33 protein-coding genes and 1 pseudogene are annotated in these 45,039 nt (G+C 26.7%); 31 read left to right on the plus strand and 3 right to left on the minus strand.

All coding sequences use genetic code 11. The features are described from left to right. Positions 1-24: 24 nt before the first annotated feature. Together mprF and fabV are read left to right on the plus strand one after the other, a co-directional pair. Positions 25-2,571, plus strand: coding sequence for a bifunctional lysylphosphatidylglycerol flippase/synthetase MprF (gene mprF / locus GBZ86_RS00820; protein ID WP_152886827.1), 2,547 nt, complete (start codon positions 25-27; stop codon positions 2,569-2,571). 123 nt (positions 2,572-2,694) lie between these two features. Further along, positions 2,695-3,867 (plus strand): enoyl-ACP reductase FabV, encoded by a 1,173-nt coding sequence (gene fabV, locus GBZ86_RS00825; protein ID WP_152886829.1) that lies wholly within the window; start codon positions 2,695-2,697, stop codon positions 3,865-3,867. A 54-nt stretch (positions 3,868-3,921) separates the two neighbouring features. On the opposite strand, the pseudogene ytaF reads toward fabV, so the two are convergent. Both ytaF and uvsE read right to left on the minus strand, forming a co-directional pair. Continuing rightward, positions 3,922-4,530, minus strand: a pseudogene (gene ytaF, locus GBZ86_RS00830) (sporulation membrane protein YtaF); the annotation flags it as partial. Positions 4,531-4,619: 89 nt separating this feature from the next. Further along, a complete protein-coding gene (gene uvsE, locus GBZ86_RS00835) occupies positions 4,620-5,867 on the minus strand; it encodes a UV DNA damage repair endonuclease UvsE (RefSeq protein WP_152886833.1) in 1,248 nt (415 codons plus the stop codon). 316 nt (positions 5,868-6,183) lie between these two features. Here uvsE and ilvN point away from each other — a divergent pair, with 316 nt between their 5' ends. The 26 genes from ilvN (at position 6,184) to GBZ86_RS18620 (ending at position 38,994) form a co-directional block, all read left to right on the plus strand. Then, on the plus strand, positions 6,184-6,705 hold the full coding sequence (gene ilvN, locus GBZ86_RS00840) for an acetolactate synthase small subunit (RefSeq protein WP_152886835.1): 522 nt from the start codon (positions 6,184-6,186) through the stop codon (positions 6,703-6,705). 39 nt (positions 6,706-6,744) lie between these two features. Further along, positions 6,745-8,346 (plus strand): citramalate synthase, encoded by a 1,602-nt coding sequence (gene cimA, locus GBZ86_RS00845; protein ID WP_152886837.1) that lies wholly within the window; start codon positions 6,745-6,747, stop codon positions 8,344-8,346. Positions 8,347-8,361: 15 nt separating this feature from the next. Next, entirely contained in the window at positions 8,362-9,630 is a 1,269-nt protein-coding gene (leuC, locus tag GBZ86_RS00850; protein ID WP_327443461.1) for a 3-isopropylmalate dehydratase large subunit, read from the plus strand. A gap of 13 nt (positions 9,631-9,643) precedes the next feature. Beyond that, positions 9,644-10,135: a 3-isopropylmalate dehydratase small subunit gene (gene leuD / locus GBZ86_RS00855; RefSeq protein WP_152886840.1), complete on the plus strand. Its 492-nt coding sequence runs from the start codon at positions 9,644-9,646 to the stop codon at positions 10,133-10,135. 30 nt (positions 10,136-10,165) lie between these two features. After that, complete coding sequence (gene leuB / locus GBZ86_RS00860; RefSeq protein WP_152886842.1) at positions 10,166-11,251, plus strand: 3-isopropylmalate dehydrogenase; 1,086 nt, start codon at positions 10,166-10,168, stop codon at positions 11,249-11,251. Position 11,252: 1 nt separating this feature from the next. Next, the gene (gene ilvD, locus GBZ86_RS00865) at positions 11,253-12,908 is read left to right on the plus strand and encodes a dihydroxy-acid dehydratase (RefSeq protein ID WP_152886844.1); all 1,656 of its coding nucleotides are present in this window, start codon (positions 11,253-11,255) and stop codon (positions 12,906-12,908) included. 74 nt (positions 12,909-12,982) lie between these two features. After that, positions 12,983-14,662, plus strand: a complete 1,680-nt coding sequence (gene ilvB / locus GBZ86_RS00870; protein WP_152886846.1) for a biosynthetic-type acetolactate synthase large subunit — start codon at positions 12,983-12,985, stop codon at positions 14,660-14,662. Next, positions 14,655-16,169: a 2-isopropylmalate synthase gene (locus tag GBZ86_RS00875; RefSeq protein WP_152886848.1), complete on the plus strand. Its 1,515-nt coding sequence runs from the start codon at positions 14,655-14,657 to the stop codon at positions 16,167-16,169. The genes ilvB and GBZ86_RS00875 overlap by 8 nt, the downstream gene beginning before the upstream one ends. A 47-nt stretch (positions 16,170-16,216) precedes the next feature. Then, positions 16,217-17,218, plus strand: coding sequence for a ketol-acid reductoisomerase (gene ilvC, locus GBZ86_RS00880; RefSeq protein WP_152886850.1), 1,002 nt, complete (start codon positions 16,217-16,219; stop codon positions 17,216-17,218). Between the two features lie 208 nt (positions 17,219-17,426). After that, on the plus strand, positions 17,427-18,836 hold the full coding sequence (locus GBZ86_RS00885) for a glycosyltransferase family 2 protein (RefSeq protein WP_152886852.1): 1,410 nt from the start codon (positions 17,427-17,429) through the stop codon (positions 18,834-18,836). A 127-nt stretch (positions 18,837-18,963) separates the two neighbouring features. Then, positions 18,964-20,019: a tRNA 2-selenouridine(34) synthase MnmH gene (gene mnmH, locus GBZ86_RS00890; protein WP_152886854.1), complete on the plus strand. Its 1,056-nt coding sequence runs from the start codon at positions 18,964-18,966 to the stop codon at positions 20,017-20,019. Positions 20,020-20,023: 4 nt separating this feature from the next. Then, positions 20,024-21,973, plus strand: a complete 1,950-nt coding sequence (locus GBZ86_RS00895; RefSeq protein ID WP_152886856.1) for a DNA gyrase/topoisomerase IV subunit B — start codon at positions 20,024-20,026, stop codon at positions 21,971-21,973. Positions 21,974-21,991: 18 nt separating this feature from the next. Further along, on the plus strand, positions 21,992-24,916 hold the full coding sequence (locus tag GBZ86_RS00900) for a DNA topoisomerase IV subunit A (RefSeq protein WP_152886858.1): 2,925 nt from the start codon (positions 21,992-21,994) through the stop codon (positions 24,914-24,916). A 13-nt stretch (positions 24,917-24,929) separates the two neighbouring features. Continuing rightward, complete coding sequence (locus tag GBZ86_RS00905) at positions 24,930-25,502, plus strand: DJ-1 family glyoxalase III (RefSeq protein ID WP_152886860.1); 573 nt, start codon at positions 24,930-24,932, stop codon at positions 25,500-25,502. A gap of 167 nt (positions 25,503-25,669) precedes the next feature. After that, a complete protein-coding gene (locus GBZ86_RS00910; RefSeq protein ID WP_152886862.1) occupies positions 25,670-26,872 on the plus strand; it encodes a M16 family metallopeptidase in 1,203 nt (400 codons plus the stop codon). Positions 26,873-26,884: 12 nt separating this feature from the next. Further along, positions 26,885-28,672 (plus strand): single-stranded-DNA-specific exonuclease RecJ, encoded by a 1,788-nt coding sequence (recJ, locus tag GBZ86_RS00915; protein ID WP_152886864.1) that lies wholly within the window; start codon positions 26,885-26,887, stop codon positions 28,670-28,672. A 153-nt stretch (positions 28,673-28,825) separates the two neighbouring features. Further along, the gene (locus GBZ86_RS00920; protein ID WP_152886866.1) at positions 28,826-29,101 is read left to right on the plus strand and encodes a hypothetical protein; all 276 of its coding nucleotides are present in this window, start codon (positions 28,826-28,828) and stop codon (positions 29,099-29,101) included. A gap of 386 nt (positions 29,102-29,487) precedes the next feature. Next, the gene (locus GBZ86_RS00925) at positions 29,488-31,149 is read left to right on the plus strand and encodes a dsDNA nuclease domain-containing protein (protein WP_152886868.1); all 1,662 of its coding nucleotides are present in this window, start codon (positions 29,488-29,490) and stop codon (positions 31,147-31,149) included. Between the two features lies 1 nt (position 31,150). Continuing rightward, entirely contained in the window at positions 31,151-31,669 is a 519-nt protein-coding gene (locus GBZ86_RS00930) for an ABC-three component system middle component 1 (protein ID WP_152886870.1), read from the plus strand. Between the two features lie 23 nt (positions 31,670-31,692). Continuing rightward, on the plus strand, positions 31,693-34,668 hold the full coding sequence (locus GBZ86_RS00935; protein WP_152886872.1) for an AAA family ATPase: 2,976 nt from the start codon (positions 31,693-31,695) through the stop codon (positions 34,666-34,668). Between the two features lie 294 nt (positions 34,669-34,962). Next, positions 34,963-35,235, plus strand: a complete 273-nt coding sequence (locus tag GBZ86_RS00940) for a hypothetical protein (RefSeq protein WP_152886874.1) — start codon at positions 34,963-34,965, stop codon at positions 35,233-35,235. Between the two features lie 239 nt (positions 35,236-35,474). Beyond that, positions 35,475-35,657 (plus strand): hypothetical protein, encoded by a 183-nt coding sequence (locus GBZ86_RS00945; RefSeq protein WP_152886876.1) that lies wholly within the window; start codon positions 35,475-35,477, stop codon positions 35,655-35,657. Between the two features lie 110 nt (positions 35,658-35,767). Next, positions 35,768-35,914 (plus strand): hypothetical protein, encoded by a 147-nt coding sequence (locus GBZ86_RS16910; protein WP_170272127.1) that lies wholly within the window; start codon positions 35,768-35,770, stop codon positions 35,912-35,914. Positions 35,915-36,065: 151 nt separating this feature from the next. Continuing rightward, positions 36,066-37,553 (plus strand): SIR2 family protein, encoded by a 1,488-nt coding sequence (locus GBZ86_RS00950; protein WP_152886878.1) that lies wholly within the window; start codon positions 36,066-36,068, stop codon positions 37,551-37,553. 3 nt (positions 37,554-37,556) lie between these two features. Continuing rightward, positions 37,557-38,021 (plus strand): TIR domain-containing protein, encoded by a 465-nt coding sequence (locus GBZ86_RS00955; protein WP_152886880.1) that lies wholly within the window; start codon positions 37,557-37,559, stop codon positions 38,019-38,021. 205 nt (positions 38,022-38,226) lie between these two features. Then, positions 38,227-38,994, plus strand: coding sequence for a DHHA1 domain-containing protein (locus GBZ86_RS18620; RefSeq protein WP_234885101.1), 768 nt, complete (start codon positions 38,227-38,229; stop codon positions 38,992-38,994). A gap of 136 nt (positions 38,995-39,130) precedes the next feature. Here GBZ86_RS18620 and GBZ86_RS00965 read toward each other — a convergent pair whose 3' ends face one another. Continuing rightward, positions 39,131-39,307: an alpha/beta-type small acid-soluble spore protein gene (locus GBZ86_RS00965; protein ID WP_152886881.1), complete on the minus strand. Its 177-nt coding sequence runs from the start codon at positions 39,305-39,307 to the stop codon at positions 39,131-39,133. 132 nt (positions 39,308-39,439) lie between these two features. Between GBZ86_RS00965 and GBZ86_RS00970 the strand changes: the two genes are divergently transcribed. The 3 genes from GBZ86_RS00970 to nifJ all read left to right on the plus strand — a co-directional run bounded on the left by GBZ86_RS00970 (position 39,440) and on the right by nifJ (position 44,743). After that, the gene (locus GBZ86_RS00970) at positions 39,440-40,513 is read left to right on the plus strand and encodes an undecaprenyldiphospho-muramoylpentapeptide beta-N-acetylglucosaminyltransferase (protein WP_152886883.1); all 1,074 of its coding nucleotides are present in this window, start codon (positions 39,440-39,442) and stop codon (positions 40,511-40,513) included. A gap of 214 nt (positions 40,514-40,727) precedes the next feature. Further along, on the plus strand, positions 40,728-41,153 hold the full coding sequence (locus GBZ86_RS00975) for a flavodoxin (RefSeq protein WP_152886885.1): 426 nt from the start codon (positions 40,728-40,730) through the stop codon (positions 41,151-41,153). Positions 41,154-41,218: 65 nt separating this feature from the next. After that, positions 41,219-44,743: a pyruvate:ferredoxin (flavodoxin) oxidoreductase gene (nifJ, locus tag GBZ86_RS00980; protein WP_327443465.1), complete on the plus strand. Its 3,525-nt coding sequence runs from the start codon at positions 41,219-41,221 to the stop codon at positions 44,741-44,743. The last annotated feature ends 296 nt before the right edge of the window (positions 44,744-45,039 follow it).

The following is a 45,039-nucleotide window of genomic DNA, read 5'->3' on the forward strand; positions in this document are numbered from 1 at the left end:
ATTTAACTTTGGAGGGAGAAATGTTTGAAAAAGGAGAATAAATTTTTTAATGCTGAAAAAAATGGAGTACTAAGAACTATTGGTACATTAATGTTATTTTTATTAATGATATATATATTAGAAGAGCAAATAGATAATATAAATATACTTGAATTAATGAGAGTATTTAGAGAAGAGTCAAATTCTGTTATATTAATAATGTCCATAGCTGGTCTTTTTGCTGTATCAATTACTACTCTTTATGATTTTACTCTTTGTAAAGATTTAAATATTACAGGAATAGGTAAAAGTCAAATTTTTAAAATATCATGGATTGCAAATACAATAAATAATTTTATTGGATTTGGTGGAGTTTCTGGAAGTGCATTAAGAACAGCTTTTTATAAAAGTAATGGAGTAAAATTAGAAAAGGCTGTTAGTATGAGTATAATAATTTGGATGTCTGCATTATCAGGATTATCAGCATTAGTGTGGTTAAATATTAAATTTTTACTTTCAATATCTAATACTTTTTGTTTAATTTTTTCAATTTTATTAGCTTTATATATTCCAATTTATTTGTTTTCTAACAAATTCATAAATAAAATACCTTTTTTAGGAAATAAATTAATGGATAATTTAGCTTTAAAATTACCTATAAGAATAAAAATACATATGATTTTAGTAGCAATGGTAGATTGGTTGATTGCAGGTATATTTTTTGCAATGCTTGTTATGTATTTTGTAGAAGGTGTAAGTATTAGTCAATGTTTAGCTATATTTACATTGGCTACAGCCATAGGAACTTGTTCTTTTATTCCAGGAGGATTAGGTGTATTTGAATTAGTATGTTTATATGCATTTAATTTAATAACTGGGGATATTACTATGGTATTATTAGCAATTTTGATATATAGAATTTTTTATTTTGTAGTGCCTTGTGTATTATCTTTATTTATATTAATTGAAGAGTTTATAAGTAAAAAATTTAAAAGTAAATTAAATGTAGAGCAATTAACTTTAACAAATGATTTAGGAGTAAAAGCTTTAGCTGCTGTTGTGCTTTTAAGTGGTATTTTATTAATATTATCAGCTTGTCTGCCTGTTATAGTTTATAAGCATAAAATTTTAAGTGATTTTTTACATATGCCTATGCTACAATTTTCTCAATTATCCATTATGGGTATTGGTGTAATTTTAATTATGCTTTCAAGAGGTATTTTAAAAAAAATAAAGTTATCATATTATATAACTTTAGTATTTCTTATTTTAGGTGCTTTATTAAGCTTAATAAAAGGTGTAAATATTCAATCAGCATTATGGTTAATTATAGTGGCTATATTGCTTTACTTATCTAAAGATAGATTTTATAGAGAAAGTTCACCTTTAAAAATAAAAAATATTTTTGTGTTAATAATAGCAATAATAAGTACAACGTTTATATATGGCATAATTTATAACAGTTTAATAAATAATTATTTTTTAAGAACACATATAAAACAATTACATTCAATAATGTATACTCCTAAAAGTGTGTTTTATTTTTTGATAATAATGAGTTTAAGTGGTTTAATTTTAAGAATGTTAATTGTTAAGAGACCTATTTTTAAAAGTCCAACGGAAGATGATATATCTAAGTTAGAGAATTTTTTAATAAAATATGATGGCAATAGTAAATCACATTTGTTATTTTTAAAAGATAAAATTTTATTTTATAGCCAAAATGATGAAGTTTTAATTCCATTTAAAGTAGCTAGAGATAAGGCTATAATTTTAGGAGATCCTATAGGGAATGAAAAATTAATAGGAAAAGCAATAAGTGATTTTAGAAAATATTTAGATAAATACAATATGATTCCTATTTTCTATGAAGTAGAAGAGGAATTTTTACCTCTTTATCATGAAAATGGATATACATTTTTAAAATTAGGTGAAGAAGCAGTTATAAATTTGGAAACTTTTAATCTTAATGGAAAAGCAAAGCAAGATTTAAGAACTATAAATAATAAGATGAAAAAAGGTGCATTAAATTTTGAAATTTTAAATCCACCTTTTCATGATGATTTATTAAATAGACTTGAAGAAATATCAAAACAATGGCTTGGAGATAGGAAGGAAAAAGGATTTTCTATTGGATGGTTTGATAAACAATATTTAAATAGAGCACCTATAGCAATTATAAAAAAAGAAGAAGAAATTGTAGGATTTGCTACTTTAGCTCCTATGTATGATAATGAAGGACTAACTATAGATTTAATGAGAATAATTCCTAAACCTCCTAATGGAGCTATGGATGGATTATTTTTAGGAATAATAACATGGGCAAAGGAAAATGGTTATAAAAAATTTAGTTTAGGAGTAGCTCCACTTTCTAATGTGGGAGTAAATGAATTTTCTAGAACCTCTGAAAAAATAGCTAAAAATATTTATAAATATGGTGGAAGATTCTATAAATTTAGTGGTCTTAGAAAATATAAAGAAAAGTTTTCACCAAATTGGAGTAGTAGATATTTAGCTTATCCTAAAAAAATAGATTTACCTATAACCATTGTGGATGTAGTTAGAATGGTATCTAACTCTCATAATGATTAAGCAAAGATTTAATATAAGCAATCTAAAACTAATGACAAATAAAATATAATATGTTATATTTTAAAAAGGATAATTTGATTATCAAAATAAATTCTTTTGAATGGAAATAAAGGAGAGAATATTATGATAATAAAGCCTAAATTTAGAGGATTTATATGTACAACATCACATCCAGAAGGTTGTAAAAAAAATGTTGAAAATCAAATAAATTATGTTGAAAGTAATGAAAAAATAAAAGGAATAAAAAATGTGTTAGTTTTAGGAGCATCTACTGGGTATGGATTAGCTTCATCTATAGTTTCAGCTGTAGCATGTGACGCTAATGTTTTAGCAGTTAGCTTTGAAAGAGAGGGAACAGAAAAAAGAACTGCTTCATCAGGATGGTATAATATAGAAGCTTTGAAAAGTTTATTAGCAGAAAAAAAATCACAGGTGCTTTCAATTAATGGTGATGCATTTTCATTAGAAATAAAAGAAGAAGCAATTGAAAAAATTAAAGAATATATGGGAAAAGTTGATTTAGTTATATATTCTTTGGCAGCACCAAAAAGAACAAATCCATTAACGAAAGAAACTTTAAGTTCTTGTTTAAAAACTATAGGCGAACCTTTTAGTAATAAAACTGTTAATTTTCATACTGGAGAGATAAGCAACATAACTATACCAGCGGCAACTGAAGAAGAAATCAAAGGAACTGTAGGAGTTATGGGGGGAGAAGATTGGATGCTTTGGATAAAAGCATTAAAAGAAGCAAAAGTGTTATCAGAAGGAGTCAAAACTATTGCATATTCTTATATTGGACCAGAAGTTACTTATCCCATTTATAGAGAGGGAACCATAGGTAAAGCTAAAGAGCATTTAGAAAAGACAGCAAAAGAAATAACAGAGTATTTAAAAAATATAAAAGGACAGGGAATAATATCTGTAAATAAAGCATTAGTAACTCAAGCTAGTTCAGCTATTCCAATAGTACCATTATATGTTGCTATTCTTTATAAGCTTATGATAGAAAGAGGAACTCATGAAGGCTGTATTGAACAGATATATAGATTGTTTAATGGAGTTTATGGTAATAAAAATTTAGTTAAAGATAGTGAAGAGAGATTAAAATTAGATGATTATGAAATGGATGAAGAACTGCAAAATGAAATAGTTCATATTTGGGAAAAAATAAATACAGATAATATAAATGATTTATCCTATATTAATCTTATAAGAGAAGAATTCTTTAAACTATTTGGATTTGGCGTAGATGAAGTTGATTATAATAAAGATATTAATCCAAGAATAGTATAATTAAATGCTAAAAAAGCTATGAATTTAAGTTCATAGCTTTTTTAAAAATAATATTTAAAAAACACTTATTAGAGCAAGAAAAATTATAATTAAAGCAGAGATTAAAGAACCTTTATTACCAATTAATTTTGAAGATAGTTTTTTAGAAAAATAAAATCCAATAGGTAAAATTATTATAGAAAAAAAGAATGTTATTAATGTGGTGAATAATATGTCTAATCCAACAATGCTAGCACCAATTCCAAGACCAAAATTATTTAAAGATAAGGCAATTGAAAGTAAAAAAGATTCTTTCAATTCGATATTTCCAGATTTATCTATATCGGCTATTTCAGGTTTTTCTAATATACATATTGGAGATGTATTAGAACAGTTTTGTGGTAAATTAATATGTTTTTCTTTAAAATAATCTATTAAAAAATATATTCCTATCAAAAATAAAATTAAAGAACCTAAAAAATTAGCATATTTAATTGAAATAAAAGATATTAAAAGTAAGCCTATTTTCATAGATATAAAAGTTCCAAGTGCAGAGATTGTAGCTATTACTAAATTACTTGAAAAATTTATTTTTATATTTTTAACTCCATATGCAAGTGCTACTATAAATATATCTATACTTGCTGAAAAAACGAATAAAAAAATAGAAAATATATTCATTTTTTCATCCTCCTTAAATTTATGCTAATGTCAATATATTTCAAAATACGTGAAAATGTTACAAATTGAAGAGGAGATTTTTCGTATTGAATTTACATTTGTGAAAAATAATAAGAAGATATTAATTCTATTAAATTATATTTTACAGATAATTTTTTTAAATATATTTTTGCTTTATTAAAGTGTGAAAAGTCTTCAGTATTAAGTAATTTTTTAAAATGTAAAATTTCTCTTTTACTCATATTAGGGTATATAGTTTTATAAGCTTTATTTAAAGCAAATAAATAATTTTCTAGAGATATTAATTTATTTTCAAAAGAATCTATAAAGTTATATAAATCTATAATTGACAAAAATTCAGATGAATTTTTAAAGAAAAAATTATAATCATGCTCTGTTATTAATAGCTTATATTTATCAAATTCTTCTTTTAGAATATTGTTTTTTTCAATTTTATATATTTTTTCTTTTATAGTGTTTATACACTTTATAGAGGATACTTCCTTATCTTTAACTTCTAACATTATATCAACATTAAAATTTTGTATTTCTTTTAAGTAATTTAAGAATTTATTTATATTTATAGTTATAGAATGAGAACCTATTTTTTTTATAGGATTTTGTTGACTATAATGTATTTTCATAATTCCATCTTCTTTTTTCCAAGTCTTTTTCACTTGGGAAAAAATTTTTTTTATATTATAATTTTTGTTTATATGACATTCATTATGAAGATTATCAAACACTACAGGAATGTTGATAATTGAAGATATATGTAAAACATCATCTATTGAAAAATTTCTTTCATCATTTTCTATAATTAATCTTTTTTGGGCATTAGTTGATAATTTTTTAAAATTATTAATAAATCTTTCCATTGATAGTTTCTTATTATTATAAACCCCTCCTATATGAATTATAATTTTATGAGAGAAATCTAAATTTAAGCTATCTAAAAATGTACAATGATATTCTATATCCTTTAGCGATTTATTTACAACTTCATCAATGGGTGAATTTAAAACTGTGTATTGTCCTGGATGCATAGAAACACGCATATTATTTATTTTAATAAAGTTTCCTATATTTAATAAATCTTCTTTAAAATAGTTGTACCAATCAAATTTATTAATTGGGTGTGAGCCTAAAGGAATAATATCTGAACTTATTCTAAATAAATAAATTTCTTTTTCTTTATTAAATTCTAAAATAGCTTTTAAATCTTTTAAATTAAGTTTAATTAAATCCTTTAGTATATTCTCATTATAATTGTTTAATGTTAATTTTCTTGTAGTTCTTAAAGTGGTTGTAATAGGAGTACAAGCATATCCAATCTTCATTTTTATCTCCTTATAGATATAAAATAATTTTATGATTATTAGTATATTTAAAAATAAACTATAATATGTAAAGTATTGATTTCAAAATTTTTTGTTTAATGATAAAAAATGAAAATATAACATTAAAATGTAATTAACATAAAGTTAATAAAAGTACAGTAAAAATTAAAAATTAAAAAAATTTTATAAATATTATTAATTGATTTTTATTAATTAAGAAATAAAAATTATAAAGTCATATTTACATTTTAAGTAAAATATGGTTAAATTATATAAATATTTCTTTAAGCATTTATATAATGAATGGAGGATAATTATGGATAAGCATTTTTTATCAGTATTAGTAAAAAACTCATCAGGAGTTTTAAGTAGGATATCTGGATTATTTTCTAGAAGAGGATTTAATATTGATAGTATTACAGCAGGAAGAACCCAAAATCAGTCAATATCTAGAATGACAATAGCACTTATGGGAAATGATGAAGTTTTAGAACAATTTATTAAACAATTAAATAAATTAGAGGATGTTATTAAAATAATAAAAACTAAAGCTAATGAATCTGTTTATAGAGAATTAGTTCTTGTTAAGGTTAATGCAAATTCTGAACAAAGAGCTTCAATAAATGAAATTGTAAATATATTTAGATGTAAAGTAGTGGATATTTCAAAAGAAACTATGACCATTGAATTAACGGGAGATGAAAGTAAGGTAAATGCTCTTATAAGTTTAGTTAATGAATTTGGAATAAAAGAAATAGCTAGAACTGGAATAATTGCATTAGAAAGAGGAGATATAGATATTAATAGTTATGATGAGTTTTTTGGAGTAGAATATTAAAAATTTAAGTTTATTAATTTGTAAGGAAGGAGCAGAATTATGAATAATGAACAAAAAATATATATTTTTGATTCTACTTTAAGAGATGGAGCACAAGCACAAGGAATAAGTTTTTCAGTTCATGATAAAATAAAAATTTGTAAAATTTTAGATTCATTAAATATTGATTATATAGAAGCTGGAAATCCTTCATCAAATCCTAAAGATGTTGAATTTTTTAATATGGCTAAAGAATTAAATTTGAAAAATTCTAAATTAGTGGCTTTCGGTAGTACAAGGAAGGTAGCTACAAAAGTAGAAGAGGATATTAATTTAAAAAATTTGATAAAAGCTAATACTCAAATTGTCACCTTATTTGGTAAGAGTAGTAGATTTCAAGTAGAGCAAATTTTAAAAACTACATTAGAAGAAAATTTAAATATGATAAAAGAGAGCATAGAATACCTAATTAGTAAAGGGTTAGAAGTTATTTTTGATGGAGAACATTTTTTTAATGGGTATATAGAAGATAAGGACTATGCATTGAAGAGTATATTAATAGCTCAAAATGCAGGTGCTAAAGCTATAGTTCTCTGCGATACTAATGGAGGAATGTTACCTAACGAAATCTTTGAAATTGTAAAAGATGTAAAAAAATATATTAATATTCAGTTAGGAATCCATTGTCATAATGATATGGGAGTAGCTGTTGCTAATAGTATAAGTGCTATAAATGCTGGTGTAAATCATATTCAAGGAACTTTTTTAGGGGTAGGAGAAAGATGTGGTAATGCTAATTTAAGTACCATTCTTCCAATTCTTAAATTTAAATTAGGGCTAAATATTTTAGATGATAATATAATGAAAAATTTAACAGTTGTTTCTAGACATATAAGTGAAATATCTAATTTGAAATTAAGAGATGATTTTCCTTATGTTGGCAGCTCTGCTTTTGCACATAAAGGAGGAATGCATATAGATGCAGTATTAAAAAATTCAAATGCTTATGAACATATTTCACCTAATTTAGTTGGAAATTCAAGAAGATTTTTAATTTCAGAAGTAAGTGGCAAATCTAATATAGTAAAAGAAGTTCAAAAAATATTTCCTAAACTATCTAAGGATTCAAATGAAGTTAAGATAATAACTAAAAGGTTAAAAGAGTTAGAACATGAAGGATACCAGTTTGAAGGAGCAGAAGGTTCTATTGAATTAGTTATCAGAAAAGTAATAGGTAAATATAAAGCATTTTTTACATTGAATAGTTTTAAAGTAATAGGAGAACAACCATCACATACAGGTAATTTTAGTTCAACAGCAATAATAAATATTGAAGTAGATGGAAAAAGTGAAGTTACAGCAGCGGAGGGTGATGGACCTATACATGCTTTGGATAAATCCCTAAGAAAGGCTTTAGAGGTATTTTATCCTAAACTTAAACAAGTTAGATTAATTGATTATAAAGTAAGGGTATTAGATACAAATAGTGGAACAGACTCTAAAGTAAGAGTATTAATAGAATCTACGGATGGTATAGAAACTTGGAGCACTATAGGTGTTTCACAAGATGTTATTGGGGCAAGTTGGATAGCTTTAGTAGATTCAATAGAATATAAATTAATAAAAGATATAGAAAAAAATATAAAAATGTTTTTTTTATAAATATAAAAGGGGGTTATTAAAATGGGAATGACCATGACACAAAAAATATTGGCACAGCATGCATCTTTAAAAACTGTTAAAGAAGGACAGTTAATAGAGGTAAATTTAGATTTAGTATTAGGGAATGATATAACCACACCTGTTGCTATAAAGGAGTTTAATAAATTAGGAGATATAGGTGTTTTTAATAAAAATAAAATAGCTATAGTTCCAGATCATTTTACACCTAATAAAGATATAAAATCTGCTGAACAATGTAAAGAAATAAGAGAGTTTGTTAAAAGAAAAGAAATAAAAAACTTTTTTGATATAGGAGAAATGGGAATAGAACATGTTATCATACCGGAAAAAGGATTAGTTGTTTCAGGAGATGTAGTTATTGGTGCAGATTCACATACTTGTACTTATGGTGCTTTAGGAGCATTTTCTACTGGAATAGGTTCTACAGATATGGCAGCTGGTATGGCAACTGGAAAGTGTTGGTTTAAAGTTCCAGGTGCAATAAGATTTATATTAAAAAATGCACCTAAAAAGTGGGTTAGTGGAAAAGATATAATTCTTCATATTATAGGTATGATAGGTGTGGATGGAGCTTTATACAAATCAATAGAATTTATAGGAGAAGGTATAAAATATTTATCTATGGATTCAAGATTTACTATAACTAATATGGCAATTGAAGCAGGGGCTAAAAATGGTATTTTTCCAGTAGATGAAAAAACTATTGAATATATGAAAGAACATTCAGAGCGGGAATATAAAATTTATGAAGCTGATGAAGATGCTATTTATGAAAGTACCTATGAAATTGATTTAAGTGAGATAAGACCAACAATAGCTTTCCCTAATTTGCCAGAAAATACAAAAACTATAGATGAAGTTGATGAAATACCTCTTGATCAGGTTGTAATAGGTTCATGTACAAATGGAAGAATTGAAGATTTAAGGGTAGCGGCATCTATATTAAGAGGAAAAAAGGTTAAAAAGGGAGTTAGAACTATAATAATTCCAGGAAGTCAAAAAGTATATTTGCAAGCTATGGAAGAAGGGTTAATAAAAGTTTTCATAAAAGCTGGAGCTATAGTTTCTACACCAACATGTGGACCTTGTTTAGGTGGACATATGGGTATATTAGCTAAAAAAGAAAGAGCGTTATCTACTACAAATAGAAATTTTGTTGGGAGAATGGGACATGTGCAATCGGAGGTTTATTTAGCTAGTCCAGCAATTGCAGCAGCATCTGCAATAAAAGGAGTTATATGTGCTCCAGAGAATGTGTTATAGGAGGAATTTTTGTATGAAGGTATGTGGAAAAGTTTTTAAATATGGAGATAATGTGGATACTGATGTAATTATTCCAGCTAGATATTTAAATACATCAGATGAAAAAGAATTAGCAATGCATTGTATGGAGGATATAGATCTTAACTTTTCTAAAAATGTACAAGAGGGAGATATTATTGTAGCAAAAAAAAATTTTGGATGTGGTTCTTCAAGGGAACATGCACCTATTGCTATAAAAGCAAGTGGTATAAGCTGTGTTATAAGTAGTTCATTTGCAAGAATATTTTATAGAAATGCTATAAATATAGGATTACCAATAATAGAGTGTGATGAAGCTGTACAAGAAATAGATGAAGGTGATGAAGTTTTAGTAGATTTTTTAACAGGAATAATAAAAAACATTACTAAAAATAAAGAGTTTAAAGGAGACGCTTTTCCGAGTTTTATGCAAGAAATTATAAATTCAGGTGGATTGATTAAAAAAATAAAACAAGAGTTTAAATAATTTAATGTTTTATATAAAGGGGAGATTTTTTTGAATTTTAAAATAGGTGTTATTAAAGGTGATGGAATAGGACCAGAAGTAGTAGATTCTGCATTAAAGATATTAGATAAGATTGGTGAAAAATATGGACATTTATTTAGATATGATTATGCATTAGCTGGAGGGTGTGCCATAGATAAGTTTGGAGTAGCATTACCAAATGAAACTTTATCTTTATGTAAAAATTCAGATAGTGTCCTTTTGGGAGCAGTAGGTGGACCAAAATGGGATAATACATCTGCTAATGTAAGACCAGAGCAAGCTTTGTTAGGGTTGAGAAGTGGATTAAATCTCTATTGTAATTTAAGACCAGCAGTAGTTTATAAACCGCTTATAAAATCATCACCATTAAAAGAAAATATTATAGAAAATGGAATAGATATTTGTGTAGTTAGAGAGCTAACAGGAGGTATTTACTTTGGAGATAGAAATAGTTTTTGTGAAGGCTTAGAAGAGTATGCTTGGGATACAGAAAAATATTCTACTAGTGAAATAAGAAGAATTGCAATAAAAGCTTTTGAACTTGCAAAAAAAAGAAGAAATAAAGTAACAAGTATTGATAAAGCAAATATTTTAGAGAGTTCAAGGTTGTGGAGAAAAACAGTTGAAGATGTAGCTAAAGATTATAAAGGTGTAGAGTTAAATCATATGTATATTGATAATGCAGCTATGCAACTTATTAGAAATCCTAATGAATTTGATGTTATTTTAACTAGCAATATGTTTGGAGATATATTATCTGATGAAGCATCAATGATTACAGGCTCTATAGGTATGCTACCATCAGCATCTTTAGGAAAAGGAAATTTTGGATTATATGAACCTATACATGGAAGTGCCCCTGATTTAGTTGGAAAAGGAATTTGTAATCCTTTAGCAACAATACTTTCAGTGGCTATGATGTTAAGATATAGTTTTAATTTAATAGAAGAATCTAATACTTTGGAAAAGTCTGTGATTAAAGTTTTAGAAAAAAATTATAGGACTGCTGATATTATGAGTGAAAATATGATTTGGGTTGGCACTGATGAAATAACTAATTTAGTTATAGATGCTTTTATGAAAGATGGTGATTAAGTTGAAAAGTGATGTAATAAAAAAAGGAGTTACAAAAGCACCTCATAGGTCTTTATTAAAGGCTACTGGTTTAAGTGAAGAAGAAATAAATAGACCTTTAATTGGAGTAGTAACATCTCAAAATGATATTATTCCAGGTCATATAAATTTAGATAAAATTGTTGAAGGTGTAAAGAAAGGAATATTAATAGGGGGAGGTACCCCATTAGTTTTCCCAGTTATAGGAGTATGTGACGGTATTGCTATGGGACATGAAGGAATGAGATATTCTTTAGCAAGTAGAGAAATAATTGCTGATTCAGTAGAGTGTATGGCAAAAGCACATGCATTAGATGGATTAGTTTTAATTCCTAATTGTGATAAGATTGTCCCTGGAGTTTTAATGGGAGCATTGAGAGTGAATATACCAACGGTTGTAGTTTCGGGTGGACCTATGTTAGCTGGAGAATTTAAAGGGAAAAAATGTAGTTTATCTACAGTGTTTGAAGGCGTTGGAGCTTTTGAGTCAGGAAAAATTACTATAGATGAATTAATAGAGCTTGAGAATAAAGCTTGTCCAACTTGTGGTTCTTGCTCAGGGATGTTTACGGCTAATTCTATGAATTGTTTATGTGAAAGTTTAGGAATAGCTTTACCGGGAAATGGAACTATTCCAGCGGTTTATTCAGAAAGAATATTATTAGCTAAAAAAGCAGGAATATCAGTAATGAATTTAATAAAAAAAGATATAAAATCTAGAGATATTATAAATGAAGAAAGTATAAAAAATGCATTAGCTGTTGATATGGCTTTAGGTTGTTCAAGCAATAGTGTATTACATTTAACAGCTATTGCCAAAGAAGCAAAATTTAATTTGGATTTAGATATAATAAATGAAATAAGTATGAATACTCCAAATATATGTAAATTAGCACCCGTTGGAATTAATCATATTGAAGATTTATATAAAGCTGGTGGTGTTCAAGGTGTTATGAAAGAGCTTTCTAAAATAAATGTATTAAATTTAGATTGTATAACTTGTACTGGAGAAATACAGAAAGTTAATTTAGAAAATGTAAAAGTTAAAGATAATAATATTATTAAAAGTGTAAGAGAACCATATAGCAATACTGGAGGAATTGCTATATTGAGAGGTAATTTAGCAAAAGATGGAGCAGTAGTTAAAAAATCAGCAGTTCTTAAAGAGATGATGGTATATGAAGGATATGCAAGAGTATTTAATTCTGAAGAAGAATCTATAAAAGCTATTTTAGCAGGAAAAATAAATTCTGGTGATGTAGTGGTTATAAGATATGAAGGTCCAAAAGGTGGTCCAGGTATGCCAGAAATGTTAACTCCAACTTCAGCTATTGCTGGAATGGGATTAGATAGTCAGGTTGCATTAATAACTGATGGAAGATTTTCAGGAGCTACTAGAGGGGCTGCTATTGGTCATATTTCACCAGAGGCGGCGGATGGTGGAGTAATAGCTTTAGTTGAAGAGGGCGATAAAATTTTCATAGACATTCCAAATGGTATATTAGAATTAAAGGTATGTGAGGAAGAGTTAAAGAATAGGAAAATAGCATTAAAACCTTTTGTGCCAAAGGTTAAAGATGGTTATCTTTATAGATATTCTAAATTAGTATCTTCAGCGGCTGAAGGAGCTGTCTTATAAGATGCTTTAAAAAAATAGATGTGAAAGGGTGTGCATTAGCAATAGTGAAATAATAAATAAAGAGGGGTGAGAATATGATCTTAAATGGTTCAGAAATTTTAATTGAATCTTTGTTAGAGCATAATGTAGATACTATATTTGGTTATCCAGGAGGAGCTGTTTTAAATATTTATGATGTTTTATATAAATACAAAGATAAGATTCATCATGTTTTAACAGCCCATGAGCAAGGAGCTGCTCATGCGGCTGATGGATATGCTAGATCTACTGGAAAGGTTGGAGTATGTTTAGCCACATCAGGACCAGGAGCAACAAATTTAGTCACAGGAATAGCTACAGCCTATATGGATTCTATACCTTTAATTGCTATAACAGGTAATGTTCCAAGAGAATTATTAGGAAAAGATAGTTTTCAAGAAGTTGATATTGCTGGAATAACTATGCCAATTACAAAGCATAATTATATTGTTGACAATATAGAAAAATTACAACATACAATTATAGAAGCATTTTATATAGCTCAAAGTGGCAGACCAGGACCTGTGCTCATAGATATACCTAAGGATGTAACAATGTCAAAGTGTGAATATAAGAGGATTTCCCCTAAAATTGTAAAAAGAAAGTTTAAATATATAACAGAAAATTCTTTGGACAAAGTTGCTAAATTAATAAATACCAGTGAAAGACCATTTATTTATGTTGGTGGTGGAGTAATATCAGCGGGAGCATCTAATGAACTTGAAAAATTATCAGAAAAGATAGGTGCTCCTACAGCAGCTTCTTTAATGGGCATTACAGCTTGTTCATGGGAAAATAAATTTTTTACCGGAATGATAGGAATGCATGGAACAAAAGCTTCAAATATTTTAGCAACAAAAAGTGATTTAATAATTTGTATTGGTGCAAGATTTAGTGACAGAGTTATAAGTAATAGGAAACATATTGAAAATGCTAAAATAATTCATTTAGATGTAGATCCAGCAGAAATTAATAAAAATTTAAAATCAGATGAATATATAATTGGTGATATTAAAGTAATTTTAAATAAATTAATGCCTTTGTTAGATGACAAAAAAAATCAGCAATGGATAAGAAAAATATATGAATTAAAGCAAATAAATAATAAAACTAATAAAGAACAATTAGAAATGGAAGGACTATTTAATTACTTAAATAAATTAACGAAGGGTGAATGTATTTTGGTAACGGATGTAGGGCAACATCAAATGTGGACAGCTTTACATTATAAGTTTAAATACCCTAGAAGTTTTATAACTTCAGGTGGACTTGGAACTATGGGATTTGGAGTGGGTGCCGCTATAGGAGCACAGTTAGCTAATAAAAACAAAAGAGTTATTTTAATAACCGGAGATGGAAGTTTTGGTATGAATTGTAATGAAATGGCTACTATAGCAAGTAATAAATTACCTATAAAAATAATAGTTATAAATAACAATGCTTTAGGAATGGTTAGGCAATGGCAAACTCTTTTTTATAATGAACGATATTCACAAACTACTTTAAATAGAAATACAGACTTTGTTAAATTAGCAGAAGCTTTTGGTATAAAAGCTTATAGAATTAATGGAAGAGAAGATTTTGAAGACATACTGAAAGAAGCTTTATATTCTAATGAAAGTACCTTAATAGATTTTTGCATACATGAAAATATTAAAGTATTTCCTATGGTAGCACCAGGAAACTCTTTAGATGATATTATTTTATATGATATTAAGGAGGAGTTGTATGAGTAGAAGAATAAAGATTTTTGATACAACCTTAAGAGATGGAGAACAATCACCTGGAGTAAATTTAAATATTAAAGAAAAATTAATAATAGCTAAAAAATTAGAAGGATTAAAAGTAGATGTCATAGAAGCAGGTTTTCCTATGGCATCAAAAGGTGATTTTGAATCTGTACTTAAAATATCACAAGAAATAAAAGAGTCTACCATAGCAGCTTTGTGTAGAGCAGTAAAAAAAGATATAGATTTAGCCTATGAGTCTATAAAAAATTCAAATAGTGGAAGAATTCATACATTTATAGCCACTTCTCCTATTCATATGAAATATAAATTAAATATGAGTGAAGATCAAGTAATAGAAAATGCAATAGAAGCAGTTAAATATAGTAAGAAATTTTGTAATGATGTTGAATTTTCAGCAGAAGATGCTTATAGAAGTAATATAAAATTTTTAATTAAGATATTTGAAGAGGTTATAAAGGCTGGTGCTACGGTAATAAATATTCCAGATACTGTTGGTTATGCTATACCTAAATTTTATGGGGATTTTATAAAAGAAATAATTAGTAATACAAAAGGTATTGAAAATGTTGATGTTTCAGTGCATTGTCATAATGATTTAGGTATGGCAACAGCAAATTCTATAGAAGGAATTTTATCAGGAGCTTCTCAAATAGAGTGTGCTATTAATGGATTAGGTGAAAGAGCAGGTAATACCGCTTTAGAAGAAGTAGTAATGGCAATAGAAACTAGAAAAAAAGATTTAAATATTTATACAGCTGTAAATACAAAGGGAATATGGGGTATTTCCAAAGCTATTTCTAGTATAACAGGAATACAAGTACAACCTAATAAAGCTATAGTAGGAGAAAATGCTTTTGTTCATGAATCAGGAATTCATCAAGATGGTGTGTTAAAAGAAAAATCCACATATGAAATAGTAACACCTGAATCTATTGGAAAAATAAATAATAATAACTTAGTTTTAGGTAAGCATTCTGGTAGACATGCTTTTGATAATTATTTAAGAAATAATGGCATTACGCTTTCAGCAGAAGAATTAGAAGAAGCTTTTTTAAAATTTAAAAAAATGACAGATAAAAAGAAAAATATTAGTTATAAGGAAATTGAAGCTATAGTTAATAGTAATACAACTGATTTAAAAGAAACTTATAAATTGATTTCTTATCAAGTTTATAGTGGAAATAAAATGATTTGTACAACTACAGTGGAAATAGAAAAAAATAATAAAATATTAATAGAAAGTGCTGTTGGTGATGGTCCAGTTTCTTCAGCTTTTAAAGCTATTGAAAGAACTATAGGTAAAAAGGTTAGATTAAAAGATTATTCTATAAAATCTATTACAGATGGTGATGACTCTTTAGGAGAAGTTATAGTTAAGATAGAAGAAAATAATAAAATTTTTGTTGGAAGTTCATTATCAGGCGATGTTATGGAAGCTAGTATTAATGCATTTATTAATGCAATTAATAAAATGATAGATAGTTTAAATTAAAAAATATATATAATTAAGAAATTTGTAATAATTAAGGAGTGAGTTATATGGCAAAATTATATTATGAGAGTGATACAAATTTAAAAATACTAAAAGAAAAGAAAGTTGCTATCATTGGATATGGAAGTCAAGGGCACGCTCATGCTTTAAATCTTAAAGAAAGTGGTATAGATGTAGTTGTTGGTTTATACAAAGAAAGTAATTCTTGGAGAAAAGCTGAAAATGCGGGATTAACTGTTTTAAAAGTAAATGAAGCTGTTAAAATAAGTGATGTAATAATGATTTTAATACCAGATGAAAAACAATCACAAGTTTATAGAGAAGAGATAGAACCTAACCTATCAGAAGGAAAAGCATTAGTATTTGCCCATGGTTTTAATATTCATTATGGTCAAATAACACCACCAAAATGGGTTGATGTATTTATGGTTGCGCCAAAAGGACCTGGTCATATGGTTAGAAAAACTTATGAAGAAGGATCAGGTGTACCTTGTTTAATAGCAATATATCAAGATTTTACTGGTAAAGCTAAAGAAATAGCATTAGCTTATACTAATGGAATTGGTGGTGCAAGAGCAGGAATTTTAGAAACTTCCTTTAAAGATGAAACTGAAACTGATCTTTTTGGAGAGCAGGCTGTTTTATGTGGAGGAGTTACTGCTTTAATTAAAACTGGATTTGAAGTTCTTACAGAAGCAGGATATGCACCAGAAAATGCTTATTTTGAATGTTTACATGAGATGAAGCTTATAGTGGATTTAATGTATCAAGGTGGCATGAGTTTAATGAGATATTCTATAAGTGATACTGCTGAATATGGTGATTACATGATAGGTAATAGGATAATTACAAATGAAACCAAAGAAGAAATGAAAAAAGTTCTTAAAGAAATTCAAGATGGTACATTTGCAAAAAACTGGTTATTAGAAAATGTAGTTGGAAGACCAAATTTCAATGCAATGAGAAATATTGAAAAAAATCATAATATTGAAAAAGTTGGTGAGGAATTACGTGAAATGATGAGTTGGATAGATAAAAAAGTAGATTAATAATATATAAGTGACTCACTAAAAATGCTTATTTTTAGCTGAGTCATTTCAATGAAATATTTTAATTGAAAAGTATAGCATTATGTAAAATATATTCATCATTTCATAAGTAACAATAAATGTTAAAACTTTTGGCAGAAATAATTTTTGCAAAATTCTCTAACAATTGTTATAATGTCAAGGGTAATTTTATTTTAGGAGTGAGATAATGGAAAATTTTGAAAATTATGTATTTTGGATAAGTGCTGCTTTTCAAATTGGTGTTTTCTTAATAATGGTATATTATTTGGTGATTTCTCTTTTTGGTTTTTACAAAAAGAAGGATAAAAAAATTTATAAGCCTGAAAAAAGGTTTGCTATGATAGTTGCTGCTCATAATGAGGAAGTAGTTATAGCAAATTTAGTTGAAAGCTTAAAACATTTAGATTATCCTAAAGAGTTATATGATATATTTGTAATTGCAGATAACTGTACTGATAATACGGCAAAGATTGCAAGAGAAGCTGGAGCTAATGCTTTTGAAAGATTTAACAAAGAAAAGCGTGGAAAAGGTTTTGCTCTTGAGTGGATGTTTGATAAAATATTTAAAATGAAAACACATTATGATGCAATAGCTGTATTTGATGCAGATAATTTAGTTGATAAAGATTTCTTAAAAGAAATGAATAATAAAATGTGTGAGGGATATAAAGTTGTTCAAGGATATATTGATACAAAAAATCCACAAGATTCTTGGATAACAGAATCTTATGCAATAGCTTTTACCTCAGCAAATAGAATGATCCAGTTAGCAAGAACTAACTTAGGATTATCTGCCCAAATAGGAGGAACAGGATTTGTTATTGATACTGCAACTCTTAAAGAGTTAGGATGGGGAGCAACTTGTTTAACAGAAGATTTAGAGTTTAGCTGTAAATTAATATTAAACGGAGAAAAAGTTGGTTGGGCTCATGATGCTAAAATTTATGATGAAAAGCCTTTAACTTTAAAAGCTTCTTGGGCACAAAGAAAAAGATGGATGCAAGGTTTTGCAGATGTAGCAACTAGATATGGTAAGAAATTATTTATAAAGGGCCTAAAGGAAAGAAATTGGGTAGCATTAGATTGTACTATATATGTTATGCAACCATTTATAACTATAGCTACAGGTGTGGCAGCGTTATTAACATTTGTTCAAATGAGAGCTGCAAATGGGTTAGGTATATTTGTTATAAGTTATTTATTTAATAATACTTTATGGCAAGCATTTTGTATATTCCAATTTTTATTAACGCCTTTAGTGTTGTTTTTAGATAAGAAAATGAGTTGGAAGTTATTTGTTATATTTACTTTATACTCATTAAATATTTTTATACAACCATATTTAATAAATGAATTAGGAATAATTAATAATGCTTTATTATTAACAGTATTTAATATTTCATATGTAGGCTTATTCTTAATAGCAACTATATTATTATTAGGAAAAAGAAATTTCCAGATATTCTATAGATACTTAATTTATCCTATATATATATTAACTTGGATTCCAATAACTATACAAGGAATAATAAATAAGGATAAAAAAGAATGGTCTCATACTAAACATGTAAGACAAATAGGTATATATGAAGTATAATATATAGGCGCCCAATAGGGCGTCTATATTATTTTGTACAAATTTAAAAGATAAATACAGAACTAACGTTTGACAATAAAATTTAAAGGAATTATACTAATTTAGTAAATTGAAAGGTGGGAATCATATGTTTGGTACAATTACTTATGAAGAAATATATAAAAAAGAAAATGATTTTATATTTATAGATGTAAGAAGTCCTAAGGAAGCTAAAGAGGAGCCATTATTTGGTGCTATAAATATTCCAGTGTTATTAGATGATGAAAGAGATATTGTTGGTACTCTTTATGTTAGAGAAAGTGTAGAGGAAGCTAAAAAATCAGCAGTTAAATTTATTTCTAAAAGATTACCTGAAATTTTTGAGCAAATTCAAGATTTATATAAAAATAATAAAAATAAAAAGATAGTAATGTTTTGTGCTAGAGGTGGCATGAGAAGTGGTAGTTTATTTTCTTTATTAAATAGTTTGGGCTTTAAAGTTTTAAAATTAGAAGGTGGCTATAAAGCATATAGAGCATTTATTTCTAAGAAAATAGAAGAATTTTCACAGGAGATTAATTTTATAGTTTTATATGGTAATACTGGAGTAGGAAAAACAGAGCTTTTATATAAACTAAAAGAAGATGGATTTAATACCTTAGATTTAGAAGGATGTGCAAATCATAGAGGTTCTATACTTGGTGGCGTTGGATTAGGTTCTTGTCATACACAGAAAAAATTTGACTCTTTAGTTTATGAAGCTTTAAGAAAAAGAAATAATAACATAGTTTTTGTTGAAGGTGAAAGTAGAAGAATAGGAAGAATTTTAATTCCAGAAGTTCTTTTTAATAAAATTTATAAAGGTGAAAAAGTTAGAATAAATTCAGATTATGAAGTTAGAGCTAAAAGATTAGTTAATGAATATACAGCTTTTGAAAATGTAAATATACAATTAGAAGAAGCTTTAAGTGTGTTAAAAAAACATATAAGTGAAGAAAATATAAATTATTATAAAAAATTAGTTAATGATGGCAATTATGAAGAAGTTGCCCTTGAACTAATGAAAAAATATTATGATCCAATGTATGGAGTAAGTGCAAAAAAACATAATTTTAGAGAACAGTTGATAATTAATGATATGGAAACAGGAATGGAAGAGTTAAAAAGAATATATAATGAAGTTTCTAGGGAGGTAGTAAAATAATTTTATGGGTAAAGGAATAAAAACTAGTTATGATGTTACTGATTTAACATCATTGGAAAAGTTAGAGCCTGTTAGAATAAGACCAGGTATGTATATAGGATCTACAGGAACCAAAGGATTACATCATTGTATTTGGGAAATACTTGATAATGCTATAGATGAAATATCTAATGGGTATGGTAATATAGCTAAAGTAATTTTAAATAAAGATAAAAGTGTTACTATAATCGATAATGGTAGAGGAGTGCCAACAGGTATACATCCTATAAAGAAGAAATCAGGGGTTGAAATGGTTTTTACTGAACTGCATACAGGTGGTAAGTTTAATAATAAAAATTATAAAACTTCTGGAGGATTACATGGTGTTGGAGCCGCTGTAGTTAATGCTCTTTCTAAATGGTTAGAAGTTGAAGTAAAACAAAATGGAAAAAGATATAATCAAAGATTTGAATATGCTATGGATAAAGAGCTTAATAAGTTTATGCCAGGAACACCTGTAACGGGATTAGATATAACAGGTAAATCAAAGGAAACAGGTACAAAGGTAACTTTCTTACCAGATAAAGAGATTTTTTCTACTACGGATTTTAAATTTGACATTATAGATGAAAGATTACAAGAATTAGCATTCCAAAATAAAGGAATAAGATTGGAATTAATTGATAAAAGAAAAGATGAAGAGGTTCAAAAAGAATATTTTTCAGAAAGAGGTTTATTAGATTTTATAGAGTATCTTAATGAAAGTAAAACACCTCTTCATCAAATTCCTATATTTTTCGAAGGAGAAAGAAGTGTAAACAACATACAAATGTATGGAGAAGTATGTTTACAATTTACAGATTCTACAACAGAATATATAGCAAGTTATGTAAATAATATACCTACTACAGAAGCAGGTACTCATGAAACAGGATTTAAAACTGGAATGACTCGTGCATTTAAAGAATGGGCTAAAAAATTAAATTTGATAAAAGAAAAAGATAAAGAGTTTGAAGGTGATGACCTAAGAGAAGGTATGACTGCTATAGTAAGAATTAAAATTACTAATCCAGTATTTGAAGGACAAACTAAAACAAAGTTAGGAAATAATGAAGCTTATACAATGATGAATGATTTAGCTTATACTAAGTTTTCACATTGGATAGAGGATAATAAAGAGGTTGCAACTAGTATTATTAATAATGCGTTAGATGCAGCAGCTAGAAGAGAAAAAATAAAAAAAATAAATGAAGCAGAAAAGAAAAAGATAGGAAAAGGTACTGCACCTTTAGCAGGAAAGGTAGCAGTTTGCACATTAAAAGATAATTCAGTAAATGAGTTTATTGTAGTTGAGGGAGATTCAGCTGGGGGATCAGCTAAGCAAGCAAGAGATAGAAGATTCCAAACTATAATGCCGTCAAAGGGTAAGATAATGAATACTGAAAAACAAAAACTAGAGAATGTTTTGGCTTCAGAAGAATTAAAAATATTTAATACAGCTATAGGAACTGGAACTTTAGACAATTATAAAGAAGAAGATTTAAAATATGATAAAATAATTATTATGAGTGATGCTGATGTTGATGGATATCATATTAGAACTCTTTGGATGACGTATATATATAGATATATGAAACCATTAATAGCTAATGGTCATTTATATTTAGCACAACCACCTTTATATAAAGTATATAAAAGTGGTAAAGGCGGAGACAAAGTAGCATATGCTTATTCTGATGAAGAGTTAGAAAAGGCTAAAAAGCAAATTGGTAAAGGTGCATTAATTCAAAGATTTAAAGGTCTTGGAGAAATGAATCCAGATCAATTGTGGGAAACTACCTTAAATCCAGAAAGTAGAACTTTAGTTCAAGTAACCATTGACGATGCTGCCAAAGCAGAAAAAATGGTATCATTACTAATGGGAGATATTGTAGAACCAAGAAAAAATTATATGTATAAGTATGGTGAATTTTAATAGATTGGAGATGTATATATGGCAAAGAAGCAAACTATAATTCCGAAAGATAATAACATAATTAGAATTCCTTTAGAGGAAGCTATGCCAGATAATTATTTACCTTATGCTATAGAGGTTGCAAAGGATAGAGCGTTACCAGATGTTAGAGATGGATTAAAACCAGTTCATAGAAGAATTTTATATGGTGCCTATATGCTTAAGGCATTTCCAGATAAACCTTACTATAAATCAGCAAGAATAGTTGGAGATATATTAGGTAAATTTCATCCCCATGGAGATAGTTCAGTATATGATGCTATGGTAATATTAGCTCAAAATTTTTCAACTAGAAAACCATTAATTGATGGCCATGGAAACTGGGGTTCAATAGATGGAGATGGAGCAGCAGCTATGCGTTATACGGAAGCTAAATTATCAGCTATATCTATGGAGATGTTAAAAGATATAGATAAAGATGTAGTAGATATGGTTCCAAACTATTCAGATTCAGAATTAGAACCAAAAGTATTACCAGCAAAATATCCTAATTTGTTAGTTAATGGAACTTTTGGTATAGCGGTAGGTTTAGCAACTAATATTCCACCACATAATTTAAATGAAGTTATAAACGGGACATTAGCATATATAGAAAAAAATGAAATAACAACCAAGGAGTTAATGGAGTACATAAAGGGACCGGATTTACCAACAGGTGGTGTTCTTATAGGAAAAAAATCTTTAAGATCAGCTTATGAAACTGGAGAAGGTAAGGTTACTTTAAGAGCAAAAACCTCTATAGAAAAACTTGAAAGTGGAAGGTTAGGTATAATTATTACTGAATTTCCCTATAGAAGAAATAAAGCTAAAATACTACAAACTATTTCTGAAATGACAGGTGATAAAAGACATTCAAAGGCTTTAGAATCTATAACAGATATAAGAGATGAATCAGATAGAACAGGAATAAGAGCGGTTATAGAATTTAAAAAAGCAGCAGATCATGTTGTAGTAGATAAAGTATTAAAATATTTATTTAAGAAAACAGATTTACAATGTAATATAAGTTTTAATATGGTAGCTTTAGCAAATGGAAAACCAGAAACAATGGGGTTAAAAACTATAATAACTCATTATGTAAATCATCAAAAAGAAGTAATAACAAGAAGAACAAAAAAAGAATTAGACATTGCTGAAAAAAGATTCCATATTATAGAAGGTTTTATAAAAACTATTGATATATTAGATGAAATAATTGCTACTATAAGAACTTCGAAATCCAAAAAACATGCTCAAGAAGAATTAGTATCAAAATATAGTTTCACAGAGGAACAAGCTCAGGCTATATTAGAGTTAATGCTTTATAGATTAACGGGTCTTGAAATAAAAGTATTTCAAAAGGAACATAAAGAATTAATTAAAAAAATAAAATATTTTAAAAGTATTTTAAGCAATGAGCAAGTATTATTAAGCGTTATTAAGGAAGAACTTTTAGAAGTAGCTAAGAATTATGGTGATGATAGAAGAACAGAATTGATAGAGGATGATAGTGAAGCTAAAATAGATTTAGAGGAATTAATAGTAGTAGAAGATGTTATGCTAACTATTTCTAATGAAGGCTTTATTAAGAAAGTTCCTTTAAAAACATATAATCGTTCCAATGCAGATGAATCTGAAATTGATTATAGAGAGGGAGATTTCTTAAAATTCCTAATTAAATCTAATACTAAAGATACTATTTTACTATTTACTGATAAGGGAAATGTTTATCAATTAAAATGTAATTCTATAGTAGAAGGTAGATGGAAAGAAAAAGGTGAAAAATTAGAAGATTTATTAAAAGGGTTAAATTTAGAGGAAGAAAAAATTATAATTGCAAAATCAATAAGTAATTTTTTACCAGATAAATGTTTTAAATTTATAACAGCTAAAGGATTAATTAAAAAAACAACTTTAGATAAGTTTATCACTTCTTATTCAAAACTTATGGCTTTAAAACTTAAAGGGGAAGATAAGTTAATTAATGTTAAATTATGTGACTCATCAGAAGAAGAAAAATTCTTAAAAATAAAATTAAGTAATAATTTAGAATTTACTATTGAAGAACCAGTTTTAGATTTTACAGACAGAAATATTTTAGGTGCTGAGCTTTGTAATTTTAATAAAGAAACTGTTATTCAAAGTTTAGAATATATAGAAGAATATTTATATAGTGAATTTTTGGTGGGAATAAATAAAAATGGGAAAGTAAAAATATATAATAAAAAATCAAATGATTCTTATGAAAAGGTATGGACAAATTCTAAAGCATATATTTTAGCCTTTTCTAATAAAGGAAAAGTTTTTAAATTTCCAAGTTATTTAGTTCAACAATGTGAAGAAACACATTTAAGTAAAATTGTAGATAATTTTGAAGAAAATGAACATATAATAAAGGTATTATCTATTAAAGAGAATAATAAGAATAATTTATTTGTATATTTTTTCTCTAAATTAGGAATGATTAAAAAAACTCAATTATCAGAGTTTTATGGAGTATATAATAATCAATTATCATATAAATTTAAATCTAATATTGATGAATTGGTTTCAATTGATATTAATTTAGAAGAATGTACAGTAATAGTTGCTACTAAAAAAGCATTAAGCATAAAGTTTTCTTCACTAACTGTGAATACTATGGGGAAATTTGCTTCTGGAGTTACATCTATAAGTTTAAAAGATGAAGATGAAGTTATATTTGGAAAATGTTTATCTATATTTTTTGCAGAAGAATTTTTAAAGGTGTATAATGAACTTGCAATAACTACAAATGAATATAAAAAAATAGTATTAACTACAAAATTAAAAGATAAAAAAGAAATATTAATAGACGATATAAGACTTCAAAATAGAGCTGGAAGAGGAACTAGTCTTATGACTATTTTATTTGATGATTATGTAAAAGATGTAATAGTTAAATAAAGGAGGAGAAAATATGAAAAAGGTATTGGTTTTATTAGCTGAAGGTTTTGAAATTTTAGAAGCTTTATCTGTAGTGGATGTTTGTATAAGGGCTGGAATTAAGTGTGATACTTGTGGGATAGCTTCTAATGAGGTTAAAAGTTCTCATGGTATAAGAATAATTGCTGATAAGGTATTTAATGAAGGTGATTTACTTTCTTATGATGCTATAGTATTACCAGGTGGAATGCCGGGAGCAACTAATTTAAGAGATGATATAAGAGTATTAGAATTAGTTAGAGAATATAATAGTTCAGGAAAGATAATAGCAGCAGTTTGTGCAGCACCAATAGTGTTAGCAGAAGCAGGAATAGTTTCAGGCAAAAAAATAACAAGTTATCCAGGATTTAATGAACAACTTGGAAATTGTATATATATAAAAGACAAAACGGTAGTAGTAGACGAAAATATAATAACAAGTAGAGGACCAGGAACTTCATTAGTTTTTGCATTAGAAATAATAAAACAATTAGGGTATGAAAAAGAAGCTGTGGAAATAAAAGAAGGAATGATGATAAATTTTTTCTTAGAACATAGTAATAATTAAATAAATGTGATAAATTTTAGAGTAGTAATTTTTGCTACTCTATTTTTTTTAGAAAATTAAATATTTTTATTAAAACATAGAATAGTTAATTATACAAAATATATATTTTGGTGATAAAATATAAAAGACTTTTATTAGTATTTAATAATAGAGAAAAGGGAGTTAATATGAAGAAGTATGTACTAGAAAATGGTGTAAGATTTTTATATAAATTTAGAGAAGGAAAACATACCTCTTTTACTATAGCTCTAGAAGCTGGTGCAAATAGTGAAGAAAAGAATATAGGTTGTGCTCATGCATTAGAGCATATGCTTTTTAAAGGAAGTAAAAATCTTACTGAACAAAAAATTAATAGCAAGCTAGATGAATTATTTGGATTTAATAATGCTATGACGAATTTTCCTTATGTTATTTATTATGGAACTACGTCAAATGAGGATTTTAAAGAAGGATTTAACTTATATAGTGATATAGTTTTAAAACCAACATTAAACAGTAATGGTTTTATAGAAGAAATGAATGTTATAAAACAAGAAAGTATAGAGTGGAAAGAAGATTTAGAACAATATTGTGAAGATTTATTATTGCTTAATGGGTTTAAAAAGGAAAGATTAGAGCAGATAATAATAGGAAATGTAGATGAGTTAGAGAAAATAACTTTACATCATATAAAAGAGTTTTATAAAAAGTTTTATATAGCTAATAATATGGTTATTTCTATAACAACTTCTTTAGATTTTGATTATGTTAAACAGATAGTATTAAATAATTTTAAAGATATTAATAGAGGAGTATTAAATTTGGTTGAAATTAAAAGAGAATTAAATGAAAGTAAAACCTTTATTAATGATATACAAGGTATTGAGGGTGCTAAAATAGCTGTTGCATTTGATATACAAAATTTATCTTTAAGAGAATTGTGGATTTTAAAAATATTTAACTTATGGTTTGGAGAAGGTGTAAGTTCTTTATTATTTGATGAAATAAGAACTAAAAAAGGATTAGCCTATGAGGTATATAGTGAAGTTAAAGGTGAAAAAGGTATAAATTTATTTAAAATTAGTTTAAGTACAAATAAAGAAGATATAAATGAATCTCTTAATATAATTAATGAGTGTATTGAAAAAGCAAAAAATTTATATTTAAATGAAAAAGATTTGAAAACCTTAGAAAAAAGATTTAATTTAAAAACTTCTTTAGAGTTAGAAAGAAGTATAGTTGTAGCTAATAGAACAGCAATTTATGAATTAATGTATAATGATGGGTCATATGTATTTAAAGAAATGGATAATAGAAATTGCACTATTGAAGAAATGAGAGAAGTGGTGAATAAGGTTTTAAATAATGCTATTATCCAAATTTTAAAGTAGGAGATGCAGTAAATGAAAGAAAAATGGATGATAAGAAATATTAAATGTGAATTAAAACATTTAATTAATGAATTAAATATAAGTGATACAGCAGCTAGACTATTAGTTAATAGAGGTATATATAAAGTAGAAGATGCTAAGAAATTTCTAGAACCTAAAATAGATTATTTTTATAAGTCTGATTCTATGAAGGATTTATCTAAATCAATTAATTTATTAAAAGAAAATATTGATCATAATAAGAAGATATTAATTGTAGGAGATTATGATGTAGATGGAGTAATAAGCACATATATCTTATATAAATGTTTAAGTAGATTAAATGCAAATGTAAGTTATCATATTCCGGATAGAATAAAAGAAGGCTATGGGATTAATGAGAGTATTATTAGAAAGGCTAGTAGTGATAATGTTGATCTAATTATAACTTGTGATAATGGTATAGCAGCAATAGACCAAATAAAGTTAGCAAAAGATTTAGGAATAAAAGTAATAGTTACAGATCATCATGATGTACCATTTAAAGAAGATGATAATGGAAATAGAGAATTTATTATTCCAGAGGCAGATTGTGTTTTAAATCCAAAGCAATTAGAGTGTCAGTATCCATTTAAAGGATTATGTGGTGCTGGAGTAGTTTATAAATTAATGGAAGCATTAATGGATGTTTATAATATATATAAAGAAGAAATTGTTGATTTATTGCAATATGTAGCTATTGCAACAGTATGTGATGTAGTTGATTTGGTAGATGAAAATAGAATAATAGTTAAAAAAGGATTAGAACTTTTAAATAATACTAACAATATAGGTTTAAATGCATTATATGAAGAGACCGAGATTAGTAATAAAACAATTACAGTATATACACTAGGGTTCATATTGGGTCCAAGTATCAATGCATCAGGTCGTCTTGAGCAAGCCTTTTGGGCATTAGAACTATTATTAAGTAATGATGTTAATAAAGCAAAACAATTAGCAAAAAAACTTAATGAGTTAAATAAAGAAAGACAAGATTTAACTAAAGAAGGCGTAGATAAGGCTATTTCTATTATTGAAGAAAATAATATGAATAATAATAAAGTCTTAGTAGTTTACTTAGAAGATATTCATGAAAGTATAGCTGGCATAATAGCAGGAAGAATAAGAGAAAAATATAATTTGCCAACCATTATTCTTACAAAAGCTCATGAGGGAGCTAAAGGTTCAGGAAGATCAATTGAAGAATATAATATGTTTGAAGAATTATTAAAGTGTAAAGACTTGTTAGGCAATTTTGGGGGTCATCCAATGGCTGCGGGTATGTCAATTCCTATTGAAAATATAGAGGCTTTTAGAGATAGACTAAATAAAGTTACTACATTAACAGAAGAAGACATTATGGTTAAAGTGCAAATTGATATGGGATTACCTTTAAATAAAGTAAACTATGAATTGATAGACCAAATATCATTATTAAAACCATATGGAAAAGCAAATCCTAAACCAACTTTTGGTATGAGAAAATTGAAGTTATTAGAGGCAAAAATATTAGGTAAAAATAGAAATGTACTTAAACTTAAATTAAGTGATGGAGGCCTAGTTATTGAGGGAATATATTTTGGTGATATAGAAAGTTTTGAAGAAACTATGAAATGGGAATTTGGAGACTATGAATATGGGAGAGTTCTTAATGGAGAACCTAATAATGTTTATTTAGATGTGATTTGTTTCCCAGAGATTAATGAATATATGGGGAATAAGAAAGTTCAATTAGTTATAAGTAATTATAGAGTTTCTAAGCAAATTATTTCGAGATAGTTTTGAAAGGATTATACAATGAAAATTAAAATTTTAGAATTATTTAAAAGTATTGTTATGTTTAAGAATGAGGAATATTTAAGACCGTATGTTTTAAAGTCTATGATAGAAAATTATAATTTGTATTGTAAATAGTCATTATTAATAACAGGTGTGTATTATATTTTAAGAAAACAATCTAAAGAGATAAAATTTGATAATATTAAATTAAACTATAGTGGAGCACTTGTATTCAGTTATTGTAATCATTCAGGAGAATGCTTTATAAAAGAATTAAAATCTTTTAAAGAGGTTGAAGATTATATATTAGGAGGAGCAGTATACTTTAATATGTTTACTGATTTAATAATAGTTTTTTACAATGGAGATATAAAAGAATTTAATGTTATAAAAAAGTTACCTAATGATGAAAAAGTAATTTTAGATTAGGGTAATGATAAAGAGTGTAGTGGTACTATAGTTGAATGGATTTAATAATAAAAAAATTCCAGTAAAATTATTTTAAGTTTTACTGGAATTTTTTTTAGAGTTATAAGAATATAGACTATCTATGCTGACGTTTAATGCTTTGGTAATGCTCTAGGTGGTAAGATAGTTGTCGTAGAAACAAATTAATGGATAAAAGTTACTAGATTATAATTTCTAGTAACTTTTATATTGAATTTTATTGTATAATTAAGTAATAAAATGAATAATATTGAATAAATTAAAATGGAATAACTTGATGAGTTGATTTTAAATTTCACTACGGTTATTTTTGTAAATTGGTTGAGGTAAAAAATATACTTATATTGAGAAAAAAGTGGAGGAAAAATATGGATAAAAAACAAGTTGATTATTTGCAGGAGCAACTTGATACTTACCTATCTGATAACAATATTCAGTTGAACGGGGAAGAAAGAAATAAATTAATTGAAACTTTGATTAAGTGTGATTATTCTAAAGCAGAAAAAGGTGGAATAGTAGCACTAAGAGGATTTGTGTATCAATATTTAGTAACAGTATATTATATGTTATTAATTGCAACAGGGAGAGAAGAATGGGATTATGTTATTTTTGAATTAGGTGATGATGTTGCTTTAATTAAAGATAATAGTATATGTTTTTGTCAAGTAAAAACAAAATTAGATGATGGAGGATATATAAATTATGGAATTACATCAGATCTGACAAAAAGAAAAAGTGGTATAGATAGTTGGTTAGATAAGTTGTTCCTTAATTCTAAAAGAATAGTTGAAAAGATGAATAGTGTAAAAATTAATGGAACTGATGATATAGAAGTATCTTTTAAACTAATTATTAATACAATATTTAATAGTTCAAGTGAAATAGCACCATATTGCGAAAATTCTACTCTTGTTGATAAGGAAGAGAAAATTAAAAATAGATTAGAAATGATTAAAACGTATAAGGGGAATGATTACAATTTACAGGATGAATTAAAAGAAAAAATTAGTTGGTACATAGATAGGTTTGATATACTTCCATTAGGAAAATTTGATGAATTATTTAAGAGAAATATGTCTTTAGTTAGTGAATTAATTAATGACGGAGATAGAGAGATAACAAGTAAAGTTGTGGAAGAATTAGTTACACTGGTTTTGTTTAATACGCATGATGATTACTTAAAAGATCAGGATTCAAAAATAAAGTTTATTTTTCAAAAGGATAAATTTATTGAGGTCATTAAAGATAAAGAAAAGTATGTTAGAAATATGGTGGAAAACACCAGAAAGAAAAAGGTAGTTAGTTCTATATTTGATAAAGCCTTTTCAAATATAAAATTAGAATTTGAAAAGGTGTATAGTTCAATTTTATTAGATGAATTAAATAAATCTATGTTGTGGTTGCAAGAGAGCCTTATAGAAAGAGTAAAAGAAGATGAATATGTATATGAAAAGTTTATAAATAGAATTTTTTTATTAGAGAATAAAAAAACAGCATGTATTGATGGTGAAAGTTTAAATGATATTTTTCAAGTTATGGAATCTTTAAAAAGTATAATAATATATATGACATTCTATAGTGATAAAGAATTATGTAGAGAAAAAGATGCACAGTTATTAATTAAAAGTGGCTTATACAAGAATAATAATACACATTTAACTACATATAATGTTAGAGGAAATAAAAGTGAGATGGAAGCACTTATAAATTTATATACAAATATAAAAAAGTGTAGAGTGATAAATACTTTAACGGGAGATATAATATGTTTTTTATTAAATTTTAACGAAGATGAAGATGAATTTGATGATTTTGATATGGATTTTGAAGAAAAAATTACAAGTAGTAATTCAGAATTTAAATTAGTAACAAAACCTAATAATTTGAAAATATGCAAAATAAATAATTTAAATAAAGTGCCTAAGGCAATTCAAAAGAGAGTTGAAAAAGGGATTATTAGATCAGAGCAAGAGTTTTTATCATTAGATATATGGGACAAGTATATGGATAAAAATATTAAGGAGAATTAGTATGAATATTGGTATGGTAAGAGAAAAATTGCTACAAAAAGGTTTTAACACAATGAATAATATCTATAATACTAACATTGGAAATATATTAGTTGATGCATCAATGGAAGCATGGTGCAAAGATAATAGAGTAATTATTCTAAAGGATTATATAAATAAATTTCATTTTAATAGTTGGTCGGAATTAGATAAAACAAAGATAGTCTCTATTTTAAAATTACTATCTTCTAGAGAAAAAAACAATCTATATTTTATTATTAATTTAAGTACAAATTTAATAAATGATATTAGTATACTTGAGCAAATAAATAAGTTAGAAAAAGACGATAAAATATGCAAAAAGTACGTTGTAGTTAATGATGAGGATATTGAAAGAATTCCTTTTCTATCAGATTCTAATATTAATTCTCCTCAAATGTTAGATTATGAAAGTAAGTTCAAACAAAAATTGAAAGAAATAGGTGGAATAAGCGAAAATTCAATAGAAATTTCAATAAAGTATTTTGAGGATGAAGAATAAGAGGTATTAGATAGGAGAATAGTATGAAGATAAAGGAATTGAAAATTAACAATTTTAGAATATTTAAGGGTGAATATAATTTTAATTTTTATGATAAAAACTTAATAGTTGTTCATGGAAATAATGGAAATGGTAAAAGTACAATGTTTGACTCTATTGAATGGGCTATAACGGGGGAATTACTAAGATATAAAGGTACAAAAGAAAATCAGAAGTTTAACTACATATTCAATAATAAAGTATTTGGAACTAGCAATTGTGAAGTTTATGTAGAGATAGTATTTTATAATGATAAAGAGGAGATATGTATAAAAAGAATATGTAAGTGTAATAAAAATGGTAGTAGCCCTAAAACAACTATATTTATTGATGGGGAAAAGTATAAAGAACAAAAGGGAAATAAGAAAATTCGTGAATTAATAATGAAAGACATAAGTTTAGAAGGGACTTTTGATAAAGGTAAGTTTAGGGATATGTTTTCTGCTACGCAGTTATTATCTCAAGATGAAATTGCTTTATTTATATCATCTAAAAAACCTAGTGAGAGATTATTAGTTATGGAAAAGATATTAGGTGTAGATAAATATGGAGAGGAATTTAGATGTTATATAAATGATAGAATTAAAGAAATTGATAGTTTAAAAGAAAAGAATTTTACATTAAAAAATAGTAAAAATGAAGAATTAAAAAGAATAGAAAATGAAATATTCAAAATTAATACTGAACTTGAAGTTATTGATTTACAACATGATAAGTTAGGTAATAAAAGTGAAAAACATGTTTTAAATGATTTGAATATAATTAGAGATAAAGAATTGAATTTAAAATTAAATGGTAATATAGAAGAGTTTACAAGTGTAAATGATTCAGTTCAGAACAATTTAATAGATAACAGTAAGTTTATAGATAATGAGTTAATGGAAAGAAAAAATATTCTTCATGATATATTAGAATATGAAGAAGGAATAAAAAATAATAAAGCAAAAATAGAAGATAAGAAAAGATTGATAGAAATTAATGAGAAAGTAAAAGAAAAAGTTAATAAAAGAAATTTATCAATAAGTTATTATATAAATAAGAGACAAGAAATAAAGAGTTGTTTAGAGGTTAAAAAGGAAATAGACAAAATAAATAATAACATTTCGAATAAAAGGAATGAGTTATCATTAAAAGAAAGTCAAAAAAAAGGGTTAGAATCTTTAGATATAATAAAAGAAGTAATATTAAAATATGAAAAAATAGATAATTTAAAAAAAGTGTATATAGAAAAAGAAAGTGAAATAGAGCAAGTAAATAATGTTATAAAGATATTAGAGTTAGAAAAACAAACAAATGATAAGATAGAAAAAAATATAGAATATAATAAAGAAATGAAAATATTATTAGATGAATTAAAACTAATAAATGCTAAAAAGGAAAAAACACAAACAAGTTTAGAAAATTATAATATAAAGGCTACTGAACAAAAAAGGTCAATTAGCCAAATTATCTATGAAATACAGGAACATGTAATTGACGATGATGATGTAAAATTATGTCCCATATGTGGGGTAAAGTATAGTAATAGAGAAGAATTAATTTCAAAAGTTGAAACACAGTTGAACAAAAGTAAAAAATATTTTAGTGATATTGAGAATATAATTAGGGCTTTATTATCTGAAAATAGTAAGTTGGATGAACAATATTCTTTAAAACAACAGAGAGTAAATGAATTACAAAAAAGGTTACATGAATATAGTTTGGATATAAAAATAAATAAAAATATTATTAGAGAATCAAAAATATATTTTAAAGAGAAAAGTATTAGTGAATTAATAGAGATATATAAGAAAAAAAGTATAGAATTAAATTCGTTTATTGATAATAGTAATTTTACTATTAAAGTAATTTATAATATAGAAGAAATATGTGTAGAGATAGATAAATTAAACAATGAGATAAGAAATTTATTAGATAGTATAGATGAAATAATGTTTAAAAATGATATTTCTAATAAATATACTAATAAGTCAATTGAATATATAGATAATAGAGATAAAAAATATAAGTCATTTATAATTATGGCAAGGAAGTTTATAAAGGATTCTGAGAAGTTAGTTGATTCTAATAATTGTAAAATTGATGAACTAAATAAATTGGAAAGAAAATACAAATTAAAAAAAGAGATTATTTCAAGAAAACTTAACAGTATAAATTTATTTGAAGATAATTTTGAAAGTGTTAGAATACAATTAATAAAAAATATTGAAATAATAGAAAATATAAATAGTTTGATAAGTATTGCTTTAGAAGATATAAACTTATTGCTATCGATTGATAAGTCAATAACATTAAAGAATGAAAGAGAAAAATATTTAAAAGACGAAAAAGGGATAAGAGAAGAAATTAATAGAATAGATGAGGAGATTAGCAATAATATTAAAGATTGTGAAGGTTTAAAAATAATTATAGATGAAAGTAAAAATATTCAGGGTGAATTAATTGATAAGCTGATTGAGGGATATAGTGAATTTATAGATAAACTATTTTTCCAAATTAGCCCGCATGCATTTGCAAAACATATATATTTAATACCTAGAAAAACAGATTTATATATTATTTTAAGTGAGAAAAAAGGACGAAGAAAGGAACTCCTTGATATGGAAGATGATAACTTGAGAAAAGAAGCAAGTGCAAGTCTTACTCTAAGTTCAGCACAGAAGAATGTATTAGGAATTTGTGTTTTTATTTCTTTAAGTTTATCTCAAAGTTGGACGAAGATAAATATGATGGGGGTAGATGATCCGTTCCAAAACATGGATGATATAAATGTTTATTCATTTTTAGATACTTTGGCAGGAGTACTTGATCAAAAACAAGTTATAATAAGTACACATAATGAGGACTTTGCTGCATTGATATCAAATAAATCTGCATTAGAAAAAGATAAAATAAAAATTATAGAATTAGAAACATATTCTCAAGATGGTGTGAAATATATTGAGAAAGATGTAGTATAAAAATATTTTAATAGCAATGTTGTTTATTAAATAAAGAAGGAAGTTATAGATAGTAGTATTATTAAATTTATTAAGTAGCAAATTTATGTTTTGTTTTTAGCGTGAAACTTAAATTGTATTGGAATAAATTTATAATTCATATTAATATAATGATAGTTAATTATTACTAGGAATATTTATTTGTCATAGATAAATAGTGTTTTATACTAATAGATATAAAAAGTATTAAAAAATAAATATGAAAGGAGATTTAATATGACAAAAGTAGAATAATATAAAGGTAATGGAATTATTATGAGTTGTAATGGTGAAATTTGGGCAGTAGATGACAGTGGAATATCAGATATTATAGGAAAAATAAAGCGTATTGAATTGTCAATAGAAGAACCAAAAGAACAGATTGGGATATATCGAGTTGAACATGTAATGTTATTCGATGGAAATGACGAAGAATTATATGATGACCAAAGTATAGTAGATAATCTTGAATATCATTCAGAAGATGAATTAGTAGAAGTCCTTGCTAATAACTATGATGTTTCTAAGGATATTATTGATATTATATAAATTTAATATATTTAAAGTATTACGTAATTAAGTCCAGCAAAATTCCTGGGCTTAATTTGCATAGATATAAACAATTTTTTAAAAGATTAAATTGCATGATATAATAGATGAAATAGAGTCATAAGCAAAAGTGGAGAGAGTTATTTGTCGGTAAGATTATTGAATTAAATTTATATTTTAATAAAAGAAGGTTAAAAAGTAAGGATAATAACGAAAGTGTCAATGAAAATATCTTTTATATGATTATAGGAATACCTTGTTCAGGTAAAAGTTATTATTGTAAAGATAAATATAATAATTCCAATGCAATTATTATATTAACTGATGAAATTAGAAAAGAAATTACAGGGCATATGAATATGAAAAGAATAGTAATAATTTGGTGTTTGATATTGCTAAAAGTAGAATTAATCAATTTTTAATGGATGGATATAATGTAGTATTTGATGCCACCAATACTAATAGTATGCATAGAAAAAGAATATTAAAGATTGCCTAAAATAATAAATGTAAATCAGAGGCTATAGTTTTTATGACTCCAATAGAAGTGTGTATTGATAAAAATAGAAAAAGAAATATTGAACGAAGGATACCTATTGATGTGATTATAAATATGTCTAATTTTATTCCAGAAAAAGTTGAAGAAGAAGGATTTGATGAAGTTAAATACGTGAAATAATAGATTGTAATTATAAGAATGGATATAATACTAGTTTTTTTATTTGTGAGAAAGAAAAATAACATATAGATATTTTAATTCTGGAGGTAATGTTTCTAGGGCTGAGGAATTGAACAAAATTTAGATGTTTAGATGGGAGATAGGATTATTAATGGAATTTACAAGAGAAATTTATGCTTTTATTGAGGATTATATAGTTCAATTAAAGCAAGGGAGTGCAGCAATTTTTGCAGGTGCAGGATTATCTGCAGGAGTTGGTTTTGTAGATTGGAAGGGATTATTAAAAAGCCCTGCTAAAAGAATAGGATTAGATGTACAAAAAGAAGATGATTTAGTAACTTTAGCACAATATATTTTTAATGAAGATTGTTCAAGGCAACCATTAACAGAGGTTATTAGAAATAGTTTCATTTCAAGTAATAAGACAAATGAAAATCATGAAATATTAAGTTCATTACCGATAAAAACTTATTGGACAACTAACTATGATTCCTTAATAGAAGAATCTTTAAGTAGATATGGTAAGAATCCAGATGTCAAGAAGACATTAGCAGATTTATCAACAATAATTAGTAGGAGAGATGCTATTGTTTATAAAATGCATGGAGATATTAATGATGCTAATAATGCTGTACTTATTAAAGATGACTATGAGGTTTACGATACTAAAAATCATTTATTTACATTGAACTTGAAGGCAGATTTAATATCAAAAACATTTCTGTTTATAGGTTTTAGTTTTGAAGATCCTAATTTAGAGTATATCTTAAGCAAAGTAAGAATTTTAGTAGAGGGGAAGGGGAGAAAGCATTATTGTTTTCTAAAGAAAGTAAATATTAAGGATTTTGAAAAATGTCAAAATCAAAATGAAGAATTTAAATATGAAGAATTGAAACAAAGATTAAAGTGTAAAGATTTGAAAAGATATGGTATTCATCCAGTATTAGTTGATGAATATACTGATGTAACAGAGATTTTAAGATATATAGATAGAATGTATAGAAGAAATAATGTATTAATATCAGGAAGTGCTGATGAATTTAAAAACTTTAATATAAAATCCAAGGATACAGGAAAAAATATTGAACCTTTAGATTTTATTCATGATTTATGTAGAGAGATTAGTAGAAGTGGCTTTAAAATAGTAACTGGATATGGAAATGGTATAGTAGGGGCTGTAGTAAATGGTGTTTTTGAAAATATATATGATGTGAATAGAAAAAACTTAGATGATTATATGATAATAAGACCATTCCCAACATATAGAATAAATAATATGAGTAGTGATAAATTTAAAAAAGTCATAGAAAAAAGCAGGAAAGATTTGGTTAAACAAGCGGGGATTGCTGTATTTGTATTAGGCAATAAGACTAATAATAATAACATTGTTATAGCAGATGGTGTATTAAAAGAATTTGAGGAGTCATTAGCAATTGGAAGTAAAGTTATACCAATAGGATTAACAGGAGATGCAAGTAAGAAATTATGGGATAAGGTTAATAATAATTTTGAGGAGTATTATAGTGAATATAAAGATTTAAAGAGATATTTTGAAGTATTAGGAGATAAACAGTCTAATAATGAAGATATTATAAAGTCAGTTTGTAGTATTATAGAAAAATTACAAAAGGTATTTTAATTTATGATAAATGTATTTTTTAGTTTTCATTTTGAAAGAGATTTATTTAGAGTGAAAGAAGTAAGAAGTAGTACGAGTGGTTTCATAGATAAAGCAGATTGGGAAAAAGTAAAACTAAAGGGAAAGTCACATATCTGTAATTGGATTGATCAACAAATGAAAGAAACAAGTGTTACAGTAGTGCTTATTGGATCAGAGACATCTACTAGAGAATATGTAGAATATGAAATAGAGAAGAGTTTTGAAAAAGGTAATGGTGTCATAGGTATATATATACATAATATTAAGAATGAATATGGACAAACTGATTACAAAGGGAAAAATCCTTTTGAAAATATTTATTATGAATACCAAGGTAGACGAGTATATCTATCAGAAATATATAAAATATATGATTGGGTTTGGGATAACGGAAGAGAAAATATGTTAAAGTGGATACAAGAAGCGGCACAAAGAGCAAATAGATAATAGGAAAGATTAATCAGTCTATAAGATTGGCTATAATATTAGTTTTTTTATTTGTGAGAAAGAAAAAATCATATATACCTGTATTAATGCAACAGGAAGATTAGAAACAGCAGATTTATCCGTAGAATTATTAATTACTGAAGATGAAAAAAGAGCAGAAGAGCTAGCCAAAGAATTATGCCATTTAAATGAAAGAAGGCAGGAAATGACTAAAGACAGTGTGGATATGGTCATTGAACAAATAGAGAAGAATGGATTAGAAAAAGATAAGGTTTTAATAATTTATAACTCAAATATTCATGAAAGCATAGCGGGTATAGTTGCAGGAAGGATTAGAGAAAAATATAATAAGCCAACTATAATAATGACTGGTGGAAAGGAAATGCCTAAAGGGTCAGCTAGATCAATTGAAGAATATAATATGTTTGAAGAGTTATCAAAGTGTAAATTTCTTTTAAGCAAATTTGGTGGTCATCCAATGGCAGCTGGATTATCTGTTGAAGAAAGTAATTTACCTAAGTTAAGAGAGATGTTAATAAATAATTGTACTCTTAAGGATGAGGAGTTTATTCCAAAAATTAAAATAGATGCTAGAGTTGCTTTAAAAGATTTAACAGAAGAATTAATAAAAGAAGTTAATTTATTAGAGCCTTTTGGCAAAGCTAATCCTTCTCCTTTATTTGCAGAAAAAAATATAGATGTTTGTAGAATATGGACTATGGGGAAAGATAACAATATTTTAAAGTTAAGATGTAAAACATTTAATGGATTCAAAACAATAGATGCAATAACATTTGACAAATTTGAAGAATTTAAAAAACAATTTTCAGAAAAGTATGGCAAAAATAAATTGCTAGAAATTTTAGATAGTGGTTATTGTAATTTTAAAATAGATTTAATTTATCAACCCAATATAAACGAATTTAATGGTAAAAGAAGTATTCAAGTAATTATTAAATCATTAAGATTATAGTTTTTAATAAAGTGGATTATTTCTAAAATAAAATTCATTTTGAAATAATCCACTTCACATGTTGCATTATAGTTAGGCATAATTAACTATAATACTTAATATTAAGTTTTTAAATTTTAGTCCTATTAAAATAATTTTATAGGCCTTGCTCGTATTTTTCTACCATTCTTTTAACCATTTCTCCACCAACGCTACCACATTGCTTTGAAGAAAGATTTCCATTATACTCTGAGAATGGTACTCCCATTTCACTAGCTACTTCATTTTTGAATTTTGATAATCCTTGTTTTGCTTCTGGTACTAATTGTGCCATTTTGAAAACCTCCTTGTAATTAAGTTTGCATTATTATATTGTCCGTTTGTAAAATAATTATGAGAGAAAAATTGAGGAATATATGGTAAATAGTTCATTAATATAAGAAATAAATATAAAGGAGATGATATTTTGAGTAAATATAAAATAATAATGACAGGTGGAGGATCAGCAGGTCATGTAACACCTAATTTAGCATTAGTACCTAAATTATTAGAAGAAGGATTTGAAATAAAGTATATTGGAAGTAAAGAAGGTATAGAAAAAGAAATAATAACAAAAGCCAATATTCCTTATTATGGAATATCTTCTGGGAAACTTAGAAGATATTTTGATGTGAAAAATTTTACAGATCCATTTAAAGTTTTAAAAGGTGTTTATGATGCATTAAAAATATTAAAAAAGGAAAAACCAGATGTTATTTTTTCAAAAGGTGGATTTGTAACAGTTCCAGTGGTGATGGCAGCATCAATGAGAAAAATACCAGTTATATCTCATGAATCTGATATGACGCCAGGATTAGCAAACAAAATGGCATCACCTTTTTGTGATAAATTATGTGTTACTTTTCCAGAAAGTTTAAAATATATAAAGGAAAATAAAGGAGTTTTAACAGGAACTCCAATTAGAGATGAGTTGTTAAAAGGAAATAAAGTAAAAGCAAATAATTTTTGTAATTTTAGGCAAAATAAAATGGTGTTAATGATTATTGGGGGAAGTTTAGGTTCTAAAATTATAAATGAAAATATAAGAAGTGTATTAAAGGATTTACTTAAGGATTTTAATATAATTCATATATGTGGAAAGGGTAATATAGATAATTCTTTAAAGAATATAGAAGGATATAAACAGTTTGAATATGTTTCAAAAGAATTACCAGATTTAATGGATCTTTCAAATATTGTTATTTCAAGAGCTGGTGCTAATACAATATTTGAATTATTAGTATTAAAAAAACCTAATATACTTATTCCATTATCTGCAAATGCTTCTAGAGGTGATCAAGTTTTAAATGCAACTTCTTTTGAAAAATGTGGTTATTCAAAGGTTATTCAAGAAGAAGATTTAACTCCTAATATATTACTAAAATCAGTACAAGAAGTTGTTAAAGAAAAAAGTAAATATATTTCAAATATGCAAAATAGTAATTTAGGAAATGGAATTCAGAATATTTTAAAGATTATAAAAGACTCTATTAAAGAATAATAGTTATTTGAAAAAAACGAGAATTAACGAATTAAAACTAGAATAAAAGAGTAGATTGGGTTAAGATTGTTTTTTAACTAAAATATACTTAAATATATTAAAATATGAAACTTGAAAAATAATTTCCAAAGAGTATAATTAAAAATGTTGAGTAAAAAGAAAGAGTTATTCATGGGGAATTATTAATTTTTATAATTAATGAGGTGTATTTGTTATGAAAAAAATTTCAATTATTTATTGGAGCAGTGGCGGAAATGTAGAAGTTATTGCTAATACCATATTAGAAGAATTAAAATCAGCTGGAGCTGATGTAAAAATCAAAAGTGTAGGGGATGCTGAGATTTCAGATGTTACAGAAGCTGATGCAGTAGCTTTTGGAAGCCCTTCTATGGACAATAACAGAATTGAACAATATGAAATGGAACCTTTTATAAATGAATTTAAGCTTTTACCAAATAATAATAAAAAAATAATATTATTCGGATCTTATGGATGGGATGATGGAAAATTTATGGATGATTGGGTTAAAAGAATGAATAATTATGGTTTCAATGTTTTAGGTCAATTAGCTGTTAAAGAATCACCTTCAGATAGTGATTTAATTGTTGCTAGAAATCTAGCTAGAAAGTTAATTGAATAATAATTTAGTTATCAAATATTTAAAATAAATACAATATTTCAGAAAGAGGTGTCAGCCAAATGACAATTAGGAAAATGAAAACAATGGATGGTAATACAGCTGCTGCACATATTGCTTATGCATTTACAGACGTTGCTGCTATATTCCCAATAACACCTTCATCACCAATGGCAGAATTAGTTGATGAGTGGAGTGCTAAAGGACAAAAGAATATATTTGGTCAACCAGTTAAAGTAATGGAAATGCAATCAGAGGCAGGGGCTGCTGGAGCAGTTCATGGTTCATTACAAGCAGGAGCTTTAACAACTACTTTTACAGCTTCTCAAGGTTTATTATTAATGATACCAAATATGTATAAAATAGCTGGTGAGTTATTACCATCAGTATTCCATGTATCAGCAAGAGCTTTAGCTACTTCATCATTAAGTATTTTTGGTGACCATCAAGACGTTATGGCTGCAAGACAAACAGGATTTGCTATGCTTGCAGAAGGATCAGTTCAAGAAGTTATGGACTTATCAGCAGTTGCTCATTTAGCATCTATTAAATCAAGAGTTCCATTTTTAAATTTCTTTGATGGATTCAGAACTTCACATGAAATACAAAAAGTTGAAGTAATTGAATATGATGAATTAAAAGCTTTAGTGGATATGAATGAAGTTGATGCATTCAGAAGAAGAGCTTTAAATCCAAACCATCCTGTAACAAGAGGTACAGCTCAAAACCCTGATATCTACTTCCAAGAAAGAGAAGCAGTTAATAAATTCTATGATGCAGTACCAGAAATAGTAGAAAGTTATATGGCTGAAATCACAAAATTAACAGGAAGAGAATACAATTGTTTTGATTACTATGGAGCAGCAGATGCTGATAGAGTTATAGTTGCAATGGGATCAGTAACTGATGTTATAGAAGAAACAGTTGATTATTTAAATGCTAATGGAAATAAAGTTGGTCTTGTGAAGGTAAGATTATATAGACCATTCTCAAATGAGAGATTAATAAAAGTAATACCAAGTACAGCTAAGAAAATTGCTGTTTTAGATAGAACAAAAGAACCAGGTTGTTCAGGAGAACCATTATTCTTAGATGTTAAAAATGCATTCTATGGAAAAGAAAATGCTCCTGTAATAGTTGGAGGAAGATTTGGATTAGGTTCAAAAGATACTTTACCAGCTGATATAGCTACAGTATATGAAAACTTATCTAAAGATGAGCCAAAAGATGGATTTACATTAAGTATAGTTGATGATATAACTAATACTTCATTAGAAGTAAAAACAGATATAGATACAACTCCAGAAGGAACTAAAGCTTGTAAGTTCTGGGGATTAGGATCTGACGGAACAGTTGGAGCTAATAAGTCAGCTATAAAAATTATCGGAGATCATACAGATATGTATGCTCAAGGTTACTTTGCATATGATTCTAAAAAATCAGGTGGAGTTACTATATCTCACTTAAGATTTGGTAAAAAGCCAATAAAATCACCATATTTAATAAATAAAGCAGATTTTATTGCTTGCCATAATCAATCATATGTTTACAAATATTTTGTATTAGAAGGATTAAAGAAAAATGGTAAGTTCCTATTAAATACTATCTGGACTCCAGAAGAATTAAATGAAAAATTACCAGCTTCATATAAGAAATTCATTGCTGAGAACAATATTGAGTTCTATACATTAAATGCTGTTAAGATAGCTCAAGAAGTTGGTCTTGGTGGAAGAATAAATATGATAATGCAATCTGCATTCTTTAAATTAGCTAATATAATCCCAGTAGAGGATGCTGTTAAATACTTAAAAGATGCTGTTGTTAAATCATATGGTAAAAAAGGTCAACATGTTGTTGATATGAACCATGCAGCTATAGATAAAGGAATAGATGCATTAGTTAAAATAGAAATTCCAGCTGATTGGTCTACTGCTAAAGATGTTGAAGTTAAAGTAGAAGAGCAAGTTAAACCAGAATTTATAACTAAGATTGTTGAGCCAATCAATAGACTAGAAGGAGATAAACTTCCAGTTTCAGCTTTCGTAGAAATGGGAATGGAAGATGGTACTTTTGAGCAAGGTACAGCAGCTTACGAAAAGAGAGGAATAGCTATAAATGTTCCTGAATGGATTCCAGAAAACTGTATCCAATGTAACCAATGTGCATTTGTATGTCCACATGCTACAATAAGACCATTCTTATTAACAGATGCTGAAAAAGAAAATGCACCAGAAGGTACTAAGACAGTTGTAGCTAAAGCATTAAAAACTGAAGAACCAATGAACTTCACAATTGCTGTAAGTCCTTTAGATTGTACAGGATGTGGAAATTGTGCTCAAGTTTGCCCAGCTAAAGAAAAAGCTTTAGTTATGAAACCACAAGAGACTCAACATGATCAAATTAAGACTTGGGATTATTGTGTAAATGATGTAACTCCTAAGAAAAATCCAATGAACAAAAATACAGTTAAAGGTAGTCAATTTGAACAACCATTATTCGAGTTTTCAGGTGCTTGTGCAGGTTGTGGAGAAACTCCATATGCTAAAGTAATAACTCAATTATTTGGAGACAGAATGATGATAGCTAATGCTACTGGATGTTCATCAATCTGGGGAGGATCAGCTCCTTCAACACCATATACTACTAACCATAATGGTCATGGACCAGCTTGGGCTAACTCATTATTTGAAGATAATGCTGAGTTTGGATTAGGTATGTTCCTTGGAGTTCAATCAATAAGAGAAAGATTAGTTGTAACAGCTAAAAAAGCAATAGAAGCTGGAGTAAGTGAAACTACTAAAGTTGCTTTAGAAGATTGGATAGATAATGTAGATAATGGAGATGGAACTAGAGAAAGAGCTGCTGCTGTAATTGCTGCATTACAAAATGAAAGCAATGAATTTGCTAAAGAAATCCTAAAAGATAGTGATTATTTAGTTAAGAGATCACAATGGATCTTCGGAGGAGACGGTTGGGCTTATGATATTGGATATGGTGGAGTAGACCATGTATTAGCATCAGGAGATGATGTAAATATATTTGTATTTGATACAGAAATTTATTCAAATACTGGTGGTCAAAGTTCAAAATCAACACCAACTGCTGCAATAGCTAAATTTGCTGCCGCAGGTAAGAGAACTAAGAAAAAAGATCTTGGAATGATGGCTATGAGCTATGGTTATGTATATGTTGCTCAAATTTCAATGGGAGCAGATAAAAATCAAACTCTTAAAGCTATAGCAGAAGCAGAAGCTTATAAAGGACCATCATTAATAATAGCTTATGCACCATGTATTAGCCACGGATTAAAAGCTGGTATGGCAAATTCTCAATTAGAGGCTAAGAAAGCTGTTGATTGCGGATACTGGGCATTATACAGATATAATCCACAATTAAAAGATGCAGGTAAGAATCCATTTAATTTAGATTCAAGAGAACCAAAAGCTAACTTTAGAGAATTCTTAATGGGAGAGGTTAGATATGCTGCTTTAGCTAAAGCATTCCCAGAAGCTGCAGAGGCATTATTTGAGAAAACAGAAAAAGATGCTAAAGAAAGATTAGAAACTTATAAAAAACTTGCAACTCAAGAATAATTTTAAAAATAAATACTAATAGATTGAGATAGATAATAAAAATAGAGTATTAACCAAAAGGTTAATGCTCTATTTTTGTTTATATTAATAAAATAATTAAAATTAAATAAAAAAATTGTTTTATTTAATTATTTTATTTTAATTTTTTATAAATATAATAAATTTTTCATAAAATATTTTAATAAAAAAGAATAAAAGAGCATTTTAGAAAAAAATCAAGTATATTGAATAATATTAGTTAAAACATATAAAATTAAGTAGAAAATTCTATAATACGGATTTGAAGATTATTTGAG

The sequence above is a fragment of the Clostridium tarantellae genome (assembly GCF_009295725.1).
Taxonomy (GTDB): Bacteria; Bacillota; Clostridia; order Clostridiales; family Clostridiaceae; genus Sarcina; species Sarcina tarantellae.

Coding starts and splice junctions, on each gene's coding strand:
- GBZ86_RS00900 (WP_152886858.1), top strand. CDS start 21,992: ATGGCAAAGAAGCAAACTATAATTCCGAAAGATAATAACATAATTAGA.
- ilvN (WP_152886835.1), top strand. CDS start 6,184: ATGGATAAGCATTTTTTATCAGTATTAGTAAAAAACTCATCAGGAGTT.
- GBZ86_RS00925 (WP_152886868.1), top strand. CDS start 29,488: ATGGATAAAAAACAAGTTGATTATTTGCAGGAGCAACTTGATACTTAC.
- uvsE (WP_152886833.1), bottom strand. CDS start 5,867: ATGAAGATTGGATATGCTTGTACTCCTATTACAACCACTTTAAGAACT.
- GBZ86_RS00895 (WP_152886856.1), top strand. CDS start 20,024: ATGGGTAAAGGAATAAAAACTAGTTATGATGTTACTGATTTAACATCA.
- leuD (WP_152886840.1), top strand. CDS start 9,644: ATGAAGGTATGTGGAAAAGTTTTTAAATATGGAGATAATGTGGATACT.
- fabV (WP_152886829.1), top strand. CDS start 2,695: ATGATAATAAAGCCTAAATTTAGAGGATTTATATGTACAACATCACAT.
- GBZ86_RS18620 (WP_234885101.1), top strand. CDS start 38,227: ATGACTAAAGACAGTGTGGATATGGTCATTGAACAAATAGAGAAGAAT.
- GBZ86_RS00975 (WP_152886885.1), top strand. CDS start 40,728: ATGAAAAAAATTTCAATTATTTATTGGAGCAGTGGCGGAAATGTAGAA.
- GBZ86_RS00940 (WP_152886874.1), top strand. CDS start 34,963: ATGAGTTGTAATGGTGAAATTTGGGCAGTAGATGACAGTGGAATATCA.
- recJ (WP_152886864.1), top strand. CDS start 26,885: ATGAAAGAAAAATGGATGATAAGAAATATTAAATGTGAATTAAAACAT.
- GBZ86_RS00885 (WP_152886852.1), top strand. CDS start 17,427: ATGGAAAATTTTGAAAATTATGTATTTTGGATAAGTGCTGCTTTTCAA.
- GBZ86_RS00875 (WP_152886848.1), top strand. CDS start 14,655: ATGAGTAGAAGAATAAAGATTTTTGATACAACCTTAAGAGATGGAGAA.
- GBZ86_RS16910 (WP_170272127.1), top strand. CDS start 35,768: ATGACTCCAATAGAAGTGTGTATTGATAAAAATAGAAAAAGAAATATT.
- ilvC (WP_152886850.1), top strand. CDS start 16,217: ATGGCAAAATTATATTATGAGAGTGATACAAATTTAAAAATACTAAAA.
- GBZ86_RS00935 (WP_152886872.1), top strand. CDS start 31,693: ATGAAGATAAAGGAATTGAAAATTAACAATTTTAGAATATTTAAGGGT.
- GBZ86_RS00905 (WP_152886860.1), top strand. CDS start 24,930: ATGAAAAAGGTATTGGTTTTATTAGCTGAAGGTTTTGAAATTTTAGAA.
- ilvB (WP_152886846.1), top strand. CDS start 12,983: ATGATCTTAAATGGTTCAGAAATTTTAATTGAATCTTTGTTAGAGCAT.
- GBZ86_RS00955 (WP_152886880.1), top strand. CDS start 37,557: ATGATAAATGTATTTTTTAGTTTTCATTTTGAAAGAGATTTATTTAGA.
- GBZ86_RS00945 (WP_152886876.1), top strand. CDS start 35,475: ATGATTATAGGAATACCTTGTTCAGGTAAAAGTTATTATTGTAAAGAT.
- GBZ86_RS00910 (WP_152886862.1), top strand. CDS start 25,670: ATGAAGAAGTATGTACTAGAAAATGGTGTAAGATTTTTATATAAATTT.
- GBZ86_RS00950 (WP_152886878.1), top strand. CDS start 36,066: ATGGAATTTACAAGAGAAATTTATGCTTTTATTGAGGATTATATAGTT.
- GBZ86_RS00930 (WP_152886870.1), top strand. CDS start 31,151: ATGAATATTGGTATGGTAAGAGAAAAATTGCTACAAAAAGGTTTTAAC.
- GBZ86_RS00965 (WP_152886881.1), bottom strand. CDS start 39,307: ATGGCACAATTAGTACCAGAAGCAAAACAAGGATTATCAAAATTCAAA.
- cimA (WP_152886837.1), top strand. CDS start 6,745: ATGAATAATGAACAAAAAATATATATTTTTGATTCTACTTTAAGAGAT.
- mnmH (WP_152886854.1), top strand. CDS start 18,964: ATGTTTGGTACAATTACTTATGAAGAAATATATAAAAAAGAAAATGAT.